This is a genomic window from Microbulbifer variabilis ATCC 700307 (assembly GCF_000380565.1).
GTDB classification, from domain to species: domain Bacteria; phylum Pseudomonadota; class Gammaproteobacteria; order Pseudomonadales; family Cellvibrionaceae; genus Microbulbifer; species Microbulbifer variabilis.
Genome location: NZ_AQYJ01000029.1, coordinates 171,240 through 228,910, shown reverse-complemented (window position 1 = coordinate 228,910; position 57,671 = coordinate 171,240). Strand labels below are relative to the sequence as shown.

Annotated in this window: 56 protein-coding genes (2 of these 56 cut by a window edge); 23 read left to right on the top strand and 33 right to left on the bottom strand. The window is 47.6% G+C overall.

Annotated features, from left to right (window positions below; genetic code table 11):
• The 3 genes from G367_RS0119800 to G367_RS0119790 form a co-directional block, all read right to left on the bottom strand.
• Positions 1-1,263, bottom strand: the 5' portion of a protein-coding gene (locus tag G367_RS0119800) for a class II 3-deoxy-7-phosphoheptulonate synthase (RefSeq protein ID WP_026305277.1). 105 nt of this gene lie to the left of the window's left edge; the window shows 1,263 of its 1,368 coding nt (coding positions 1-1,263); it begins with the start codon at positions 1,261-1,263; the stop codon falls past the left edge of the window.
• 93 nt (positions 1,264-1,356) lie between these two features.
• On the bottom strand, positions 1,357-2,547 hold the full coding sequence (locus tag G367_RS0119795) for an amino acid aminotransferase (protein ID WP_020414897.1): 1,191 nt from the start codon (positions 2,545-2,547) through the stop codon (positions 1,357-1,359).
• A gap of 25 nt (positions 2,548-2,572) precedes the next feature.
• Positions 2,573-3,073, bottom strand: a complete 501-nt coding sequence (locus tag G367_RS0119790; RefSeq protein ID WP_020414896.1) for a MarR family winged helix-turn-helix transcriptional regulator — start codon at positions 3,071-3,073, stop codon at positions 2,573-2,575.
• A gap of 274 nt (positions 3,074-3,347) precedes the next feature.
• Between G367_RS0119790 and G367_RS0119780 the strand changes: the two genes are divergently transcribed.
• The 5 genes from G367_RS0119780 (at position 3,348) to G367_RS0119760 (ending at position 8,719) form a co-directional block, all read left to right on the top strand.
• Entirely contained in the window at positions 3,348-4,478 is a 1,131-nt protein-coding gene (locus tag G367_RS0119780; protein WP_020414895.1) for a homogentisate 1,2-dioxygenase, read from the top strand.
• A gap of 80 nt (positions 4,479-4,558) precedes the next feature.
• Positions 4,559-5,188 (top strand): maleylacetoacetate isomerase, encoded by a 630-nt coding sequence (gene maiA / locus G367_RS0119775; RefSeq protein WP_020414894.1) that lies wholly within the window; start codon positions 4,559-4,561, stop codon positions 5,186-5,188.
• A 465-nt stretch (positions 5,189-5,653) separates the two neighbouring features.
• Positions 5,654-6,118: a 2TM domain-containing protein gene (locus G367_RS0119770; RefSeq protein WP_020414893.1), complete on the top strand. Its 465-nt coding sequence runs from the start codon at positions 5,654-5,656 to the stop codon at positions 6,116-6,118.
• Positions 6,119-6,293: 175 nt separating this feature from the next.
• On the top strand, positions 6,294-7,760 hold the full coding sequence (locus G367_RS0119765) for a ricin-type beta-trefoil lectin domain protein (RefSeq protein WP_020414892.1): 1,467 nt from the start codon (positions 6,294-6,296) through the stop codon (positions 7,758-7,760).
• 515 nt (positions 7,761-8,275) lie between these two features.
• Positions 8,276-8,719, top strand: coding sequence for a CopD family protein (locus G367_RS0119760; RefSeq protein ID WP_020414891.1), 444 nt, complete (start codon positions 8,276-8,278; stop codon positions 8,717-8,719).
• Positions 8,720-8,919: 200 nt separating this feature from the next.
• Here G367_RS0119760 and G367_RS0119755 read toward each other — a convergent pair whose 3' ends face one another.
• Positions 8,920-9,924 carry a hypothetical protein gene (locus G367_RS0119755; RefSeq protein WP_020414890.1) on the bottom strand — a complete coding sequence of 335 codons (1,005 nt, stop codon included), beginning with the start codon at positions 9,922-9,924 and terminating at the stop codon, positions 8,920-8,922.
• A gap of 556 nt (positions 9,925-10,480) precedes the next feature.
• Complete coding sequence (locus G367_RS0119745) at positions 10,481-11,146, bottom strand: phytanoyl-CoA dioxygenase family protein (protein WP_020414888.1); 666 nt, start codon at positions 11,144-11,146, stop codon at positions 10,481-10,483.
• Between the two features lie 1,110 nt (positions 11,147-12,256).
• On the opposite strand from G367_RS0119745, the gene G367_RS25350 reads away from it, so the two are divergent.
• The 8 genes from G367_RS25350 (at position 12,257) to G367_RS0119700 (ending at position 20,780) form a co-directional block, all read left to right on the top strand.
• Entirely contained in the window at positions 12,257-12,871 is a 615-nt protein-coding gene (locus tag G367_RS25350; protein WP_020414886.1) for a bactofilin family protein, read from the top strand.
• A 71-nt stretch (positions 12,872-12,942) separates the two neighbouring features.
• Positions 12,943-14,175, top strand: coding sequence for a hypothetical protein (locus G367_RS0119730; RefSeq protein WP_020414885.1), 1,233 nt, complete (start codon positions 12,943-12,945; stop codon positions 14,173-14,175).
• Entirely contained in the window at positions 14,175-15,485 is a 1,311-nt protein-coding gene (locus G367_RS0119725; RefSeq protein ID WP_020414884.1) for a MotA/TolQ/ExbB proton channel family protein, read from the top strand. Before G367_RS0119730 ends, G367_RS0119725 begins: the two co-directional genes overlap by 1 nt.
• Positions 15,478-16,179 (top strand): OmpA/MotB family protein, encoded by a 702-nt coding sequence (locus tag G367_RS0119720; protein ID WP_020414883.1) that lies wholly within the window; start codon positions 15,478-15,480, stop codon positions 16,177-16,179. Before G367_RS0119725 ends, G367_RS0119720 begins: the two co-directional genes overlap by 8 nt.
• Before the next feature lie 65 nt (positions 16,180-16,244).
• Positions 16,245-17,258 (top strand): hypothetical protein, encoded by a 1,014-nt coding sequence (locus tag G367_RS0119715; RefSeq protein WP_157533681.1) that lies wholly within the window; start codon positions 16,245-16,247, stop codon positions 17,256-17,258.
• A gap of 1,071 nt (positions 17,259-18,329) precedes the next feature.
• Positions 18,330-18,479 (top strand): winged helix-turn-helix domain-containing protein, encoded by a 150-nt coding sequence (locus G367_RS27175; RefSeq protein ID WP_425411213.1) that lies wholly within the window; start codon positions 18,330-18,332, stop codon positions 18,477-18,479.
• Positions 18,480-18,529: 50 nt separating this feature from the next.
• Positions 18,530-18,859, top strand: a complete 330-nt coding sequence (locus G367_RS25345) for a transposase (protein WP_020414880.1) — start codon at positions 18,530-18,532, stop codon at positions 18,857-18,859.
• 667 nt (positions 18,860-19,526) lie between these two features.
• Entirely contained in the window at positions 19,527-20,780 is a 1,254-nt protein-coding gene (locus G367_RS0119700; protein ID WP_020414879.1) for a phosphoinositide-specific phospholipase C-related protein, read from the top strand.
• 783 nt (positions 20,781-21,563) lie between these two features.
• Here the strand turns inward: G367_RS0119700 and G367_RS0119695 are convergent.
• Entirely contained in the window at positions 21,564-22,061 is a 498-nt protein-coding gene (locus tag G367_RS0119695) for a hypothetical protein (protein WP_020414878.1), read from the bottom strand.
• A 335-nt stretch (positions 22,062-22,396) separates the two neighbouring features.
• Between G367_RS0119695 and G367_RS0119690 the strand changes: the two genes are divergently transcribed.
• Positions 22,397-22,681, top strand: coding sequence for a hypothetical protein (locus G367_RS0119690; RefSeq protein WP_020414877.1), 285 nt, complete (start codon positions 22,397-22,399; stop codon positions 22,679-22,681).
• A 269-nt stretch (positions 22,682-22,950) separates the two neighbouring features.
• Here the strand turns inward: G367_RS0119690 and G367_RS0119685 are convergent, their stop codons facing one another.
• The 4 genes from G367_RS0119685 to G367_RS0119670 all read right to left on the bottom strand — a co-directional run bounded on the left by G367_RS0119685 (position 22,951) and on the right by G367_RS0119670 (position 25,049).
• Positions 22,951-23,325, bottom strand: coding sequence for a hypothetical protein (locus G367_RS0119685; protein WP_020414876.1), 375 nt, complete (start codon positions 23,323-23,325; stop codon positions 22,951-22,953).
• Positions 23,318-23,872, bottom strand: coding sequence for a sigma-70 family RNA polymerase sigma factor (locus G367_RS0119680; protein WP_020414875.1), 555 nt, complete (start codon positions 23,870-23,872; stop codon positions 23,318-23,320). The genes G367_RS0119685 and G367_RS0119680 overlap by 8 nt, the downstream gene beginning before the upstream one ends.
• A gap of 10 nt (positions 23,873-23,882) precedes the next feature.
• Positions 23,883-24,680 carry a DUF6249 domain-containing protein gene (locus tag G367_RS0119675; RefSeq protein WP_157533680.1) on the bottom strand — a complete coding sequence of 266 codons (798 nt, stop codon included), beginning with the start codon at positions 24,678-24,680 and terminating at the stop codon, positions 23,883-23,885.
• Between the two features lie 72 nt (positions 24,681-24,752).
• Positions 24,753-25,049 carry a hypothetical protein gene (locus tag G367_RS0119670; RefSeq protein WP_020414873.1) on the bottom strand — a complete coding sequence of 99 codons (297 nt, stop codon included), beginning with the start codon at positions 25,047-25,049 and terminating at the stop codon, positions 24,753-24,755.
• Positions 25,050-25,229: 180 nt separating this feature from the next.
• On the opposite strand from G367_RS0119670, the gene G367_RS0119665 reads away from it, so the two are divergent.
• From G367_RS0119665 to G367_RS0119655, 3 genes are all read left to right on the top strand, one after another.
• A complete protein-coding gene (locus G367_RS0119665; protein WP_020414872.1) occupies positions 25,230-25,835 on the top strand; it encodes a DUF924 family protein in 606 nt (201 codons plus the stop codon).
• Positions 25,835-26,452 carry a LysE family translocator gene (locus tag G367_RS0119660; RefSeq protein ID WP_020414871.1) on the top strand — a complete coding sequence of 206 codons (618 nt, stop codon included), beginning with the start codon at positions 25,835-25,837 and terminating at the stop codon, positions 26,450-26,452. Before G367_RS0119665 ends, G367_RS0119660 begins: the two co-directional genes overlap by 1 nt.
• 357 nt (positions 26,453-26,809) lie before the next feature.
• On the top strand, positions 26,810-27,103 hold the full coding sequence (locus G367_RS0119655; protein ID WP_020414870.1) for a YebG family protein: 294 nt from the start codon (positions 26,810-26,812) through the stop codon (positions 27,101-27,103).
• Positions 27,104-27,243: 140 nt separating this feature from the next.
• Here G367_RS0119655 and G367_RS0119650 read toward each other — a convergent pair whose 3' ends face one another.
• From G367_RS0119650 to G367_RS0119640, 3 genes are all read right to left on the bottom strand, one after another.
• Complete coding sequence (locus G367_RS0119650) at positions 27,244-27,639, bottom strand: MAPEG family protein (protein ID WP_020414869.1); 396 nt, start codon at positions 27,637-27,639, stop codon at positions 27,244-27,246.
• 182 nt (positions 27,640-27,821) lie between these two features.
• Positions 27,822-29,123 (bottom strand): amidohydrolase family protein, encoded by a 1,302-nt coding sequence (locus tag G367_RS24390; protein WP_020414868.1) that lies wholly within the window; start codon positions 29,121-29,123, stop codon positions 27,822-27,824.
• A complete protein-coding gene (locus G367_RS0119640; protein ID WP_020414867.1) occupies positions 29,120-30,532 on the bottom strand; it encodes an amidohydrolase in 1,413 nt (470 codons plus the stop codon). The genes G367_RS24390 and G367_RS0119640 overlap by 4 nt, the downstream gene beginning before the upstream one ends.
• A gap of 322 nt (positions 30,533-30,854) precedes the next feature.
• Here G367_RS0119640 and G367_RS0119635 point away from each other — a divergent pair, with 322 nt between their 5' ends.
• The gene (locus tag G367_RS0119635) at positions 30,855-32,492 is read left to right on the top strand and encodes a hybrid sensor histidine kinase/response regulator (protein ID WP_020414866.1); all 1,638 of its coding nucleotides are present in this window, start codon (positions 30,855-30,857) and stop codon (positions 32,490-32,492) included.
• A 67-nt stretch (positions 32,493-32,559) separates the two neighbouring features.
• On the opposite strand, the gene G367_RS0119630 is transcribed toward G367_RS0119635, so the two are convergent.
• Genes G367_RS0119630 through G367_RS0119600 form a run of 7 tightly spaced genes read right to left on the bottom strand, consistent with a single transcriptional unit; the run spans position 32,560 to position 37,605 of the window.
• Complete coding sequence (locus tag G367_RS0119630; RefSeq protein ID WP_026305275.1) at positions 32,560-33,726, bottom strand: glutathionylspermidine synthase family protein; 1,167 nt, start codon at positions 33,724-33,726, stop codon at positions 32,560-32,562.
• A 4-nt stretch (positions 33,727-33,730) separates the two neighbouring features.
• Positions 33,731-34,348 carry a DUF1190 domain-containing protein gene (locus G367_RS0119625; RefSeq protein WP_020414864.1) on the bottom strand — a complete coding sequence of 206 codons (618 nt, stop codon included), beginning with the start codon at positions 34,346-34,348 and terminating at the stop codon, positions 33,731-33,733.
• Positions 34,349-34,360: 12 nt separating this feature from the next.
• A complete protein-coding gene (locus G367_RS0119620; protein ID WP_020414863.1) occupies positions 34,361-34,777 on the bottom strand; it encodes a DUF350 domain-containing protein in 417 nt (138 codons plus the stop codon).
• Between the two features lie 15 nt (positions 34,778-34,792).
• A complete protein-coding gene (locus G367_RS0119615; protein ID WP_020414862.1) occupies positions 34,793-35,446 on the bottom strand; it encodes a YjfK family protein in 654 nt (217 codons plus the stop codon).
• Positions 35,431-36,504, bottom strand: coding sequence for a potassium channel family protein (locus G367_RS0119610; RefSeq protein WP_020414861.1), 1,074 nt, complete (start codon positions 36,502-36,504; stop codon positions 35,431-35,433). Before G367_RS0119610 ends, G367_RS0119615 begins: the two co-directional genes overlap by 16 nt.
• 4 nt (positions 36,505-36,508) lie before the next feature.
• Positions 36,509-37,204: a PspA/IM30 family protein gene (locus G367_RS0119605; RefSeq protein WP_020414860.1), complete on the bottom strand. Its 696-nt coding sequence runs from the start codon at positions 37,202-37,204 to the stop codon at positions 36,509-36,511.
• Complete coding sequence (locus G367_RS0119600) at positions 37,201-37,605, bottom strand: DUF2170 family protein (protein WP_020414859.1); 405 nt, start codon at positions 37,603-37,605, stop codon at positions 37,201-37,203. Before G367_RS0119600 ends, G367_RS0119605 begins: the two co-directional genes overlap by 4 nt.
• Positions 37,606-37,753: 148 nt before the next feature.
• On the opposite strand from G367_RS0119600, the gene G367_RS0119595 reads away from it, so the two are divergent.
• Complete coding sequence (locus G367_RS0119595) at positions 37,754-38,068, top strand: DUF6471 domain-containing protein (RefSeq protein ID WP_020414858.1); 315 nt, start codon at positions 37,754-37,756, stop codon at positions 38,066-38,068.
• Positions 38,069-38,271: 203 nt separating this feature from the next.
• Here the strand turns inward: G367_RS0119595 and G367_RS0119590 are convergent, their stop codons facing one another.
• The 6 genes from G367_RS0119590 to G367_RS25340 all read right to left on the bottom strand — a co-directional run bounded on the left by G367_RS0119590 (position 38,272) and on the right by G367_RS25340 (position 47,033).
• Entirely contained in the window at positions 38,272-38,574 is a 303-nt protein-coding gene (locus tag G367_RS0119590; RefSeq protein ID WP_157533678.1) for a hypothetical protein, read from the bottom strand.
• An 86-nt stretch (positions 38,575-38,660) separates the two neighbouring features.
• Positions 38,661-41,396 (bottom strand): DEAD/DEAH box helicase, encoded by a 2,736-nt coding sequence (locus G367_RS0119585; RefSeq protein ID WP_020414856.1) that lies wholly within the window; start codon positions 41,394-41,396, stop codon positions 38,661-38,663.
• A 58-nt stretch (positions 41,397-41,454) separates the two neighbouring features.
• A complete protein-coding gene (locus G367_RS26660; RefSeq protein WP_020414855.1) occupies positions 41,455-42,006 on the bottom strand; it encodes an HNH endonuclease family protein in 552 nt (183 codons plus the stop codon).
• Between the two features lie 243 nt (positions 42,007-42,249).
• Positions 42,250-45,357: an efflux RND transporter permease subunit gene (locus tag G367_RS0119575; protein WP_020414854.1), complete on the bottom strand. Its 3,108-nt coding sequence runs from the start codon at positions 45,355-45,357 to the stop codon at positions 42,250-42,252.
• A 42-nt stretch (positions 45,358-45,399) separates the two neighbouring features.
• Positions 45,400-46,464 (bottom strand): efflux RND transporter periplasmic adaptor subunit, encoded by a 1,065-nt coding sequence (locus G367_RS0119570; protein ID WP_020414853.1) that lies wholly within the window; start codon positions 46,462-46,464, stop codon positions 45,400-45,402.
• Positions 46,465-46,505: 41 nt separating this feature from the next.
• The gene (locus G367_RS25340) at positions 46,506-47,033 is read right to left on the bottom strand and encodes a TetR/AcrR family transcriptional regulator (RefSeq protein WP_020414852.1); all 528 of its coding nucleotides are present in this window, start codon (positions 47,031-47,033) and stop codon (positions 46,506-46,508) included.
• A gap of 173 nt (positions 47,034-47,206) precedes the next feature.
• Here G367_RS25340 and G367_RS0119560 point away from each other — a divergent pair, with 173 nt between their 5' ends.
• Positions 47,207-47,599: a YchJ family protein gene (locus G367_RS0119560; RefSeq protein WP_020414851.1), complete on the top strand. Its 393-nt coding sequence runs from the start codon at positions 47,207-47,209 to the stop codon at positions 47,597-47,599.
• A 15-nt stretch (positions 47,600-47,614) separates the two neighbouring features.
• Here the strand turns inward: G367_RS0119560 and G367_RS0119555 are convergent, their stop codons facing one another.
• Positions 47,615-47,833: a hypothetical protein gene (locus G367_RS0119555; protein ID WP_020414850.1), complete on the bottom strand. Its 219-nt coding sequence runs from the start codon at positions 47,831-47,833 to the stop codon at positions 47,615-47,617.
• A gap of 140 nt (positions 47,834-47,973) precedes the next feature.
• On the bottom strand, positions 47,974-49,182 hold the full coding sequence (locus G367_RS0119550; RefSeq protein WP_020414849.1) for an RtcB family protein: 1,209 nt from the start codon (positions 49,180-49,182) through the stop codon (positions 47,974-47,976).
• 397 nt (positions 49,183-49,579) lie between these two features.
• Here G367_RS0119550 and G367_RS0119545 point away from each other — a divergent pair, with 397 nt between their 5' ends.
• Positions 49,580-50,314, top strand: a complete 735-nt coding sequence (locus tag G367_RS0119545; RefSeq protein WP_020414848.1) for a pseudouridine synthase — start codon at positions 49,580-49,582, stop codon at positions 50,312-50,314.
• A 101-nt stretch (positions 50,315-50,415) separates the two neighbouring features.
• Positions 50,416-50,754 carry a hypothetical protein gene (locus G367_RS0119540; protein WP_020414847.1) on the top strand — a complete coding sequence of 113 codons (339 nt, stop codon included), beginning with the start codon at positions 50,416-50,418 and terminating at the stop codon, positions 50,752-50,754.
• A gap of 179 nt (positions 50,755-50,933) precedes the next feature.
• On the opposite strand, the gene G367_RS0119535 is transcribed toward G367_RS0119540, so the two are convergent.
• Positions 50,934-51,524: a hypothetical protein gene (locus G367_RS0119535; RefSeq protein WP_020414846.1), complete on the bottom strand. Its 591-nt coding sequence runs from the start codon at positions 51,522-51,524 to the stop codon at positions 50,934-50,936.
• A 345-nt stretch (positions 51,525-51,869) separates the two neighbouring features.
• A complete protein-coding gene (locus tag G367_RS0119530; RefSeq protein ID WP_157533676.1) occupies positions 51,870-52,340 on the bottom strand; it encodes a hypothetical protein in 471 nt (156 codons plus the stop codon).
• A 252-nt stretch (positions 52,341-52,592) separates the two neighbouring features.
• Between G367_RS0119530 and G367_RS24380 the strand changes: the two genes are divergently transcribed.
• On the top strand, positions 52,593-52,781 hold the full coding sequence (locus G367_RS24380) for a hypothetical protein (protein ID WP_020414844.1): 189 nt from the start codon (positions 52,593-52,595) through the stop codon (positions 52,779-52,781).
• A gap of 785 nt (positions 52,782-53,566) precedes the next feature.
• Here G367_RS24380 and G367_RS0119510 read toward each other — a convergent pair.
• The 3 genes in view from G367_RS0119510 to G367_RS0119500 are tightly spaced (at most 12 nt apart) and all read right to left on the bottom strand, a layout consistent with a single transcriptional unit that may run on beyond the window.
• Positions 53,567-54,058 carry a hypothetical protein gene (locus tag G367_RS0119510; RefSeq protein ID WP_020414841.1) on the bottom strand — a complete coding sequence of 164 codons (492 nt, stop codon included), beginning with the start codon at positions 54,056-54,058 and terminating at the stop codon, positions 53,567-53,569.
• Positions 54,059-54,070: 12 nt separating this feature from the next.
• On the bottom strand, positions 54,071-54,502 hold the full coding sequence (locus G367_RS0119505; protein ID WP_020414840.1) for a hypothetical protein: 432 nt from the start codon (positions 54,500-54,502) through the stop codon (positions 54,071-54,073).
• Positions 54,496-57,671 carry the 3' end of an FG-GAP-like repeat-containing protein gene (locus tag G367_RS0119500; protein ID WP_020414839.1) on the bottom strand. 4,159 nt of this gene lie beyond the right edge of the window, so 3,176 of the gene's 7,335 nt are visible here — the last part of the coding sequence; its start codon lies beyond the right edge, outside the window; its stop codon occupies positions 54,496-54,498. The genes G367_RS0119505 and G367_RS0119500 overlap by 7 nt, the downstream gene beginning before the upstream one ends.

Below are 57,671 nucleotides of genomic sequence, written 5' to 3'. Positions count from 1 at the left end.
AAGGTCTGCTTCGGAAATTTTCCATGCGCCGCCGGTGCATTCAGTTACATGTTCACCGGTCATTTCCAAATGAATACCGCCGGGGTGACTGCCCTCAGCCCAATGTACTGAGAAAAAGTCCCGAATTTCACGCAGGATTTTATCGAAGTCTCGGGTTTTGTAACCATTGCCGGCTTTTACGGTGTTACCGTGCATAGGGTCTGTACTCCAGACCACAGAACGGCCCTCCCTTTGTACTGCACGTACAAGTTCTGGAAGCTTATCTCCCAGGGTGTCTGCGCCCATACGGGTAATTAACGTGAGGCGGCCAGCTTCATTCTCAGGATTGAGCTTGTCGATCAAACGCAGCAGCTCATCTGGCTGCATGCCTGGACCGACTTTTACACCAATGGGGTTGCACACTCCTGACAGGAACTCTACATGGGCTCCATCCAGCTGGCGAGTACGCTCACCAATCCACAGCATATGCGCAGAACAGTCATACCATTTGCCGGTGAGGCTGTCGGTACGGGTCAAAGCCTGCTCGTACTCCAGTAGCAGTGCTTCATGCGAGGTATAAAGCACGGTCTCACGAATTGCGGGGGTATTGTCAGAAGTAACACCACATACCGCCATAAATTCCAGGGCTTCCTGTAAACGCTCCGCCAACTGCGCGTATTTATCGCGCTGGGGATTGTTCTTGAGGAAGCTCAAATTCCAGCCGTGTACCTGGTGCAGATCAGCCAGGCCGCCCTGGGCGAAAGCGCGCAGCAGGTTGAGGGTAGCCGCGGATTGGTTATAGGCGGTAACCATGCGCTGGGGATCAGGCTGGCGAGCTTCCGCAGTAAAGTCGATACCATTGATGATATCGCCACGATAACTGGGCAGCTCAATACCATTCACTGTTTCAGTATCTGCGGAGCGCGGCTTGGCATATTGACCTGCCATCCGTGCCACTTTTACTACCGGTAGATTACCGGCGAAAGTGAGTACCACCGCCATTTGCAGTAAAACTTTAAAAGTATCGCGTATGCGGTTTGCGTTGAAGTCAGCAAAAGATTCAGCACAGTCGCCGCCCTGTAACAAAAACGCCTTTCCTTCCGCTACCTGGGCCAACTGACGGCGTAGCTCGCGCGCTTCGGCTGCAAATACCAGAGGCGGATGGCCAGCAAGCTGTTTGGCTACCTGGGTAACATCATCGGTGGAGGTATATTTGGGCTGTTGGTGTGCGGTGAAGTTTCGCCAGCTCTGAGGGGTCCAGATTTGGGTGGGGGATTCAGACACTGGGGCTCCTAGCTCAACTTCCATCTTTCACTCTTACTTCTTTAGATAAATCTTAAGGGATGAGCAGTACGCTCACCCCCAAATGTGCCGAATTTACAGCACGCTGGCAACCGCCTTACAGAAGTATTCCATATTGTTGGAGCTCAAGCCGGCAATACTGATGCGGCTGGAGTCCACCATATAGATGGAATAGTCCTTTTGCAGCTGTTGCACCTGCTCTGGACTAATGCCCAGGAAGGAGAACATGCCTTTCTGCTGGCGGATAAAACCGAAATCGCCTGCGGCTCCGGCAGCCGCCAGACCTTCTACCAAACCTGCGCGCAGCCCGTTGATGCGCTCACGCATCTCGGTAAGCTCCGCTTCCCAGTTCGCTTTCAGGCCTGCATCTGTAAGGATAGATTCCACAACCGCAGCACCGTGGGAAGGTGGCATGGAATAGTTCCCGCGAATTGCACTCAGCATCTGGCTGTGGCCTTTATCGGCACTCTCACCATTGGCATAGATCACCATGGCCAGGCCAACGCGCTCACGGTAAAGGCCGAAGTTTTTGGAGCAGGAAGCAGCTACCAGCATTTCAGGTACAGATTCCGCCATCAGGCGCAGGCCGTAGGCGTCGTCTTCCAGGCTTTCACCGAAACCCTGGTATGCCATATCAATAAACGGAGTGAAACCCTGTTTCTGGGCCATTTCCGCCAATACTTTCCACTGCTCACGGGACAGGTCCGCGCCACAGGGATTGTGGCAACAGGCATGGAACAGGACCACATCGCCTTCGCCCACGTTCTTCAGTGTCTCCACCATTTTGTCGAACTGCAAGCTGCTGGTGGCGCGATCGTAGTAGGGGTAGCTCTTGATATTCAGGCCAGCATTCCCCAACAACGGCACGTGGTTCGCCCAAGTGGGATCGCTCACCCATACGGTAGCTCCTTCCTTGGCGCGGTTGATCAACTCCGCCAAAGCACGCAGGGCGCCGCAACCACCGGGCGTTTGGGCAGAGCGTACGCGGCCACCTACCAGGGCGGGATGTCCGGCGCCAAGTACCAACTCCTGCATCACCGAATTGAAGCCTGGTGTACCGGCTGGGCCGATATAGGCTTTGGTTTCCTCACTTTGTAACAAGCGAGTCTCCGCTTCCTTTACCGCCTGCAAAACCGCGGTGTGGCCGGCCTCATCCTTGTAGACCCCTACCCCAAGGTCGATTTTGCTGGGGTTTTCATCCGCACGATAACTGGCCAATAGACCCAGGATGGGATCTGGCGGGAGGCTGCTTAAATGCTCAAACATCTGAAAACTCCTTTATTTATCCTATTTATTCATCGATCAAGCCGCGCTCGGACCACTCTTTAGCGCGAACCAACAGTTTTTCGATAATGCCATCCAGTTGCTCCCTCTCCTCACTGGAAAGGGAGGCGATCAAATCATTTTCGTATTGCTGCGCAAGCGGCACTATGCGCGCGTAGACTTCCCGCCCCAACTCAGACAAGTTCAACACCTGACGCCGGCGGTCTGCAGGATCTTCGCTGCGGGTGATGTAATCGTTCTTTAGCAGCGAGGAAACAGCCCGGCTGATTGCCACTTTGTCCATGGCCGTTTGCTCTACCAACTCTGCAGCAGAGAGGTCAGGAAAACGCCCGAGGATGGCCATCACCCGCCACGCGGGGATGGTGAGATGGAAGCGTGCACCATAGGCTTGTGAAATGGCGTTACTCACACGGTTTGAGAGTACTGACAGGCGGTATGGCAAGAATTTTTCCAGGCGCAACTCATCCTGCTTTACCGCCGTTTCCGGCGTATTTTGGTTATCAATCATGGCTGCTCTCACACCTGCCTGTCTGGGAATCCGGGTTGTACCAGATGCTCAATTTAACTAACATTGGTTTCAATTGTAACCACTGTACACGCAAATATTGCGCTGGGATTACTTGGAGCACCGGACAAAATTGGTCGCACAGTATAGGGTTTTTTGCGCCATCTTTGTTAACCCAATGCCGGTTAAACGCAAGAAATATGCGCGACACTGTTGCAGAAATGATCAACTTTCCACCTGCCGATAAGCGCCCTGCCCAGCATAAGCGAGGCCGCCCATGAACAAGTGGATACGCTTTCCCCGCATTGAAGGTGAAACCAGCCGCCAAGCCCATGCAGACTTTCCAGCCAATACTTTTGAAAGGGAGATGGGCAAGGAAGGTTTCTTTGGCCCCTGCACCCATTTCTACCACAGCCATCCCCCGACCGGCTGGAGCAAATTTGAGGGACCACTGCGTCCTCATGCTTTTGATGCCACTCAATTGGTCCACAAAGGCAGTAGCCCCTGGGATCAAAAGCCAATTCTACGCAACAACAACAGCCTCGTAGGCCTGTGGACCTGTAATGACCCAATGGACCACTTGGTGCGTAATGCCGATGGAGACCTGCTGCTCTTCATACATAATGGCAGCGGAGACCTTTACTGCGATTTTGGCCACCTGAGCATTCGTGATGGGGACTACATTGTGCTGCCGCGAGGCACCATGTGGCGTCTGGCTCCCACCCTGGATGAACCTCTGGAATTGTTAATGACCGAGGCAACTGGCGGCCACTTCCAGTTGCCAGATAGGGGCGTTCTTGGCCCGAACGCGATCTTTGATCAGGCGATTCTCGATGTCCCCAAAATTGATGATGGTTTTAAAGCCCAGCAGGGAGACACTGAATGGCGCGTGATCGTAAAAGCCCGCCAGCAGCTCTCTACGATTATTTACCCCTTTAACCCATTGGACGCCAGGGGCTGGACCGGCGATAACCTTGTGGTACGAATTAATTGGCGGGATTTACGCCCACTTATGAGCCACCGCTATCATCTACCACCCTCTGCACACACTACCTTTGTTGGGCCCGGTTTTGTGGTGGCTACCTTTGTACCCCGCCCGCTGGAAAGCGATCCGGGTGCACTCAAGGTACCGTTTTTCCACAATAACGATGATTATGACGAATTGATTTTTTACCATCGCGGCAACTTTTTCAGCCGCGATAATATTCATCCGGGGATGCTTACCTTGCATCCCATGGGATTTACCCATGGACCCCACCCTAAAGCTTTCGCCGTTGGCGCCAAGCATGCAAGGAAAGAAACCGACGAAGTCGCAGTAATGATCGATAGCCGCACACCGTGGGACATACTGCCTGACGCCCATGCGATAGAGCTGGGAGACTATGTTAATTCATGGAAAAACGAGTGACTCGAGACACGACTGAAAAGTGTTCTTAAAACCGGCAATTTATGTTGCCAAAGCAATAACAACGAAAGAAAGGAAAGAGAATGGATCTTTACGGATATTTCCGCTCCTCAGCGAGTTACCGGGTTCGTATAGGCCTGAACCTGAAAGAACTCGAGTATAACTACCACCCAGTGAACCTGTTAAAAGGTGAGCAGCTGAGTGATAGCTACCAAAGCCTCAACCCGCAGGGGTTAGTGCCCACACTTAACGAGAACAACTTTAGCCTTACCCAGTCTATGGCCATACTGGAGTGGCTGGATGAAGCTTATCCGCAACCGCCCCTCTTACCAAAGGGGCGCGAAAACCGCGCCCACATTCGCGCACTGGCTCACACTATTTCCAGTGATATTCAGCCTGTACAGAATCTGCGCATCCTCAAGTATCTGCAGGCTGAATTTAAGATTAGTGACGAGCAAAAAATACAGTGGATTCAGCACTGGATTCACTTGGGTTTCTCAGCACTGGAACAAGAGCTAGACCCCAAGCCCTTCGCAGCTGGCGATAAACCTGGGCTCTTTGAATGCTGCCTATTACCACAAATCTATAGCGCCGAGCGCTTCGGTATGGAAATGGATAACTACCCGAAAATCCAGAAAATCGCCGAAGCCTGTAATGAACTACCGGCGTTTATCGACGCACGTCCGGAAAATCAGCCGGATAGCACTCTCTAGACCCGTTATGTTGTTCATAAGGGCACTTGTTAAAACCAAGCGCCCTTATGCCACTTTACCGATCGCTAAGAACAAGCGCATACCACTTCCAGCGGCTGTCGAGATAGTCATTCTCTGATAAACCCAATTCTCATTACCCATATCTATTGGCAGGCCTAGTTACCGCAAGAGGTCACCATAAATTATTTTCCAGTTAGGATAACTCATTCATATTTTCAGCTGGTTTGGTAGTTAAATAACTTGTCACGCAGATATTTGATAAGGTATCGATCTACAATGGAACGCTCACACCGCACGGGGAAAAAGAGTGTTTTAGTTGGGGTTACCGCTATCAACTGACAGCATAGCCAGGCCCTAACTCATTGATAATAAAGATAATGTCGTAAGGAAGTCACCTAGATGCCAGTTCCCGACAGCTGCGAAATTCACTATAAATATCTCCAAAAGCCAATTTAAAGGAGCTGTATGATCATCAGAAAACTAAGGCTTCAACGCGGGTGGTCCCAAGAACAACTGGCCAGAATAAGCGGGCTCAACATCAGGACTATCCAGAGAATAGAGCGAGGGCAAAACCCTAGCCTTGAATCACGGAAAGCTTTAGCTGCTGTTTTTGAAATCGACTTATCAGAACTACAGGAGAGCGAAGTGAATACAGAGCAGGATATATCCGACAGAGAAAAGCGGGTTATAGAACACGTTCGCGACATTAAGGCATTCTATTCCCACGTAATCACCTATGTACTGGTGATAATTGGTTTGTTCATACTGAACCTGATTACATCGCCAGGTTACTTTTGGGTGCTATGGGCCGCACTTGGCTGGGGCATAGGTTTAATATCTCACGGCATGAGTGTATTTGAGGTATTCAGCTTATTTGGGCCCGAGTGGGAAAAAAAGCAAGTGGAAAAGAGGCTGGGGAAGAAACTCTAGCTTTTATTAAAAATACGCTTAAAAAGCCGGAAATTGTGAGGAACTCAGCAAAAGTTCAGATATATTCTTTACAGTTTCCCGGCGTCATATGTTCTTCATAAGTTGTTCATATAATCCAACTTTAACTACCTCTTTCCATAGCAATAAAAAACATTCAACATAAGCGGACACCCCAATGTCGAAGCCCTTCTTCAGCAAACTTATTTTGTCAGCTATGACACTGTTAAGCTCTACAGCTTTTGCTAGCACAATACTGGCCGTAGCAGACCCAGTACAATCCAGCCATCGCATTGATCAGATTTACTACCTGCAACCCCACAATAGTTATGAGCGCTTAGCCAGTGGGGAAACACTAACTGACTGGCTGGATAAGGGCTTCCGCTCCCTAGAACTGGATGTAGTTGATCACGGCCCATGGCAAGGCAGCAGCCACGGCCCCTATGTCGCCCATGGTCAGAGTGATATCGGCAATCATATGTGTAAAAGTAACGGCGGAGATGATCGTCTGGAAAACTGCCTGGACGACATTAAGGCATGGCTTGCCAACAATGAGCTTGATGCCCCACTGATGCTGTATATTGACATGAAGCCGAATAGCAATTGGTTTGCAGCATGGTATGCGGATGAAATTTATCTGCTGGATCAATATATCAAACAAGAGTTGGGGGGTCTTCAGTTCAGCTACCAGGATATGGTCAATCACCTTAAACAAAGCTCAACTTCAACGAATTATCGCAGCACATTAAAGAGTATCGGCTGGCCTACTATCAGCGAGCTTTTCACTAATGGTAAAAAAGTTCTGGTAATTTTCACTGGGGGGCAATCGGGTAATGTCAATGGTCGTATGGAATCGGCGCTGGATAACTACCCTCTACATGCCTTCCTCTGCCCTGATGTAGATACTGCCGATCCTGAAGAGTTTTCTGGCAATATAGACTCCATGGATTCCAGCAGCTCCCAGAAGATATTTTGCGGTAATGTAAAAGCCGGCGATCATTACCAAATAACAGCCAATGAAGCGGCGAACAGTAAACAATTGATGCATTTGTGGAGCAGCTCTGGCGATTTCAGCAATACAGATTTTGGCTATTCCTATATCGCGGTTGCACACGGCGCTACCGCTATTGGCATGGATCCAAATACTGTCAATGACACGCCGGGCTATACCAGCCAAGCCATACCCTTTGTCGGTGTGCGAAGAAGCCTACCTGGATATTTTCGCATCCAGTCCATTCAAAACCCAAATCTCTGTATGAATGTTTCTCAAGGCTATGGCAATGGCTCCAACCTGACTTTGGCCAACTGCAACTCGAGCAACGAACAACAGTTTGTCTACACCGCTGAGGGGCAATTAAGACCTAAAGGCAACAATAAATACTGTGCCGATTACAACTCAGGCTCTGCCGACAATGGTGACAAAATGCACCTTTGGGATTGCGATGGTGGAAACTCAGAAAAATGGCAGGTACAGGAAAGCGGGATTATTCAAAATCGCGACAAAGACTGGCAATACTGCATTGATACACCAGGGGCAAGTGCCGACAATGGAGAACAGCTACAGGTTTATAAGTGCAACAGCAGTGACACTGGACAGAAATTTACTCTAGAGGCAGTAAATGAATGGAAACAAACAAGCTTTTAAGTGTTACTTTTTATTCGGACTCTCAGGAGTCAAGAATAAAGTAGAGTATTGTTGCAGTAGGCAAAGGCATCGGTCTTAAGATTGACCAAAGACCGACCGCCTTACAGTATAACTGCCTGTTAACCTGGGTATGCAGAAATCTCTTAACATACCCAGTTAAACCAGTAGTCAGTTCAGTTCGCCTGCCTCGCACTGCCTCCAGTCACCGAAGGTGCCGTCATCTGCGGCTATCCAGGTTTCATAGGTAACGGTAGTTATATAATGGAGTAACGAATGGGAAATTATTGAAAGACTAATGCATAAAGTACATGACATCTCGGCATTATTAGTTAGTAGACTCTTACTACATAATCCAACTTATCATCTTGACCTACATCAACTTTCATCTCGTTTTTGCATGAAGTAATTCCGCTAACAATACATCAATAATATTCATCATACCGACCCGAGAAATTGGTGGGCACCAATATCATATATAGATATAGTGCTTAAAAGGATCAAACAATGGGATAGAAATGTACGAGGTAGTATTGTTTTTGCATTTGCTAGGTGCAACTGTTTGGACTGGAGGGCATCTGGTGCTCGCATGCACAATCCTCCCTTCAGCCGTAAGAAGTCAGGATATAGAATTTATCTCAAGGTTCGAAAGCAGCTATGAGAAAATTGGTATTCCTGCGCTTCTTATACAGATTCTTTCCGGTATCTATCTAGCCTTTAGCCTCTTACCCGATATATCCCAGTGGTTTAACTTCTCAAATCCGGTTTCGAGGCTTATTTCATATAAGCTAATCATATTGGGCCTTACATTCCTCCTTGCTATTGACGCAAGGATCAGGATTATTCCGAACCTGTCCACCAGAAACCTGAAGGCTCTCGCTTATCATATAATTCCAGTAACACTTCTCTCCGTTCTATTTGTATATGTAGGAATTTCCTTCAAAACAGGCTGGCTATATTAAAATGAATTCTCCACTATCATTTATTGGCTCAACCAACTGACCAGCTACTCTGCATAAATACAGCTAATCACCTACTTATTAGGCTTCTACAAAATAAAACTCCAGTTAGGTAAAGAGGGCTGCTTAACAGCAACCCTCACACCCAATCAATTAAACATACAAATAATTGATTTTAGATCAATTGAAATCAACGAAACGGATTAAAAAACTTCTTCCAAATGCTTTAAAAATGGTACCACGGTCTGATCTCTAACTTCTGGGTACATATCTCGATCGATAGTAATATGGTCCAAATTGACCCAGCTTTGAGCATACCAACCTAGATTGATATCTTCTGCTGTATAGACAAAAGAGTGCACCCCTGTAAATTCAATAACTTCATCACCGCCTGCCAGTTGACGGATATATAAATTGTCTTTATAGGGGAACTGAGCATTGAGATCAGTATAGTAGCTCAAATAAGTTGAGTTTTCCGGGTTACGGAAAAAAGAAGAAGTTACTCCCATTTCATTCTGATCCCATTTACAGACTCCATCAAAACTATGAACAATGGTTCGAATGTTACGAAAGTCCGGATCATTACGCAGAGCCTTTGCCAAGCGCATTGCTAAACAACCACCTCTGGATGACCCCGCCAAGTAGATGCTTTCAAGATTGGAAGCATAAGCTTTGGATTTTAACCAATTAAGGTAGGCACTTTCTATACGAGATTTCTCACCGCTACTCACCAAATAGTTAAATTGTGCATCAAAAGCTACGGCGAAGAAGGTATCATCTGCAGGAAAATACTCTGAATCCAGAACCTGCCGGGCAAGGGAGCGGCCATCTATGCTTCGGGAGCAGGATTTTTCTGAGATACCACAGTTTCTTTTATAGTTATCCCCCTGCCCTGTTACTGCACTTTCAGAACCGTATCCTGGTGGCTGTTGTCCTGCTGCAATAAATACCAAGTTCCGCACATCTTCTCGCGCTGGCTGCCTCAACCTTGCAATCTGAGTGTATAGCTGATGAGTATTACTGACACCTTCTTGCTCCCAAGCAAGATACTCAGTTTGAGTATCCTGCCGGGTGCACCAAAAATTATGACAATAGCGGACACGCTCCAAGTTCACCGATAAATCTGATTTAGGCTCAAACGCCTTTGCTTGAAAAGCTCCAAAAAGAATCACCCAATGAGCTAAAAACCTTATTATTTGATTATTCATTTTTCACCATTTTCAACATGATCATTCTTATATTTAGAAGGTAAAACCTCCTATCCAATCAAATAAATCAACCCCTTATCTGACCGCGCATGATTTTAACAGCCAAAATGCCACCAAACAGAGAAATCAATAAAAAAATAAATCTTAAATTTTCAAATAAACAAAGACCAACTCCAAAAAGAAAAAAACACAACAAGAAACAGGTAAGTAACAAATTGATAAGCAGCCATCAGCAATTGCCACTACTTAAAGCGCTCTTAAATTAGTCAAAATATTTATAAAAATTATCGATTTTTATAGGAAAACATGGTCACCAGCCAACCCTCAAGAAAATCGACCATCATGTAAATAATTATATTTTTAAGTGTTGACTTATTTTTTTCCCAATCTTCAAGAAGAGAGTAAAAGCAGCGGACTGCGCTCCGATAGGTATCGTCGCGCGGCTTTCTGACCTTAATTACAATGGTAACATGCAACACGAACATCTTAATTGATAGCAAGGTAGTGTAATGGGTGTCAACTCGTACATCATTATTGAAAATTGAATCTAGTTGCACTATGCCCAAGTAATCCCAGCTGGCAGCTCATAGCAACTATATTCCAAGTGTATCACTCTGCGGCGCTTAGGACATAAAGCTCTATCTGAGGCGTGAAGAATATGAGGATACATAATTAATGCAGAACCGGATTTTACCTCACAAGCAATCGGATTATGCAGTTTAACATATTTATATATTTCATCTTGCTGAAAAATCCCATATTGATGACTGCCAGGAATAAGCTTCAAGCAGCCATTACTGGCATCAGTATCATCCAGATGAATACGGATCGTAATCATTTGTTCAAGAACATGTAGAGGAGGCTGCACATGGTGAGCACCATCCTTAACACTCCAAGGGCCCCATCCAGACTTAGTAAATTTTGAAGAGACCGCTACAGACTTATCCTGATGCCAAGTGACAAGCCAGTTACACTTCTTATGCTTATCAAACAGGATACTCCTTACCAATCGAGGACGCTGAATTAAGTATTTCTGCGCTAAATTTACAATCAAGTCCGATGTAGCCAAGGCCGCTATAGAGCTATACTTTTTCTCTACATTGCGTATGCCTCCAGTTCCCCTAGCAAGCTTTAAATCTTCAAACTCATTTTGAAGAACCTCAAGCTGGCTTTTCGGAAGAATGTCATTAATTAAAGAATACCCTTTTTCCAAACCGATCATTATTTAACAACCCAAAAACGAGACTGGATTTTATGTACTTTTCACCCAACGGGCGAGTAAAAAGTTATCGATCAGAAAGTGCTTTCTTGCTGGAATTTCTATTTCCAGAAACTTTCATATAGGTTTCGCCCATTTTCGCATAGACACTACCCATATTTTGTGGTTTAGACTTTTAAGTTCTTCTTTTTTCAACCCCTTATGCATGAGGAATTGTTCCACATTTCATATTACCTACCAAGCAACACACCCCTTAGTAGTATATGGTACTGACACTGCTGCATTCGAAGCACCAATGTCACTTCCTCTAGGTCAAGGCGAGCAAAAAGTGCTCCATGTCACACTTTTAACGTGGAATCCGTGCTAAATTCAGCCCATTCAAGTCGAGGTCAGCTTGATCGATTGCCGATCCGTTAGGGTGGCTTTCGCGCTGTAAGGTAGTAACAATCCAATCTATATTGATATGTGCCAGGTAAGACTCAATACCCATCAGCAGACAATAAGCAGTGTGCCCTCCACAACAAGAAGTAAATATTTACTTACAAATTACACCTTAATGTAAAAGTAAGAATGTGACGTTATGGTGAAAAATCCCAGAAATTTATCGTCACTAGAATTAGGTAGTAGGACTATTTTTATACAGTTAAAGGTTGCGGGTTAAGTTTTGTAAATTTCTCGGTGTGCTCTCTGTTGGCAAATACCCACACCGACCTAAATTAATTTCTGGCTTGGCACAAGCCACCTGTGAAAAAGTTGAAGCTGTTAAGGGATGGTATAAAAAATCTACCAGAGATGAATATACGGATGAAACCATAACTACGTAAATCCTCTTGCTGAATGAAGTTAGCATTCAGCCAAGTGCTCCAATACCAAGAGCATGGAGAGGAGAAAAAGAGAGCTCCAGTAGTAGAAAATATTTGCGTAATGATATCCAGGTTTCTGCGAAAAAATGAACATGTATCTCCTGCCATCGCGAGACCACTGTTCTCACATTGAGCTTTCGTGATTTTTCGACTCAATGTATTAGCTGGCCTACGGATAAGACTTCAGCCGAGGGCCTGGCTACAAGAAATTTAATAGCTGACTTTTTCCACAACGAAGAGATTTATTTAGATGAGCACTGACAAAAGCAATGACTCCACACCTTTTCTAGCAGGCATGAGCGCTGGTGAGCAGCAATCATCTCTCTCGAATTCAGGCGCCAAATCAGTGCTTGGTGAGGGTATCAATTTTCGCGGTGAGTTGATCGGCACCGAAGATCTACATGTAGAAGGCACTGTAGACGGTACTGTAATTATGGTTGGCCACAACCTTTCTGTTGGTACCGGCGGCGCAGTGACTGCAAATATCCACGCAAAAAATATTGTTGTTGAAGGCACACTGGATGGCGACGCACTTGCCGATGAATTAATAGAGATCCGAAATACTGCTCAGGTAAATGGCAACCTGATTGCCCCTCGGATCAAACTCGACGACGGTGGTAAGTTCCGCGGCTCTATGGATATGGTAGATACCGACTCCGAAATGAAAGAACGTCACAAGGAATTCTCAGACCGATTGGTGCACCCAGACCTGCCGGCAACTGAAGATAAGCCTGCAAATCGTTCCCAGAACAATTCCTCCTACACTTCTAGCAGCTCAACCGCGAGTGATTCATCCCGTCTATCCGATACCAGCGACTATCTGTTCGGTACCAAGGAGACTGAAGAGGAAACAGAGGAGAGCTGAGTTAAATTCCTCAGTTGATCCTCCATACGAGCCCCGGCTATTGCCGGGGCTCTAGCTTTTAGTGTGAGAGTATGTTGCAGCATCATTCGTTTGGTATTGCCGCCTTGGTGGACGAGGTGATTCAACCAGGTGGTAAAGTATTGGATTTAGGGTGTCTCTCATTTGGCACTACACAAACCTTTTTGGAACTATCCTGCCAGACATTTATTGAGGATTTACGTAGCCTGCTGCTTGAGATCCACTCATTTGACCAGCAGACACGAACCATAAAGTTAACTAAACACCTGACTAGAAAGCCGCAACGGATAAAACTTGATGTCGTGCTCTGCTGGGACCTTTTCAACTTTATGGAGCCCGAGCTTATTACGCAATTAATTGAGGAAATCCGACCTCACTTAAAAGCTGGCACCATCTTCCATACTATGCTGTACACCGGCACAATGCCTAAAGCGCCCGCTGATTTTAAGCGTTTGTCCGGCTTCACTTTTAACTCAGAGCCCCTAGCACTGCCGGAGCCATTACCCTCATACCGATACTCGTCGCTCAACCTGATGAAAACCATGGGTAACTTTTCTCTGCGCTCCTCTCTCCTGCATAGAAAAGGCATGCGTAAAGATCTTATCGAGCTGATGTTTGAATACGGTAATGTAAAGTCACAAAACGCTGTACGCGCGGGGGGAACCTCAGCTGCAATCTCCGCCTTTAGACAAACAAGCCTTACCGAACTCCCTTTGACAGCTCTTGATCAAGCATTAATGCACACCAAGCGCTCTCCCGTCAGTAAAGCTCTGGACGTAGGGAAGAAAGCCGGAAGGAATATGCAGCACCTCCAGCGTGAGGTGGGTGAACTGTTTATTTCAGATCTCTATTCCGCAATTCTCTGGCAATGTAGCCGCAAGGTACCCTTTAATAGCGCGGTACAGGCGGCATTACGACAGGCCACCCTACCTGAAAACCTGGATTGTATTTTGCTCTGGGATCTCCTGAATTTCTTTTCCACTGAACAAATTCAGTTAATCACACATACGCTATATCAGTATCTCAGCAATAACGGTGTGATGCATTTTCTGTTGTTCAAGCAAGAGCAACTTCCAGTTAATTGTGGTGTTTTCGAGATTCAGCCATCAGGCCTTGTTGGAACCTATATCCAACCAGCTGGAAATAAGCAGACAAAGTTCCGCACTATTACCGATGTAGTGAAAGCTCTACCACAAATGAAAGTTCTAAGTCAGGGCACAGGGAGAATACCCAACGGGCCCTTTTATCACGAAATAACAATGCAGAAAGTTGTAAAGGATCAATAATGACCCAGTTTTTCTACCACTGGTTGACTAAGTTATCTCCTGAGCAGGTAACAGACACCTTTCTTATAGTTATGCTTGCCCTTGGCACTATAGCCTTGATCCTTTACCCATTTGGCAAGTTTCCACGCTTCGTAAAAGAAACTCCATCTCTACTGACCGCTCTTGGTATTCTGGGCACCTTTATCGGTATTATTCTTGGTATCTATGGTTTTGACCTTGCTGATATCGACACCTCGATTTCAGAACTTATGCAAGGTCTGGAAACCGCCTTTATGACAAGTATCTTAGGCCTTTTCCTCTCGCTGGTCTTGCGCACTATTTTCCAAATATTTAGCAAAGATCAGCCAGCCAGAGCCACTGCAGATGATATTTTGCAAGCGATCAATGACCAGCGACAGGATTTGACAAAGTTTCAACACAGTATTAGCGAAGAGGTTTTACAGTCACTAACTTCAGTTGTGGAGAAGTTTAATCAGGGACTGAACGCACAAATGGGTGATAATCTGCAGCAGTTTACTCAACAGCTGGAGGCTGTATCCCCTGCCCTGCAAGCATTAATCGATCAGCATGAGCAACACGCCGAGCTTGCTGCGATCTACCGTGAGCAAACCACATCCCTACTGATTGAGATTAACGGTGCACAAGAGAACCTTTTGCAGCTGCACCAACGTATTACTGAATTACCGGAGATCTTTAACGTTATTCCTTCGCTGGTTGAACAGCAGCGTACTCACTCCGAGCAAATCTCTGTCATGCTTAATGAACAGCAGGCATCCATTGAAGTACTGCAGCAATCTATTCCAGATATCGCACCTAAGTTTGAGTCTATTACCCAAGGAATAGAAAAAGCGAATCAGCAGTTAGGCACTCAAGTTCAACACCTAATCTCCCTGAGTGAAACCCAGGCTAAGGTTTTTGAGCAGAGGACGAATAAGGTCGTTGCTCTCGCCGATGTCCTTACTAGTATCGACCCAAAACATTTTTCCAACATTATACAAGAGACTGCAAACAGCCATCGTGAATCAATGGTTGAACTCGCACAACTTATCGCCAAGACTCACCAACAGATGATTACTGAGTTATCCCAGGTGATCACTCGTGATTTGACCAATGCAGACGTAAGCATCAAACGTCAGTATGAGCTACTGGATCAACGCTTACATAGCGAAGTCGAGAGTGTAATGGCTGCGATGGGTGATGCGCTAGGCACCCTGAGTGGTGAGTTCTCAAGGGATTTCCGCCAGTTAATCCAGCAAATGAAACGTATCGACAGTCAAGTGAAGCAGGTCGTCGGAGAGGAGCATGTTTGAGAGTGCCCACTCCAACAGCGAATCCAGCGAGAGCCAGTGGATCAGCCTATCCGATATGATGGCAGGCCTGATGATGGTATTTCTCTGTATTGCTGTCTTCGTAATGCGCTCCTTAATAGATGAACGCGCTAAGATTCGAGAGCTTGCAGAGTCTTATCGCGATACTCAACTTGCAATCTACCAAACCCTGCAACAGGAGTTTGCTAACGACCTGGATCACTGGGGAGCCTCCCTGGATAAGCAAACCCTCGCCATTTCATTTAATAATAGTGATGCCCTGTTTAAAGCGGGGGATTTCACTCTGAGTGACAATGCCCGAGAGATTATGTCCTCATTTGTACCCAGGTATATTGCTGCCCTGACTCCATATATGGACTCTATTGCCGCAATCCAAATAGAGGGACACACAAGCTCTGAGTGGGGTGAACAATCTGAACCAGAAGAAGGTTACTTTCATAATTTGCGTCTGTCACAGCAGCGATCAAGAGCGGTGATGCAGTATGCCCACTCGCTGCTACCACCGACTCAAGCGGTACTAGTCCGCGCAAAAGTTGCGGCCGTAGGCTATTCCTCTGCTCGGCCTGTACTCAATGCTAATGGTATAGAAGATCCGGATCGCTCTCGCAGAGTGGCATTCCGGGTAGTACGTGACTCTGAAAGCCATATCCTGCAAATTCTTGAGGAAGCTTTGTGAAGCCAACCAACCTCCAGCCTATTCATAAACACCAAACACAAGAGCCGCGGCACGGCTTCACGCCTATGAAAGCTACATCATGTCAACCGGAGAGTAACGATCACGGAATTCCCGCCGACAGTCCCCTATTGAAAGTACCGACGAATACTCCAAGTCGGAACAGTTTGGCAGAAGCTATCAGCTCTGGTATTCAGCTGGACTATTCAGACCTGGATAGCCTCACCTGTGGCTGGCGCTACCGTAACATTCCGGTATTTGTATTTGGCCTTGAAGAAAGCCCTTCTACGCAGGGGCATTCTTTTGGGCAAATCCATATAACCCCTAAATGCCCATCGCTAAGCAATTACCAAGGTTCACTTTGGGCGAGTAGCGACTACACTGCTGCACAAAAAGTTTTTCCACAAGATGAACTAAAGCCCTGCACCCACTGCCTGCGCCACCTCTATAGCCTGGATATTCCTGAACTTGTGCGTAAGGACCGTTTTGGAACTGTTACCGATATCGACTGGTTAATCTTTGCAAGATACTTTGCCAGCTCCATTTTCGATCAATATCCCCTCTACTGGCGAAACGGCGAACGTCCACAGAAAGTAAATTCACTCTTTAATGCTGACAACCCAAAGTATGCTTGTTCAATATGTCAGTGCCATATAAAAGCCAGCGGCTGGGCACTAAATCCAGAGTTGGCTGAACGCAGTGGTCTACCCAAAGAGATCTGTCTGCTATGTGCAGAGCGACGCGCACGTGCAGTAATAATAGCATCTCCACAAGCGGCTCTCCGAGCAGCGACACTACGCTACGAATCCCTTACGAAACAGCTAGGCAGTGAACCCCAGGCTTCATGGGCGATTGCCGAGCAGGTAGTCCCTGCTTCCTGGCTGCCTCTTGTACAGAAACTAAAAACCCTGATGGGGCCACCCAAAGTCTTTCAAGTAATTGCCCCACGAGTACTGGCCGTTTTATGCTGGCCCAGCATGGGACGTGCGATCATCGCTGATAACACCAAGGAAGCCAAGCTCCCCCAAAAATATTCGGTATGGCGGAAAGCTCAAATTGAACGTGAATTGGGGCTTGGCTAAGCGTTGTTGATATTAAGAAATTGTTCGGAGTTACACTAGTATTACCTAAAAATAATTGACTAGAGGGCAATTGGAATACATCCCTTATCGGCCCAATCAATAGAATTTCTGTCCGAAAGTGACATCCACTTTCGGACGCTAATCAAAACATATAAATTTGACGTTAAAAGTAGCCATTAAAAAAATCAATTAACAAGAATTAGTCCGCACACTATAGTCTACTAATTCAGAGGCGAACTTCCCACCGCTATTCCCCTGTTCAACTTTCCCACATTAAAGCCATTGCCACTTGGGCCCATCAGGATAAAGCCTTAGTTTTTGCCCCTGAATGTGAGTGCGGCCATTATATGTATGTGAGCTACCATCAACAGTATCCCTGATTACTGTACCAAGAAAACTTTGATACCATTTCCCTGTATAAAATGGATCTTGATTGTTTTTTGCGCGTAGTGCGTAAATTTTTGAAGAGATACCAAATTGGATTTTTGTCACCCTTAGGTCAACATTGTTTTTTCCAGCTCTTCCTTAAATTACTCCATGTAGTTACTGGTAGGTGGGTAATGACCACTAAAATTGTTAATTAGTTCTACTCTCCCATTTGCCACAGATATATGTCCTGCCGCAGCAACTGGTTGCCCAGACAAAAATGCCGAATGATTCTGAATGTCACCGACTTTATTACCGCAAAAGATACGTCCATTTTTATCCATAACAAACACCCAGGAGCCGCCAGGATTAGTATTCAGCAGTGTTGCCACGTCAATATAGCAATCCATTTTAAATATCGGCTCGATAATTTACGCGTTCCTCTTCCTTTATATAAGGCACAAAGACACCGCTATTAAAGTTTTTGGTTGCTAATCTGGTATCTCTATAGTTCGGTACAATATCCAAATGGATATTATTAATGCGATAAAATTACACTGGCACTGGATGTTTCCAGTCGAGTAGTACAAAATTGGATCAATGCTTATAAAGCAGAGGACTTTAAAGCATTGGCCTCTAGAAAGCGCGGCTACCCGGAAGGTACGAACCGCAGGCTAACGGTAGAGAAAAAAAGCTTCAAAACAAATCTCAGATGAGCAGCCAGATCAGCTCAAGCTTGACTATATCCTGTGGGCACGCAAGGCAGTCATGGAGTTAATCGAACCTGAATGCGATTTGAAGATGCCAATTCGCACCGTCGGTGATTATCTGAAACGCCGAGGCTTTACGCCATAGAAGCCTGCCAAACGGGCCTATGAACAAAACCCGAAAGCCGTTAAAAATGGATGGAGGAAGATTACCCAGGCATTAAACAGCAAGACGCAGAGATTTACTGGGGTGATGAAACAGGCATTCGCAGCGATTGCCAGCATGAGCATGGCGATGCACCAAAAGGAAAAAATTCCATTGTGAAGCTGAATGCCACGCTTACTTCACTCAATATGATATCCGCGATTTCAAACCAAGGAACAGTGCGTTTTCAAATTTACAAAGGAAGTATGAATGCCGATAGGCTGATTGACTTTCTCAAGCGATTAACCAAAAAATCGGAACTTAAAGTTTATCTCATCCTGGACAATCTTAGGGTCCACCATGCACAAGTCATTAATGCTTGACTGGCAGAGCACGGGGATGAGAAAGAAATCTATTATTTACTATCATATTCACCTGAACTGAATCCAGATGAGTATTTGAATTGTAACCTTAAAGGGGGGCATTCACAGTAGTATGCCAGCCCGACTCATGGAGAAACTGAAAAGCAAAGTACTTTCTCATATGAGAATGTTACAAAAAAGCCCGCGTGTGTAGCAGCCTATTTCCGACATAAATCAATTAAGTACGCGGCATAATTAAACGATTTATCCGCCGGATTAACAATAAGAAAAGTAATCGAGGCCCTCAAACGAAGTCAGCAAAGGCTTTAAGGGCCCGCTCAATTACGTTAACTAAAGACATGTTAGATTCTTAAAGTTAATTGTCGCCTACTATATTGCCATAACGCCAACAAGTCCACAAAAATGACTAATTCTTTCAACAAAGGATACAACAAACCTTAAAGCCAACAACATAAAATCAATAAACATTTTATAATACCAAAGATGTTTAATTTAATTAGACATCGAAAGCTTACATTAAAAGTTGTAGATATTTTCCAAGGAAATGGATAAATCAGCCAGGCTATTTTCAGTTTAAAATATAGAAATCCCGCTGAACTTCTCAATTTCTTGCCACACTTTTCAACTCACACACCCACCAATTTTCGGAATAAACTTGGATTAATCGATGAATAACATAGTCAAAACAACCACCCTCTCTACCTTATTATTGACTAACTTTATTGTTTCCCTATCTGTTTCCGCGGGAGAGTTCACACTTGATTCTAACGATTGGCGTATCCGTGCGCTTAAGATTCAAAACGATATAGATCTCGATGTACCGCTAAGAGAAGGTTTCAGACTGGGAACACACAACTCCTTTAACGCTGAGGAGTATGCCAATGCATTCCGCTATGTAGATCCAAATCAAAAGCTGTCCTTGAACGATCAACTAGAAGCAGGCGTTCGCAGAATCAACTTCGATGTGCATGAATTTTTTAGCTTCAGCACCTGGAAAACTGAACTCCTGCTTTGCCATGGCACATCCAATCATTGGGGATGCAGTTCATTTGATCGCAGGTTAATTCAAGGGCTCAATGAAGTGAAAAGTTGGCTTGACAAAAATCCAGATCAAGTCATAGAGATAAAAATTCAAGATGAAATGGATGGAGAGCACAATGAATTTATAGCACGAGTGGAAGAGTCTATGGGAGAGCTGGTCTATCGCCCAAACGGGGGCTGTAGTAAGGTGCCAGCAGACCTTACCGATAGAGATATTTTAAATGCAGGCAAGCAAGTTTATTTTACTGGGAATTCCGCCTGTAATGATGATAATTATCAAAGCCTGGTGTTCAAGAATCACGAAGGTGGACTTTCTTACGATCGCAATGAGGTTCTCAATGGTGTCTGCCCGGAAAACCCAGAGAGTGGCATAATGTCAGTTTCAGAGGATCGGACAAATTTATCCGGGGGCAGCGATGATAAGACCACTAATGCCAGCGAATTATTGATACTTATGGAATGTGGCCTAAATTCTACCGGACTGGATATGTTGGGCTATACAAATTCGGACAGAATCGCAGCAGCTGTATGGAGCTGGGATGTCAATGAGCCGAACAATGCTGGCAGTACAAGCAATGAAGACTGCGCACTATCCAGAGCCAACGGCCGCTTCAACGATTTGAATTGCACTCAGATAAAATCCTTTGCTTGTGAAAATGCCCAAGGTGACTGGTATATCACTAGCTCACAGGGAATCTGGAGTGAAGGTATGACCATCTGTCACGCAGAGACCAATGGCGTATATCAATTCTCTGTACCCACCAGTCCTTATAAAAATACAAAGTTAGTACAAGCAAAAGAATCTGTATCAGTAGATCAAGTCTGGTTGCATTACTCTGATATTGCTGAGGAAGGAAAATGGGAGGCAAGTCATCCATAACCTAAAGAGCCTATCATTAGATATTGATAGCTGATCTGAGAGCCCGGCTGGATAGTTTTGACCATCCGGCCGTCAAAAAAACCACTGAAATTATTACTCGAATTACGACCAAAAGAATGGCTAAATAGATCCATTATTAAAGCCACTAAAACAATTTGAAAATTCTACAACATATAATTTTATAATGAAATGAAAAGGCTATAAGCTCCCTTCATTCAAGATAGAATTGTTTAATTCCTCAAACATGTACCCATGCAAAGCAAATTTTATTTTTTATACCCTGTCGATAATATTTGTTGATGATCAATCACTTTTACATATACCCTACTAGGTGTTCTAAAGGTACAAATCAATTCTGGACAGTCATCAAAAGAAAATGGCAATAACCTCAGTAAATATTGGTACTCTTGGCTTCGAATTAAAATAGATAAAAGTTTTGACTAGTCTGATGCTAATTCAATTGGGTGGGCATGGATTAAGCATAGGATGGCCGACATCAACGATGAGCTTCACTGGGGAATAGGCTTATAGATAGCTGGTGAGAGGGAAAGAGGGAATACACTGCGTTCAGGATCGTATGAGGCATGGATACCGATTTCAAGCTTAAAAGAGTGTATTCACAGCGCTTCTCGAGTGCAGTGTACTCTTACTCTCTGACCCAGTAGTACGCCGCCAGCTTCTGTGAAGTATCTCAAGGAAAAATCAGATAAAGAACAATATAGGAGGCTATTTAATGTACTTTTCGCTCAGAGAATATAAATAACCAACCTCTACCAATAAAAGCTACTGATTTAGCCACTTACATTCTAACTTTTCATTCTCAGTAAAAGTCTCACTTGAATAGAAACTTAAACCGCGATTGAACTGGTATCCAGCCTTTACACCAGTGGCACGGTCAGATGGTTCATTTAGATGGTTAAACGTCACTATACACTCCAGCACAACCATTTGATTTTTTATGGAGCGTGAAAACTCCATTGATGCAATCAACACAGGCTGATTGAGCTGGTCACCAAAGTTAGCGGATCTGTTAACCCTGGTTAATACCTGCCTGGAATCTCCACTGGCCAGTAACTTCAAATCAAAAGCAGCCTTAGCTCCATAACAATCAAGTTTTTTATTAATAAATCTATCAGGCATTCTCAACAGCGTTGCAGCTTCCGGACATTCATCATCAAGCCCACTCGAAAACCTCATAGATCCTTTAACGTTTCTCTCCCATGCCTCTTCCGCGGCTCTATCAAGTGGCCTGCGGACACACCCAAACTGCCCAGCTGCCATTGATTAACTCTTACCTCTTTCGAAACCCTTTCCGTAGGCGAGCTAATATGGGAAGCTCTGTTTTTTGTCCATACATTTAAAAAAGTAGTAGAGTAAAGAGGTTCGATCGGGAAGCACTACAGACAATCATGAATGTGATCTAGAGGGAGGGTGATGAAGCTTACCCTGTTAAGGCGCTCTAAGAGACACTCGGCATTACCCGCTCAAACTTCTACAATTCCCTTGGAGCACGTGAGGAGTTATTCCTTGAAATATTGAATATGTATTTTGTGTAGCCCCCAGACTTTGTACTGTATAAAAGTGAACCGGAAGAGGAGATACTGAAAGAAATATTCATGATCCACCGCAATGTTTGTTTAGCTAGGGCAAGTACCCCATATCATTGCGGTAGCCTTGCTGCTAATAACATTGCCGGGCTTGTTGGGAGGGACGAAAAAGTCAGCCCGACACTCTCCAGAGCTCCAGAGACAACTCTTAAGCACTTCGAACAATTGCTAACTCTTTCAGAAGAAAAAAGGGAATTCGATTGTGAGGATATACACTTTACTGCGCTTGCCTTAAAGAGTGTGTTACTCGGAATAAATCTGCTTTCCAAAGTAATTTATGATGAGGGGGACTAAATATCTACAGGCCCACATTTACATTTGAGGAAAATATCCACCGGCACCGTGGTGGCAGGTTAGACGTTAACCCAGTATCAGAGCACCGTGTCGAGCATAGCACTGTCCATGGCTATACAAAAAAGAGAGAAGAAATTAAAAGCATACCCTCTACAGTACGAAGTCACTATTTAAAAGTGTTCCAATTAGCGGAGGAGCAAAATTTTATCTGCCCCCACTTGGTAGTGGGGGCAGGCCGATAATCCCTATTTATTACTATTAGGAATTAATCAGCGACGTGCAGCAAAAATACCGCCAGCCATCACCACTAGCGAGGAGAGCATTCCAACGCCAACCAGACTGTAAAGGCTGATGGACTGGCGCGCTGCTTCACTCAATACTTCACCAAATGGAAATTGCCAGGCCACGATTCCTGAGGCTGCCAACACAGCGATGTATTGTGATCGGCTGGCACGGCGCTCACTATCCTTTGAAGGCGCAGGCAGTTTTGCCATCACGCTTTCACAGAAGCCATCGTCGTCCAGGTAGGGCTCATCGAACTGCAGCTGTTCGCTTAGCCAGGCATCGAACTGTGGATCTTTGCCCTCTATAGCAACATCGTTCAAGGTGCCACCCTTAGTGTTCCGCTGTTCAAAATTAACCATTTACCACCTCCTCGCGCCATGGCTGGAGCAAGCTGCGCAGCTTGGCCCTCGCGCGATTCACATGGGATTTTACCGTACCCAGCGGCAACTTCATAATGCTTGCCGCCTCCTCATGGGAAAAGCCCCTCTGCATACACAGATGTATCGCCTGACGCTGGGCATCGCTCAGGCTACTCATAGCAGAGTTTAGATCCCTTGCCATACCCAGTTGCTGGGACTCTTCCACAGTCTCTTCTGCTTGAGCTCTGTCGACCGCCTCCTGATCCACATCTGGCGCATTCTTGCGTTTGTGGCTCATGACGAGATTGTAGGCGATACGGTACAACCAGGTGCTGAACCGGGCATCCCCCCGAAATGCCGGCAACGCCTTGTAGGCCTTGATAAAGGCCTCCTGCGCCATATCGTCCGCCAGGCCCTGGTCGCCATCACACAGCTGACGGAGCGAGAATCGCAGCTGTGACTGATAGCGGCGAACCAGCTGAGCATATGCCCGCTGGTCCCCGTCTTCGACGGTGCGCCTGATCAAATCCTCATCATTGAGGTCCATATTCGGGTCCTTACACCTGCTTGTTATCGAGCTTCCAGTTGATAAAGCGGGCCAGGCCGATAAACAGTGGGATCAAACCCAGACTACCTACACCAAAGCCTGCCAGGGCCGTCAGCCAGATAAACACCGCTGCACCCACAGCAATCAGGGTGATGCCTCTATCTGCAGGACTCCTGGGGCTGTTGCCTTCGAGCATATCCAGCATCTCAGGCGGTACATCGCGACCTTCAGCAACCATGCGGTTGATATTTTCCACAACCAACTGTTTCTTGCGGTAGCTGTTATGAGTCACCAGCCAGACAATCAGCACCGGCATCCCAAAAATGCAGATCAGAGCGATTATTGGTACCAGCCAGGACTCCAAGGGCTCAGTGTTATGCGCCCTATCCCAAAACCTGGCCTTGTGGTCGTAATGCCTGGTCAAACCGATTTCGACATTCTCCGGAACCTGATCCAGGGCCTCCTCAACCACTTGGCCCCGATCGTCGAGAATGCCTTTGCTCTCAAGCTTCTCAATAATCCGCTGACTCAGTGGCCCACCAAAATCGGTACCCAGATCTACTTTGACTTCACTGCGCTCGCCATCTTCACCCTGGGTTTTAATAGTGAGCACGCCGTTGTCATCACGCATAATCCGCACCCGTGAGTTCGGCTCGGACGCTTCGGCATCAATCGATGGTGGAGCAGGAGGCTTCGGCATCTCCGTGCTGTCATCCTGTGCCCAGCTACCCAGGGCGGCAAATGCAGCCACCAGAGTTACCAGCCAGCGAGCGCCAGCCCGCATGGATTGTGAATTTCTCGCTCTCATTTTTTACTCTCTGATCATTCTCGTTATATGTGCTGTTGCACCGTCGGGGATACCCAAAACCACTTTTTGGCCTTACATGACTGTGAGGCGACCTTTTGAATAAGGGCTCGGTGTGGCGCCCTGTTTAGGCTTATCCTCAGCTACATGCACCGGATAGGGGAATCCGATGCTCTGTGAATCAGCTTTTGCCTTACACTCATTGAGCTTCGCCATAAAATGCCGGTCAGTCTTCTCAGTGAGCTGCCGGTGGATGTCTTCCACAGAAAAGCCCAGCTCTACCGCCCTGGCTTCTGCCGCTTGCATGCCGCTGAGCGCCAGTAACAGTACGGCGCAAAATTGTACCTTCTTAAATGATCCCGCAGTAAACATTGTGACCTCCAGATCGTTTCTCCTTGTACACCTCTATGACGGGACTAGCCTCAGGTTTGGATGCAGATGCATAAAAATTTTTTCGCGCCACCCTTCCGGTAGCACCATCTCCCTCTGCGGCTGGACCAACAGGTATAAAAGTCGCAATAATCCAGACCACTAAAAAACGAGTTCAGGTTGATGTCTTCAATAGTGGATGTGCTGACATTCTGGTTCGGCGGCCCAACGCTGGGCCACTTGCCATCCAAATCGCAGCAGCAACGCTGGTTTGCAGCGACGCCAGCGTTAGATCGCGAGATACGGTGCGACTTTGGCAGGGTTACCGAGCGGGCTCTGGAGGGAAGACTGCCCCATTGGCGCCAAACCCTGCGAGGCGAGCTTGCCCTGGTGCTCCTATGCGATCAGTTCGCTCGCAATATCTATCGCGGTAACGAGAAAGCCTTTGCGGGAGACCTCCTCGCGCTGGAAGTTACCGAAGATATCCTACGGCGCGGAGACACCGGCAGACTCGGACTATTTCAGCAAATATTCGTGGGTATGCCGCTGGAGCACAGTGAAAAACTCCCGATGCAACGACGCTCCGTGGCATACTTCAGCCAGTTGCAGCGACAGTACCAGGGTGACCCAAGTGTTGCCCCATACCTTGCGACCCACTATCGATACGCCCTGGCTCATCAGGCAGTGATTGAGCAGTTTGGGCGCTATCCGCACCGCAACGCGGCACTCGGCCGCGAATCTACAGATGAAGAGAAACAATGGCTGGCACAAGGGGGCGGCTTTAAATAATGGATTTACTCGGTTGGTTATCACTCGCAGGTATCTGTGCACTCGGGGCCATGTCTCCTGGGCCCAGTCTATTGATCGTAATGCGCTCTTCCGCATCAGGGCTCCAGCAGGGGCTCGCCAGTGCAATCGCCCATGGGGCTGGTGTCGCCATCTATGCCGCCCTCACCGCTTTTGGTCTAGCCGTACTAATTACCAGCTCACCACTGCTGTTCAGTATTTTGCAATGGGCCGGTGCCGCCATGTTGGTGTATTTAGGCTGGAAGGCCCTGCGCGCACCAGCACCGGGCTCCAGCACCACCAAATTGGAGGCACCAAAACAAAGTACTCAGCGCGCAATCGCGCAGGGTTTTGGTGTAGCCTTTTTTAACCCCAAAATTGCAGTGTTCTTTACTGCCTTATTCAGTCAGTTTGTATCGGAGCAACAGACTCTTACCACTAAGTTGGGAATGGCCGCCGTAGCTTCCGGGATAGATACCCTCTGGTATTGCATCATCGCCTTGGCAGTACATGCCAGCCGCAAGCGTCAGTTAGTCAGCAAGCACCTGGGCCACCGCATCCAGCAATTGTTTGGCCTATTGCTGATCGGACTAGCTGCAAAGCTCGTATTGACGATCTGATTTCCTTCGATTGACGGCCACAGCCCAGAGTCAGAAAGGGCAAAAGACAGTGCCGAGAGGCCTGCTCGATAACCAAGCGGCAATTGACGCTTACATTTAAAAAAAACAGGCCCGGTTTACGGGCCTGTGATAGCGGAGTTTGCAACTCGGTACCTGGGGGTTACACCGAGCTGCGAAGCGGCATTATGACAGCCTTAAAAATTCCCTGTATTCAGGCTATCGCAACCCTCTCTCTCCTGACCGCAATTAATTTCCCGCCTATTTGTCGACCCCTGCGTTGACACTGAATATTTATACAGTTACTGTATGGTCATACAAAAAAATTGGAATGTCTGAAAGGCAATTGGGAGGCACATCATGGCCGTAGTAGCTGTTTGGAAATGTGATCGAGACGGAGCAATGTTCGACAACAAAAAAGATGCTGAAGAACACGATAAGATGCTGGAACTGGCTGCCAACATCACCTCACTAATAGAGCGCCATATCGAAGGTATTGATGAACAGACTGGCGAAGAAATAGGGCTGTTGTTGGCCAAGCGCCGCGATTCACTAGCCAAAGCCTGCAAAGGCAAACCGGAGGCTCTGCTGGAAGGGGACAGTGCAGAGGAAACCTCTGATGAAACTGTTACTCCCTTTGCCGCCAACCAGTAAGTGCTTGTAGTTTCATCCCTGTACTCTGCCCGGTTAAGCCGGGCTTTTTTATTATCCCCCCCTCAACTATTTGATGATTAACCAGTGTCGCTGGCCATGCTCACCTCTCTCTAACCAGCGATACCCTTCTTGCCCGCTGTTTACAGAGCTTTCACAGCCTGAACAATATTAACTACGGCCAAAGCCAATATCACCACCCAGCTGATCAGCGTACCCCAAAAACGCCCCATGTGTGTCCCACCTTTACCGGCAGTTAGACCATATGCGTGGAAAATACGGGAAAGTAAAAATGAAATCCCAAATATATGCAGCCAAATTTGTGATAAACCACCCAGTTCAGCAAGTAAAAGTAGTAACAGTGCTATAGGTGTATATTCAATTGCATTCGCATGCACTCTCACTCGGATCTCATTAGAGCGATCATCACCGGTGCCAATTCCCACACGCTTAGTGCGGCGAAACTGCACCACCCTTAGTGCCAGGTAGATAATCAGGATTGCACAGAGACTGGTATAAAGTGCCGTAACATAGGCCATTAGGTCGATCCTTTTTCTTATTCATCAGACTGTTGGAATATAGCTGTAAAGACTATATTGCTGCCACACAGATCCTATACAACAAGCAAGGCTTTTTTGCTCATTGTCTTAATTTCCTGTAGGCAGATAACAAAAGAGCGGGCAATACCCGCTCTTTACTTCACAGCTATGGCCAGGCCAAATTAATATTGGTAGCCAAAATTGTGACCCTTGGTGGGCTTCAAATGGCGATCTCGCAAACGGGTAGAACGAGTAACGAGAGATTGAGGTTCACCCTCAATCAATACCTGTTCCGGGTAGCTGGTAACTTCCAGGGGATCTCCGCTCCAAACGACGATATCAGCCACTGCACCCTGCTCCAGTGTCCCGCCCTGCAGATTGAAAATATCAGCCACATTGCTGCTGATAGACTTCAGGGCTTCCTCATAAGGTAGGCCATGAGCAACAGCATTACCGGCCGACTGGCGAGATAGATACACATTGTGGGTAGAAGCGTAGTCGGGCCCACTAATAGCCACTTTTACACCTGCCTTGGTAAGTAACGCCGCATTATCGAGGCGCGCACCCAGGCTGGAAAAGGAAATAGGCAAGTTATTGATAGCATCAATAACCACTGGCACCTGGGCCTCAGCCAGCTGATTCGCTACCATCCAGCCCTCAGCTGCTCCCAGCACCACCAGTTTCACACTGAAGGCCTTGGCAAGCTCAATTGCACCGAGAATATCGCTCGCGCGATTGGCGGTAATGACCAAAGGCTCCCTACCACTCACCACCGGCTGTAAGGCCTCCAGATCTGCCAAACTGTAATCCAGTTCACGCCACTCACCACGACGAATCGCAGCGCGATTTTCCCGGTACTCCTTCGCTTCACTCAAGGCCTTCTCAACCTTGGCATAGGCATTGGCACGACTGCCGCCAGCTAACTGTGCACCGGCCTCTCCTAAATAGGCCTTCTGGGCTACATCTTTGGCTTCTACACTATCGAACTCACCATTCAGCTTAATAGCAAAGCTGCGCCCGGCGAATACGCGCTGGGCTTCAACAGCACCGTCATCCCAGGTGCTGATACCGGGAAAAACTACAGCACTGGTCACGCCCCCTGCGCGATTGAAAGGAATCAAAGTAGATTTAGGGTTGTAGGCGGGCAGCGGATTAAATGCACTGCCAATACTCTCACCAGTTACCGACTGATCATTTGTTGAGCTGGCAGCACTGATTTCCACCAGACCAAGCTCGGAAACCGGCGCTATCACTCCCGGAGTGACTACTTTGCCTTGTGCATCAATTACCCGGTCAGCAGTAACGCTCAGGGAGGGGCCTACCTGCTCCACTTTGCCACCGACAACAAGTACATCGGCAGACTCCAAACTGCCTTTGTCCCCCAAGGTATGCACCTTGCCACCCTTGATAAGGATGCTCTCTGCCTGGGCACTAGCGGCCAGAACTCCGAGGGCAAACGCACAAAAAACAACTACTCTTTTCACTGCCGCTCTCCCTCTGCATTGAGAATACCCAGCTCAAAATCGCTGCGTGGTTGGCGCTTTTCATCAGCGCGGTCATACATCAGTTCACCATCGATAAATACTTGATCGACGTGGGTGTAAACACTGAAGGGATTACCAGACCAAACCACAACATCAGCCATTTTGCCCTTCTCCAGGCTGCCAGTTTGTTCTTCGATACCCAACGCCTTAGCAGGGTTTGATGTCATCCAGGCAACGGCATCCTTGGGTTGGATATCAAAACCCGCGCGTCGGCCCGCAGTCATCGCTTTGGCTACCTCTTCATTCAGGTGCTGCACGCCCACACCGGAATCGGAGTGGATCATAGCGCAGGCTTTGGCCTGGTCGACAATCGCAATATTCGCCTCGGTCATATCAAAGGCTTCATGCTTAAAGCCCCACCAATCGGCCCACATCGCTGCGCAAACATCGTTTTCTGCCAGCAGGTCGGCTACTTTGTAGGCCTCAACTGCGTGGTGGAAAGTAGAAACCTTAAAGTCGAACTCTTTAGCAACATCCATCATTACGGCCATTTCCTCACCGCGATAGCAGTGATTGTGCACCAGGATATCGCCGTTCAGCACACCCGCCAGGGTTTCCATCCCCAGGTCGCGCTCGGGCTCATCGCCGCCATTCTTTACATAGTCTTCCCATTTCTTCTTGTAGCTGCTGGCTTCAATCCAAGCTTTACGATAGCCAGCCACATTCCCCATACGCGTTGAGGGAGAAGTACCCTTGCCACCGTAAACACGCTTGGGGTTCTCACCACAGGCCATCTTCAAACCATAGGGCGCACCGGGGAATTTCATATCCTGCACACTGCGGCCGGGCACATTCTTCAGGGTTACACTGCGGCCGCCGAACAGGTTGGCGGAACCTGGTAGAATTTGCAAAGTGGTAACGCCACCTGCCAGTGCCAACGGGAACTGGGGGTCCTGGGTCCATACGGAGTGCTCTGCCCACACTTGCGCAGTATTGGGCGAAGTCATCTCATTGCCGTCTTGAGAGGATTCGATAGAGGGTGCCGGATAATCACCCAGATGGGAATGCACATCAATAATACCGGGGGTAACCCATTTATCCCTGCCATCCACCACCAGGGCTCCTTCCGGAGCCTTCAGGTCTTTACCGACCTGGGCAATCTTGCCACCTTCCAATAACAGATCTGTATTTTCCAGTTGCTCGCCAGTACCGGTGAGTAAAGTGGCCCCCTGAATCAGGACCGGACGGGACTGACTGACTGAATAAGTGGAGGGAAAGGCATCCAGGCGGGCGAAGTCCAGGGATCTCTGCTCGCTCTCAACCTTCTTCTCTCCGCAAGCGGACAGCAGCAACGTGGCACAAAACAGAGCCACGACACCGCGCCCGAAAACTCGAGAATGCAGCTGCATAGTAAATCATCCAATGGTTTTGAATATAGCGGTAAATGCTATCAGGTTGTTACGCTGTAGCCACTACTTGACCGTGCAAAAGTTTTAGCCCTCCCAGCGGGTACACCATATTTCATTTGGCCCCTATAGCTCCGCAAAACACTGTTGAACCGAATCACATTGACGCAAACACGTGATTACAAACTCGCTTACAAATAACGGCGTGTCAGCAAAGACTGCGTGCTAGATCAAAAAACGAATTAGCTACCTATATACTTTTCTTTTTCTACGTGGTGCAATTTCTGGTGAAAAAATACTCAAGGGTGACTCAGGAGGAGAACAAATGATCAAGGAGAGCAATTTACCAATTTTCTCACCCTCCCCAGCCCTTGCCTCAACCCGGGAGCTGGATTCAAATCAGGTTTACGAGGCCCTGCGTAAAAGTGAGGAGCGCTACCGGGAGCTGGTTGAGCATGCCAACTCTATTATTATGCGCTGTGACAGAAATGGGAGAATTACTTCTTTCAATGAATACGCACAACAACTCTTTGGCTACACCGAGGCTGAGATAATTGGTAGGCACTTGGTCGGCACAATCGTACCCGCCAGTGAAACCAGTGGGCGTGACTTGCGTAAACTGATTGACGATATCTGCGACCACCCACAGGAACACCGCTACAACATCAACGAAAATATTACCAAATGCGGTAAAAGGGTTTGGATTGCCTGGACCAATAAAATTATATCCGACGAGAGCGGCCGCCCCAGCGGCATACTCAGTATTGGTACAGATATTACCAAGCAGCGGCTATTAGAGGAGGAGCTGCGCCAAGCCCAGAAAATGCAGGCTATCGGTGAGCTGGCCGGTGGCATAGCACATGATTTCAACAATATGATTCACGGGATCAGTGGCTACGCAGAGATAATACAGCAGATCTCCGAAGACCCCCGTATCAGTGAATACACTAATCATATCCTGACTACAGCGCGCCACGCAGCAGAGCTGACCAAGCAGCTACTCACCTTTGCCCGCAAAGGAAATTATCAGCTGAAGGATTGTAATACTCACGAAATTACACGTGACGTTTGCGCTATGCTCGGCCGAACCATCGACCGGCGTATCCGTATCGAGCAACTACTCGAGGCTAATCGCCCCCATGTAATTGGCGACCCCGCCCAACTAAAAAGCGCCCTTTTAAATATTGGCATCAATGCAAAAGATGCAATGCCGAATGGAGGCACCCTACGCTTCACCAGCAGCAACATCACTATCGAAAAAGAGATAACTATCGCTGATTTTGAAGTTCAGCCCGGCCATTACTTGTTAATCACGATTAGTGACAGCGGTACCGGAATGTCACCTGAGGTGCGACGCCGGATCTTTGAGCCTTTTTTCACAACGAAGGAAAGTGGCCGCGGCGCTGGCCTTGGGCTCGCAGCGGTACACGGCACCATCCATCTCCATAAGGGCGCAATTAAGTGCCATAGCCGTGAAGGAGAAGGCAGCACCTTCAAGCTATACCTGCCAATTTCCAAAGCTCGTCCGGAAAAACCCGGCGCTCCAGCAAACCTGCCTTCGGCTGGGTGCAAACTGAACATCATGGTTGTAGACGATGAAGCTATTGTTCGGAGTTATTCAAAAACTCTTTTTGAAATGAATGGCCACAGTGTTGTGGCTTTTGCTACGGCTGAACAGGCAATTACCTACTACCGCCAACATTGCGATCAGGTGGACCTGGTGATTCTCGATATGATTATGCCTGGCATGGATGGCCAGGAATTATTTGCTTTCCTCCGCCGTATTAACCCTGAAGTAAAAGCCCTACTTTCCACAGGTTACAGTGTCGATAGCAAAGTTCAGGAGGTAATCGCTGATGGAGTACTAGATTGTATCCAAAAGCCATTCACTTATGAGCGCCTCAGTAAGAAAATTGAAGGGATGATTGCCAGTGGCTTGCTGAGCAACACCAAGAAACAGTGAAGATAAGTGATACCCTAAATTGTATCGCCGGCAAATGACATGTAGTGGGTGCTGCAGTACTACCGGTCTAGAGAATAATATGCGGCAAGTAACGACTCATATCCTGAGTCACAATATTTCCATCTTCACGAATAGACATTCCAGCCGCCATATCATCCACCAACCAACTACCTATCAGCGTATAGTTTTTTCCAAACTTTGGCAGTGGATGCATAGCCTGAAATACAAATCCCTCTTCACCGTAAGGGCCACCGGAAAGGGATTGCACATCACCTCCACGCACAATGGAAATATTAGCTCCTTCCCGGGAGAAAATCGGTTTCTTTACCAGCTCAGTAATCTCAGCAGCCTTGTGCAGCTCATCCTCAAAAAAAGATGGTAGCAGGTTTGGGTGCCCCGGAAATAACTTCCACAACATCGGCAGCAGTGCTTTATTGGATAAAATCGCTTTCCATGGCGGTTCCAGCCAGCGCACATTATTAGTCCCCAGCAAAGAGCCAAACTCCTCTCGGAACATAAACTCCCAGGGGTACAGTTTGAACATCCAGGTAATCACCTGGTCTTGCATATCTGTAAAAAAACCATCCGTATCACAACCGATATCTTCCATAAAGACAAAATGGCTGGTAATGCCGGCCTCACTGGCACAGTCCTGCAGGTATTGGACAGTACCGCGATCCTCTTCAGTATCTTTGCAACAGGCAAAGTGTAGTTCGCGACCAGGAGTGAGAAACTGTAAATCCAGGAAACGATTAACCAGCTTTTCCTGTAAGCTATTGAACTGATCCGACTGCAGCGGCAGGGCCCGCCGGTCCACATTATCCTGCAACCATAACCATTGCCAAAAACCAGTCTCGTAAAGACTGGTAGGCGTATCCGCATTATTTTCGTAGAGCTTTGCGGGCCCCTGCCCGCAATAGGCAAAATCAAGACGGGAATAAAGACTGGGGTCGCCGTTCTTCCAGGAGTTGCGTACAAAATCCCAATGTTGCTCAGGGATACAAAAACGTCGTAGCAGCTCCTCATCCTCCAGCACCTTCGCCACCACATCCAGGCACATCTGATGGATTTCTTCGGTAGGCTCTTCTATATGTTTTTCTACCTGCTCCAGGGAGAACTGATAGTAGGCGCTCTCATCCCAGTAGGGTTCGCCATACATTGTGTGGAAGTGAAACCCAAACTCCTGAGCCCGCTCCTGCCAGCGCGGGCGTTCGCCAATCGGCAACCTCAGCACAAAATCAGCCTCCCCAGCCCCGTGAACCACTACTGGAGCGACCACCACCCCAGCTGGACTTAGCTGAAGCCACAGACCCAAAGCCGCCGCGAGAGACCGTCTTTGTTACCTTGGGTTTCGGGTCCATCGCACTCTTGTCAACCGTATAGGACGACTTGCCGTATCGACCGATCACCTGCCCATCCGCTGTCATCAAACGATCGTAATAACGGGAACCAGAGGCAGAATAACGATAGACGGGGTTATAGTAACCGGAGGAGTAATGGCGCCTATCATTATCCAATAGTGAAGCAACCATAAACCCGGTCATCAGGGGCATCCAGAAACCACTGCTAGTCTCGCGGCAACTTCCAAACTCCGTTTCGCACTGGGAAAGATTGGCATACTTGGGGCCAGTGCGCTCAGCCTCTTCCAGCGCGCGCTGGTAGGCAGCCTCACACTGGGCCTCATCCAATTGGGTATTATTTACGCAGTCCTCAACTGAGGAAACTACTTTAACCTCTTCATCAGAGGAGCAGCCGACAAGGGCTGCTGCCACACCGATTGCCAAAGGGCGCAGAACAAAGCTTGCTCCCCGACCTTTGCGCATCCGCGCGAGATTGATAGTTTTGGTACGTTTCATCCTCACTCCCGCTTAGTAGCTCATACAGGCAGCATTAAGGACACCGACAGAAATTGTTGTGGCTGCCAGCATAATCCCAGCAGACAACTCCCCGTCTTCAATACGCTCAACAATACGAGGCATAAACCCGAAACGGATAATGGCAAACGCAATCAACTGAGCAATTAACGCAACCACCGCCCAAGTAGCGAAGTCGGTAATGGACACCGAATTGCTGGCAGCACCACCCACAGCAATGGCGAAGCCGAGCACCGCACCACCAAAACCAATAGCAGCCGCTGCATTCTTATCCTCTCGAATCAACTTCCACTCATCGTGGGGGGTCACCAGTGCGTAGAGGAATTTAAACGCAATTAAAAATACCAGTGACAGGCCAAAATAAGCCGCAAAATGAACGATACCAGTCAGTAAATCATAAGGCTGGTCCATTGATACTTCTCCTTATTATCCGTGAATAGTCAGCTGTGAGGGGGTCAGTGTAATACCGGTACTGATAACTAGGCTACGACTTAAATAGCCAGCATTCTCTTCTTTTTCTTCAGCGGAGAGAAACAGAGATTCAGTGCGCTGATCAGACAGTTCGCGTTCGAACAGCATGGTAAATTGATCCGTTTGCGAGAAGTCTCCGCCCTCTTCATAGGTCTTTTCAGCCATGTGCACCGGATTGTGGTAATCACCAGTGGAGGTCCATACCCTGCTATAGGAACGATCATCCAGCTGGTAGTTGGCAGCGCCTATCTTTTCTTTTAACAGAGTATCCCAAACCTGCTGGCTAGAAACATCCTGGGTATCGTAAAAGTGAAACAGCTTTACATCCACGACATGCTCATCACTCTGGCCACCTTCAGCTACTACCTGCAACCAAGCATCATCGTCGGTATAGAAGCGATAAACCCATGTACCGTCCAACTCCACCACACCAGCTGCTTTGATAATTTGTGTGGGGGAACAGGACTCAATGGTGAGTTCATCCAAGATCAGACGAATTGCCAGTGGGTCCAACTCAAAACTGGCTCCCAGGCGCAAACCCATAATCTCCGGCGTTTTTACTACCGGAGCTTCCTTCCCCTTAAATTTTTTAATCAGTTTGGTAAACATGTACCAACACCTTCCCCTTCATTCATTTTTATATCGAAGCAGCGCTTTTCATCTAACCGCTTGGCCGAGATGTAGTACAGCATATCCCCGTTACTAACCTGGTCTGTCAGCGCGGGATTCACATCGATTTTTATTACATCCTTGCGGCGGACAGCGATCAGTGTTGCGGACAAATCCTGTTTGAAATGATCAAACAGGGGACCAAACGGCAGTGGCCGCTCCCCTCGATACTCTACACTGTACTGTGTCATTCCATAAGTACTATCCAGAAGCTGGCGGTGCAAACGTGCCGAACCGGGGTCCAGCGAAGACTTGGCTAAAAGCTCTACCGCTACAGAGGGAATACATTCGATATTCGGGCAGTGCGCACGCAGCAACTCACCCACATTTTCGTCTTGGAAATAGGCAGTTTTATGGCTATTAGGGCTGTGCTTATCACAGAACAAAGCCGTAGTGAGTGTTACATCATCTAACGGGTTGTCGATAATAATTCTCGCGGCTTCTGCCAGTCCGGCGCGCTGCATACTCTCGATATGGGAGAAAGATTCAACCCGCACAAAATCAATTTTGCCAGGCATCGGGTTTTCAATATCAGCCTCTACACAGAGCACTATTTCAGACGTTGTGCCATTGGTCTTGGAGAGCAGAAGTTCAATCAGGCGCAGAGTTCGGGTTCCGTTCCAGCCGATAATGACCGTGTGATTGACATTACTTGTCATACGCAAGCCTCTCTTTCCTCTATGCACAAACTCAGAAACCGCAAAACCTACCCGGGTAACTACCATCGCAAACAGGCTCAGTCCAAGCGGTATCACCCAGCCCGCCACCACGATTTTTCCTGCAGGTGAAGCTGGTGAGAAATCGCCATAGCCGACCGTCGATGCGGTAACCACCAGCCAGTAAATAAAGTTTTCGGGAGCGATTATCTCGCTTTCTCCCGCAGCACTCAGCAGCAGATAGCTGCCGACCACATAGCCCAGAACGGCAACGAGAATGGTTGTTATATTTGCCTTAACAAAAAGCGACGCCAGAAGGCGTCGCACTTTAAATAGCAGCACTGGATCAGGCCTTTTCGCGGCTCGCCAGCAATTGTGCCAGTTTATCACTACCACTGACCTGGCCCCCGGGCTTGATGCCTGCCGCCTTCAGCTTGGCATCAAGGCTAGATCCGCTCTCCTCCGTGGCCAGCTCTTCCGCCGCTTCCAATTCAGCTGCACGCTCCTGCTGCTTGCTCTTAATCCGGTCCAGGCTGTCCAGGGCTGTCTTGATCTTGCTGTTAGCACCCATGTGACGGGAGGAAACAGCAACCTGGGCTTTTTGCACGGACTCAGTCGCTTTGATCTGATCTATCTGCTGTTCCATACGGCGCACATTGGTCTTGGCTTTGGAAATATTGCCTTTCAGTGAGCGCTCGGAGTTCAGGAAGCCTTCCAGCAGGCTCTGCTCAGTTTCCAACTGGGCCTCAAGCTCAGTAACGCGCTCAGCACACTCCAGGGCCAGGCTGTCATCGCCCTTCTCACTGGCACTGATAGCATGAGTACTGTAAGTCTCAATATCGGCCTGTAAGGATTCCACTTTGCTCTCGGCCAGCTTGCGCTTGGCCATGATCTTAGTCAGGTTCTCATCACAAGCTTTCAATTCAGCCTTAGCCTCGCGTAATTCCTGGTCGAGAATGCGGATAGACTGGCTGTCCGCAACTGCTTCAGTACCCTCGTTTACCGCACCTTTCAAGGCAGTCCAGATTTTTCTCAGGCTCATGCTACACCCTCCATTTCAAAATGATCTGCATACAAATCCAGGAAATCCCCCACATTGGAAAACAGGGTTTCAACTTCCTCGATAACTACTTCGTCCTTGCTGGACACAGACAGCGCACCAAATGCAACGTAATAGCTCTGGCCGCCAATATTTTTGATGGCTATCGCCGTCAAAGGAACCAACTGATGTGTCTGGAGAATCATCTCATTCAGTGCAGCCACATCATCAACCTGGCTCACTGGAAACAGGATGCTCTCTACAACAATCTGCTTTTCCCCGACGTAGACAAACGCATCGACACCTTCATCGTTAGAAATGCTGAGGCAGTCACCCTCAGACTCGACTACCCACCCAGTGTGGTTTTCCGCCAACTGGCGCAGGTTTTCATGATTCCAGGTCATCTCAACTCCCTCGCTGTGGAATATTGGTCACAAATATAGCATCAAAAAAACGACGGTCAATAACTTATTTCAAACTTATGTTGCAAATAATACACATAAGGATAGTATTTACCACAATAGTGATATCAACTGTAACGGAGTAGAGCCCATGGACCACAAGCAAAGCCTCGGCAATCAGCAAGCATTGGCTCCTTACAAACAGGCCATTGCCCGCTATGTGCGCGCCTCTATGGCTTTGAAGGGTATGCGTTACGGGGATCTGGCCCAGGCCCTGGCCGATAGAGGGATTTCAATGACCACTGAGAATTTGCGTAGCAAAGTGAGCAAATGCATGTTTTCAGCTGATCTGCTGGCGGCCATCATTGATTCTTTATCTGTTGAAGACAGCGCCATGCCTGAAATCCTCAAACAGGCGCGGGAAATGCAAGATCGAGGACTCTATACCGAGCAGGACAAAAGCTAACACTTCCCTCATTCCGGTGCCAGCACACTGGGTCACACTTGCCTCAGCCTGAGTGGCAGACAGGTTAAGCAGGGAAACGAGGGGACAGATCACCGAGTGAAAACTCAAGAGATTCTTGGGTGAAACTGGTTGATTTCAATAGACTTGCTCGGGTACAGCACCGCCCTTTTAGAGCCCATTACCACTCTGTTGATAATACTCTGCTAGTAGTGGTGAAGCTTGTATACCGGCTCACCATTACCGCATTTGCCAACAACCACTGGCTCAGCCAGCTTCGCTCCAGCCGGAATTATCTTATTGGTCGGCCACCAGACAAAGCAGGCATAGCGAAAGTTGACTGCCCAGTTACAGTAAAGCCTGCCCTTGTCCTCTTCATAGAATCGCGCTTGGCAAAAACTTAGGGTTGGGCTTCGCACACCCTGCTGCTGTTGCGCATCCACAACAATAATATCAACAGCCGCCACACTAGAAACCCAGAGGCAGGGAATCAACAACCACAATTTCATAGGCGCACTCATTGAGGCTTTAAACTGGACTTTCTTAAAGCCTAGCAGCCCCGGCGCAACTTTCATTTCATAATCAGGTTAATTGCCTAAGCCAGCTGCTGGCCTCTCTCCACCAACGCTCCGCGAAGCTCTACAATTAGACGCTCGATACAAGCCCGCTTGTTCTCAACCCAATTAAAGTAAGGCAGAGGCAAAACCCGAATTCCCGCCCGGTGCAGTATCTTGTAAACCTGGGTGGTGAAATGCTGCTGGTGTTCTCCCGGATAGCCAATAAGATCCACCCCCAGGATCACTCCCTGGTACTCACACACCACATCGACTCGCTGACCCGCAATAGGAAAGTTAATCCAGTGAGCGATACCCTCCGCATCAAGCTCCGCGCTTACCTCCCTGGCAAAATCACAGGAAAACTCCCCACTTGGCATCACCGTCAGATTAGCTGGTACAAAGGATAAATAGCGACGCAGTAGATGCCCGGGAGGCAACAGCTCAGGGTTAATGGAGTATGCTACCCGCTGTTCCTCCTTGGCCCTTGTAACGGCCACATTAAACATATCGGCACGATTGAGATAAGCAGCCGCCCGCAGGGATTGGTCATCAAGACTAAGGGAAAGAAGCATTACATCGCGCTCCTCCCCCTGAAAACCATAGGGCGTAGCAACCCGTACCGAAAAACTTCGCAGTTTTGCTGCGGAAAAAGCCTTGGAAATTTCCTTGTCCAAATAATCGACCTGCTCCCTGTATGGGGACAACACACCAATAGAAGGCTTCAAAGCATTGTCATCATAGCGATCAAAATAATTACGCAATTGAGCAATAACCCAGTCTTTTTCCACCCTATTTCTACCAGTCTTGGCTCGCCTTCCCTCTAATGGGTGGAAGGAGAGGGCCAGCTCCTGGGTACTCCCAGGGCGGGCCTGCATTATTTTGAGTCGATCATCGTAAAAAGCGTGATTACTGAAAGCTATCAGCTCTGGCTGGCTACGATAATGCTCATCAAGCAGGGTTACCGCATCCTGGCTAGCCAGATTGTCCGATACCAGATCAAGAAGAGATTGATCCCGATAACTGTAAGATGCAGGTAGTTCTCCGCACTGAACGACTTCCCCCCATAGACGCTGCTGTTGCTTTACCGGGAGGAAGGAAATATGTCGCAGCTGCTTGCCATCACCAACCACGACCGCACGTTTGGCTCGGTACAGTGCAGGTAACGCACTTGAAATATCACACTGGGTGGACTCATCGAAAATTACCAGATCGAACATGCCGCGCATTAATGGCAAAATCTCGTTGAGTTCATCCAGGCTTGCCAGCCAAATAGGATAGGCTTGCAAGACCAAATTCATGTTAGTCTTGGCAAATCGTTCCGCCTGGGTTTTAGAGGTCCTTGCCCTCAGAGCCTGATGGAATTTAACCAGGCTACTTCTCTCTTTGTTTAATAGCCGGACAAGTTTCTCCCTGCGACAGGCATTAATATAGCTGGCAGCCTGCTGCTCAAAACGCTGGCGCAGTTGACCGATAGCTTCTTGTAATCCCCACAGTCCGTCCATATTGAGCCGCCGCCGGAGTAGCGACTCACCCAGGCGAGCCAGCCAAGCCCCCATACCTGCAGGCCCCAAAAATTTTGCTATCCGTAGCGATCGCGAAAAACGGCGCTCAGCTTTCCCAAGTGATCTTCGAATCTCCTTCAAACTGCGCCTCAACTTGGCCGCACTCTCTTTTGGTGGCTCAACACCCTCCTTGAGCAGAGTATCCAGGTGCGCTTTCAAACTGCGGGTAAATCCCTGCTCCCCCGCATGTACGTAGCCTTCAGTGAGCCCATAGCTCTCACGTAATTTGTTTCTTACCACATCAATGGCTTCTGGTGTTTTGGACACAACCAAAACAGCGTCGCCATGCAACATCTGGTCTATAGCCATAGCTGCAATGGTAAAGCTCTTTCCCGTACCCGGTGGGCCAGAGACAAGGCTAAGAGGGAAATGAGCCGCATTGCGTAATGCTCGCTCCTGAGCCTGGCTCAATAGCCCAGGTAACATCTCGGGTTCGCTGCAGCTTGCAATAAAGCTGTCAGATTCCCCCCCAAAAACTAAATGCAGCGGCACCTGGAGATTTTGCTCACAAGCCAGCTGCCCTAACTCGTGCAAAACGCCACGTGAACCTCTGGATCGATCAGCCAGGATTATTGCAGCGGCACTGATTAGCTCTGGCTGTGAGGCATTAGTCTTTTCCCTAATCTGGGCTCCTGACTGGAGACTCGGCCAGCGACCCAATTCCTCCAGACCACCGAGCAAGCTGTGTTCATGCATCCAGCGCCCTACATCAGCCAATTGAGAGGAATCCAAAGGAAACTGAAGCTGTGGAAAAGAACCCATCACCTCAGGGTCAATATCAGGCTTAAGAGTTAGCCGAAGCACAGGAAAATTAATTCGCAGATCGGTGGTATTGATCTCAACGAAACTATTATCTTCACGATAAATCCGGGCGGGAAAATATAAAAGAGGTGCAAAAAGCTTACGTTGGTTTGTTACACCGCTTTGACTGAAAAGCTGGCCACAAATAAAAAAACTAGTGTAGATTAGCTGGCGTTCTTTTCTGTAAGCATCTGTCAGCTCTATCAGCTTTGTGGCAGAGGCATCCAGTAACGGAACCCTGTGTAACTCACCGCTACTCAGGTAATCCTGTTCAGCAATGAACGAACAGCGGTTTTCGGCCAGTCGAGCAATATTTGAAAGCGACAGATCGTGGCTATCGGCCTGATAACAGCGACGAAAATACTCAATTAGTAATCGTTGTCTTCCCTGCATATTCGCCGTATTACCCATAAAGCGAAAATGCTATACGAAATCCCGCCGCTATGACAGGCAAAATATCTCTTTTGCCCTAGCTATCACCTGCCAGTGCACGGAGCTGTTTGGATTCAGCAATACTCAAGCGCAATCCATACTTTTCTACAATGGAAATAAAGCGCTGAACATAAATTTTGCCAACAGGCTCGTAAGGGGGCATCCACTCATCAGGCCCTTTGTGCCCCTTACTCTGGTTGCGCCCATCATCCACTAACCACAGATTCTCAATATCTTCGGCAAATCTTCTTTTCTTCTCACGGCTCCAAGCTGCCCCGCCGTGATCATGTGCCCACTTCAATGGTACTATATGCTCCACATCCAGGTCTGATGCCTTGCTGTAAAAATTGCCGGTATAGGGATCCAACCATAAACCGGTATCCACCTTACAACCGTTACTGCGGGTATAGGTAACCGGGGATAGGGAAAAGCGGATTAACAGCTCATGGCGGGTATCCTGGCAGTCACTATCGAAGTCTGACCAACGTGGCAGCCATTCGGCCCGCTCGTAGGGTGCAGCAAGTGCGGTAACACTGAAAAACAAGAAACAGATCACTGTAAACTGTTTTGAAATTGATCGAACACTCATACAACTACTACCAATCAAATCCAGCTACTAGCCTACTTGAAAACCCTGCTTTTGAATATTACCTCTGTCAAATTTTGGTTCGCAGATCCCCCATCAAATTAGATTTCACGACAAAAGCACAGGGAAGTTGCCAGTGAAATCAGAAAGGTGTTTTTCGAAAACAAAAAAGGCGCAAAAAGTTATCCTTTCTGCGCCCCAATTTTGTCTATTCAATTGAGCCAGCTTTACCCAGCTTTTACCTGATTAGGCAGATACTGGCTCCGAACTGGGCTGCGACTCCAGTTTCTTTTTCGAGCCTTCTTCTGAACCCAGCACCTCAGTGGGCTTCACCTTATGGAAGACCGCATAAAACACCGGCACAGCAATCAGGGTTAGTACCGTTGCAAAGCCCAGTCCGCCCATAATGGTCACTGCCATATCGGCAAAGAATGCATCAAATAATAACGGGGACATACCCAAAATAGTTGTCACTGCAGCCAGAAATACCGGGCGCAAACGACTAACACTGGCGCGTTGAATTGCCGTCAACCGTGGCAGGCCAGCTTCAGTCTGCACCTCAATTTCATCCACCAATACCACCGCATTTTTAATCAACATACCAGATAGGCTCAATACGCCGAGAAGTGACATAAAACCAAACGGCAAGCCTGTCAGCAGCAGGCCTACCACCACACCCACCAGAGACATGGGCACCACCAACCAGATAATCAGCGGCTCGCGTACGGTGCCAAACAGCAGGATCGATACCAGGATCATAATCAGGAATCCCAGCGGCAACCCTTTACCCAATGACTTCTGTGCATCCGTAGAGCTCTCATATTCACCGCCGAACTCTGTATGGTAACCGGGGGGCAAAGGCATACCCTCAACCCCTGCGCGAATACGATTAAAGGCGGCCATAGCGGTGACTCCCTCCGGGGCCTCGGCACTGATCGTTATTGTCGGGACCCGGTCGCGACGCTGGATCAGACCTTCCTCAGCGGTAGTCGCAAAGTCTTTGACCAATTGCCCCGCTGGAATATAGCCCTGCTCATTCGGACTCCACACCAAGCGATCCTGCAGGGAGCCAACCTGATTGCGATCACCTTCAGGCATGCGCGCGACAATCGGGATAATACGGTCGCCACTTTCAAAATCCCCTACACGATAACCGGCAGTCGCAAACTGGATAGTTCGGCTGATATCCGTATTCGTGACACCAGCGACACGAGCCCGTTCATTATCGAGATGGGCACGAATCGTGGGCTCTCGGCCACGCCAGTTATGGCGGATATCCTTCAGACCATTTTCCCGGAAAAGCTGCTCAGTATTTTCGGCGAGCGCACGCAGGGTGTTGAAATCGTGGCCGGAAATACGCACTTCCACATCGGCACCACCACCCGGACCAAATACCAGGCGTTTAAAGGTGATAAGCGCTTCCGGCTGGGAATCCCGCAACTCTGCTTTAGCCCGGTCTATCAGGCCAGCAATTTGCTCGCGATTCTCTGTGCGCACAATCAGCTGGCCATAGGCAGAATTAGGTGGCTCTGGGGCATAGGTCAGCATAAAGCGGTCCGCACCGCTACCGGCAACCGCAGTCACCGAAACTACTTCTTCCTGCACCAATAAATAGTCTGTAGCTTTTTGCAGCGCATTTTCTGTGCGATTAATATCACTGCCCTGGGGCAGGAGATAATTCACGTAGAAAAGCGGAGCATTGGAGTTAGGGAAGAAACCCTGCTTGACAAAACCAAAGCCAAAATAACTGACCATGGTCACGACAACCAGCAAAGCGATAGTGCCCCCCCGGCGATTCAGGGCACCGGATAGGACTCCCGCATACATACGGTAAAAACGGCCACTGTAAGGGTCTTCACTATCAGCATTCTTACCCGGCTTGAACAAGTGGTAGCCAAGGTAAGGAGTAATAGTGATTGCCAAAATCCAACTCAACAATAGTGAGATACCAATCACAGCGAACAGCGAGAAAAGGAATTCACCGGTGGCATCATCGGAAAGGCCAATACCGGAGAAAGCCATGATCCCAATAATGGTGGCGCCTAAAAGTGGCCAGAAAGTTTGGCGAACTACACGGCGAGCAGCATTCTGTGGTGCTTCTTTTTTCTGCACCCCCATCAGCATGCCTTCAGCAACTACAATAGCATTATCTACCAACATACCCATGGCGATAATCAGGGCACCCAGGGAAATTCGCTGAAGGTTCAAACCAAACAGGTTCATAATCAGTACAGTACCGAGCACGGTCAGCCCCAGTACCACACCAACTACTACACCTGAGCGCCAACCCATAAATAGGCATAGGACCAGAGTAACAATCACTACCGAGGAGATCAGGTTAAAAAGAAAACCGTCGACACTTTCCTCAACCACTTTGTGCTGCTCATAAACCGGCTGGATTTCTACCCCGAGAGGCAAACCCAGCTTAAGCTCATTGAGCTTGGCTTCCACTGCCGTTCCCACGTTTACGATATTTGTATTTTCAGCTCCGGCCACACCAATCAAAATGGCCGGCTTACCATTAAATCGTGCAATAAAGTTCGGGTTCTCGTCATAACCGAGGGATACATCCGCAATATCCCGTACTGCCAACATCGCAGTAGAGCCCGGTACACCCACGAGAATATTCTGAACGGATTCAAGATCACTGGCTGGATTGTCGACCACGATACGAGTTCGGAGGTCCTGACCTTCTATTTCACCTACACGCTGGGTGGAACTTTCCACCTGCAGTACCTGGGCCAGGTCATCAAGCGAGAAGCCGAACTGAGCAAGGCGCGATTCGTCTATATCCAAATAGGCCACTTCATCGATAATGCCGGAGCGGGAAACCTTCGCTACCCCCTCAACACTCAGTAGCTCGCGACGAATTGCTTTAGTAATTTCGCGCATTTCTGTCAGCGAAAAACCATCACCGGTTACCGCATAGTAAATACCATAAACCTCGCCGAAGTCATCATTAACCACGGACTGCATGGCGCCACTGGGCAACTCACGCTGGGCATCGTTAACCTTGCGACGCAGTTCATCCCAGACTTGCGCCAGCTCTTCCGAAGCGTATTGATCCTTTATCTGGACGCGAATTTCCGACATGCCCGGACTGGAAGTTGAGGTCACTTTGTCCAGCTGTCCCATCTGTTGGATCGCAACCTCTAATTTTTCCGTTACCTCCTCTTCTACCCGCTGCGCGCTTGCGCCCGGATAGAGAGTAAATACCCGCGCTTCTTTAATGGTAAATGCTGGGTCTTCTAGTCGGCCAATATCCGACAATGCCCAGATCCCACCTACAAGACAGATCAGCATCAATAACCAGCTGTACACTGGACGCTGAATAAATACATCAGAAATCTTCACGATACTTCCCCACTCTTGCCAGGGCCTGAGGTCATTTGAAAATTAACGTTGTGCATAGTTGCGTACTTTTGCACCGTCATAAAGATGTTGACCTCCCGCAGCCACCAGCTTCATCGCAGGGGTGAGACCATCCGTAATCTGAACCGCTTCTCCATTGGTCTGGCCAAGCGCCACCTGTACCCTGGATACTGATTGATCTTCGTTAATCTGCCACACATATGGATTACCTTCAGCACCAGTCTGTACTGCTGCCAATGGAATCCAGAAATCCCCGGTAGCTTCTTTCAGCTTTACGTTCACACGAGCTGTCATGCCTGGAAGAATTTGTACATTTTCGGGGCGGGGCATACCCAGCTCAACCACATAAGTCTGGGTTACACTATCGGCTTCAGCCTGGTGCTCACGGTATTTGAGTTCAAACTTTTGACCGGGTAGGAACTCGAACTCCGCTGTGATAGAGCTGATTTGATCTTCATTTCCTGTAGCCAACAATTTTTCCGGCACAGAAATCTGAATACGCACCTCAGAGATGTTTTGCAACCGAACAATTGCCTGGCCCGGCTGCACATTGGTGTAATTCTCTACCAACTGTCGAGTTGCCAATGCATCAAAAGGCACTCGCAACTGGGTATAGGCCAAATCCTGTTCTGCCTTTTCCAATGTTACTTTTGCCAGATCAAAGTTACTTTCTGTTTCATCCAGTTGCTGCTGAGAAATGACCTTCGATCCCGCCAGGGAGCGCTGCCGCTTCAAGGTTTTTTCCAGCAACTCCACGTTTACTTTGGCTTCCTTCACTCGACGGCGATAATCCCGATCATCCAACTCGGCAATCAGGGTTCCCTTAGGAATAATTTCCCCTTCCCTGATACTCAACTTGTCTAACTTGCCACCAACCTGGAAAGAGAGATCCACACTCTGGACCGCCTTTACACGACCGGCAAACTGGCGATCCGCCACTTCCGCCACATTGGTGACCGTAGCCACTTTTACCGGCCACAAGCGCTCAACCTGCTGTTCATCCGCTTCAGAACCAGAGCACCCCGCAAGAATCGCCGCTGCCGCTACCACCAAGGCAAGGGAGATACGAGAATTTACCGACAATTTCATATTTCACTATCCAATAAATTATTTAACTGAAGATCAGGTATTCAGGTAAGCTCTGCCGACAACATCAGCAGCCGTTCGCGCAGGCGGGAAAACATTGGGTCCTCGGACTCCATAACTCCCAGCACCCGCCCCAGGAACATACCTTGGGCAGCAAGAATCAATAACTGGGCAAGTTCAGGGTCACCGTATGAGCTGTCAATTTCACCACGCATTTCGATAACGTTACACTTGACCGGCTCAAGCAGGGCGGGATCTTCTGCGACTGCCGCAATCAACGCTCGCGGCAGCCCCTCATCATCTTCCATCAGCTCGAAAATCGCTTTAAGCCGTGACGCCAACACATCGTCACCAGCGGCGGCGAAAGTCTCTGCACTGGCATCCTCCCTGGCAATCGCGGCCTCCAGCATCGCCTTCAGCAGTGACTGTTTCGTACGAAAGTGATGGATAAGCCCACCCTTACTCAAACCACACTGGGCAGCAACTGCGTCCAGGGTGAGCTTTCGCGCCCCTTTTTCTCGAACTACCTCTTCCGCCGCACGGACTATGGCAGCTTTGTCGACTCTCGACACATGACCTCCCAGGCATCTTCAACCAAACCAACCGGCTGGTCGGTATCTTACCGCCCCCCAGGAAAACGTCAAGCCATGCTACCCTCTGCCAGCGTCAAGCAAGGTTAAAAAGTGTTTACAAAGCCCATGATGACCAGCTGGACATCTTATGCGGTTTGAAACTGGAGTAATTTATGACGGAACAGCCCTGCCCTTGTGGCTCGGGAAAAAAGTTCAAAGCCTGCTGTAACCTCTACCTGTCTGGGCAGGCCTACCCGAAAATGGCGGAATCCCTGATGCGCAGTCGCTACAGTGCCTATGCGATGGGAAACCTGGCATACCTACGAAAAACATGGCACCCAGAAACTTACCCGGGTTTCAATGCGGACGATCTGGAGACTCAATGGACACGCCTCGAAGTTATTAAAAGCAAAGCAGGGCTGAAGAAGTCTGTAGTGGAATTTAAAGCCTGGTATACGGAGAATGATCAAGAGCATGTGATCCATGAGATATCACTATTTAAGCTCTATAAAAAACGCTGGGTCTACCTAGAACCGCTACCTAGTTGGCCACAAGCCGATCAGTAAAAAGAGAAACCAGGGTTAGAGGGGAACAAATTGCAGGGAGGCGTCAAGGAAGTGAAATAGCCTCAAATAGTCGCGGGAGCTACTCCGCTCCCGCGCCTCCTTTAACATTTTTTGCTTACTTTTAAAGCGAGCGCCCGACTTAGCCTTAGTGTGGGCACCACCTTTTTTTAGCAGTGGATTACAAGCCACGTAATTACGAGGCTTGGCGACTTTCTTAGGGGTGTATTTTTTCATAGTATTTGGCCTTGCCTAATCAACGATAAAAGCCGAGGAAACTCGACAGGTAAATTCATTGTCAAATTGAATTCAATAGCACTCATAAAATTAAAATCCATTATTTTTCAAAGTTCTCATAAAGGGTGAACCAGTCAAGCCTACCCTTTTATGCAAATCACTTGGCGCAGCGTATGTACCACATCAACCAAATCCAGCTGATTATTCATCACCTCATCAATATCCTTATAGGCAGCGGGTATCTCATCAATCACACCTTTATCCTTTCTGCATTCTACGCCATGCGTCTGAGACTCAAGATCGCCTCGAGTAAATCGCTGACGAGCCGAGGTGCGACTCATTTTACGGCCAGCACCATGGGCACAGGAGCAAAAGGATTCGGGATTCCCACGCCCACGAACAATAAATGATTTCGCCCCCATCGAACCGGGAATAATCCCCATCTGATCCTTTTGGGCACTGATCGCCCCCTTACGTGTCACATAGACATCCCGTTCGAAGTGGTGCTCGCGCACTACGTAATTATGGTGGCAGTTAATAGCCTCTGACGTTAAGGTAAACTTCGGCACGTAAGCCCCCAGGCTATTCAACACAAGCTTCATCATTTCCTGCCGGTTTAACCTGGCGTACTCCTGTGCCCAATTTACAGCTTCAATGTAATCATTGAAGTGGCTACTTCCCTCAGAAAAATATGCCAGGTCCCTATCTGGCATATTTTGCATATTTCCAGCCATATCCCGGCGTGCCAATTGAATAAAATGCTCTCCAATTGCACTACCAATACCTCGGCTGCCGGAATGTAGCATCACCCACACCGCATTACTCTCATCCAGACAAATTTCAATAAAGTGATTGCCTCCACCCAATGTCCCCATTTGGGTAACCCAGGTTTTCTGGGGCTGACGCAACTTCTTCATAAGCCCAGGATGCTTTTCAAACAACCTATCTACACCGGGAGCTAAAATTTTGCAGGCAGATTCCCTGGCAGTAATCATCTTATGACGACCCCGTCCAACGGGTACTTTCACCTCAATGGCCTCCCGCAATGCTTTTAGGCTGTCTGGCAACTGATGGGCATGCAACGAAGTTCGCACCGCATTCATGCCGCAGCCAATATCCACACCTACTGCGGATGGTATGACTGCACTAAACGTAGGAATCACCGAACCAACTGTCGCCCCTCGCCCCAAGTGAACATCCGGCATTGCCGCCACATGGGAGTGAATAATGGGCAATTGAGCAATATTCCTTAGCTGTTCTAAAGCAGCCGGCTCAACCTTATCGGTAAATATTTTTACCGGCACACTACCTGAAGATGCGTTTTTATTAAGTACAATTTTTACAGGCATATAGAGTCCTTGGATTGATCCAATAAATCATTAAAAGCTCTCCAAAGCCCTAAACAAAAAAGCCCCGGCAAATGCCAGGGCTCTAGAGAATTCCGGCTTGAAAAGCTCAATCACTTTTCAAGCAAGTGCACATGAAAAGCGATCAAAAAAACAGGTTGTTAATATCCACATTTCGCATTTCATGGCTCCTTCGTGGTTGCTGTCCACGTTTAACTAGGTGGTTACTAAACTACCCCTGCAGTTTATTCACTAATTCAGGCATGTCAACCTTAAAATTTATTATTTATTAGAAAATTATTCCCCACAATTTTAAAAGAAGGCAGCTAAACATTTCCAGATGCAATGATTGCCATACCGCCATACAATGCCCCCGCGATATGGTAAATATTATTTGCGGATGAACAACGAACCTGAAATCATTTTTGAGGATGACCACCTTCTGGCAGCATTTAAACCAGACGGCTGGCTCGTGCACCGCTCAGAAATAGACCGCAACGAAAATCGTATTTTACTTCAATACCTGCGGGACTTGAGCGGTCACCACCTGTACCCTGTACATCGCCTGGACAAGCCTACCTCTGGGATTATTATCTTTGGCAAGAGTAGTGAGATGGCCACCCTTTTACAGCAACAGCTGGAAAGCGAAAACTCCGTCAAAGAATACCTCGCGGTATGCCGGGGCTATTGCCCTGAACAGGGAGTTATCGACTACCCTTTACCACCTGTCGCAGATTTCAAACATCAACGCAAGCGCCCCAAAGCTGATCTACCACGCAAGTCAGCAATCACCCTATACCGCCGACTGGATACCGTTGAGCTGCCCTATGAAGTAGATCGATACCCCACCAGCCGTTACTCCCTGGTTGAAATCCAACTAAAAACCGGCCGCCGCCACCAGATCCGCAGGCACTTCAAGCATATCCACCACCCACTTATCGGTTGTCCCAAATATGGGAAGTCTTCACACAACCGGTTTTTTGCCAGACAATATGATTGCGCACGATTGTTACTGCATGCATCCAAACTTAAAATAATGCACCCGATAAGTGAAACGGTATTTGATATTAATATGACACCTAGAGGGACATTTTCAGAACTACTGGGTAAGTTAAACTGGAATCTCACCAATTAAAGACTGAGGCAACCGAGAACCCTCTATTAGCTCGTAATGCCAATTTTCCAGCAAAATTCCAATAACCAATTACAGAAAAACCAACTACTAACGAGTAAAAAATGAAATTCAAAATCACAATCAAAAAATTAGCCGACCTGTGTGTATTATCAGCCATCTCCACCGGCGCCTTTGCACTGGATGACGAAGATAAGGCTGTTCGCCTGGTAGAGGCTCTTAGTGGCAATATGGTTTATATCCACTTGATGGAATCTATAAATAAGCAACCGTCCTGCGCCAAGTATAATGCCATCATAGCCTGTTCAACGGAAAATTCTTACTGTTCCCACGCGCTATCTATCGCCCTAGCAGCCCAGGCGGCAAACCGTACCATCGACTTTCAGACAAGTGATTCCTGCATAGGTAGTGCAGCTGAATTTGTCAGACTACGTATGCGGTAATTGTATTTAGCTTACACAAATAGAAAGTAAGCAAGAAGATCAGAGGCTAAGGGTTTCACAAGAAGAATATAACCCTGAAGCCTCCGTCAAGAAAGTCTCAAAGGATAGTCTAACTCAGACTTAAACTATTTTTTGAACGCTCTGTCAAACTGAGTCTGAACTTGTACAACTTACGAACATCAAAGCTTGAGCTTTGCTTTCATCTCCTGCTCCCACCCCTCAACTAGAATCCTTGCCTTATCTGGATTGCACTCAAGAACCCCATTTAATACACGGCATTCTTCAGAAATTTGCATCATCCCTTTAGGTAGTTCTTGATCTGAAAGGTACTGGATGATAACCCTTGCTTTACAGTACTCCCCTAGCAATATCAGAGCTAGAGCATTAACCATCTGTACCCACTTATTCTTCAAGGCAACAGGATGGCTTTGTATTTCAGAAACAAATCTTCCTAAACTAAGTTTCTCTTTTACTCTTTGAGAATTAGCGTCTAGCCAGTTAACAACCTCATCTACCCTCTTATTTCCCTCCCACCTCTCATAATCAACAAACCCTTCTGGGTAAGGGAGGCGCTCACTAAAAAGTAGACTTAATTGGTCAGATCGCTTAAATAACGGATATACAAACTCAGATATGTATATTCCATTACGAGTCATCTCCAGGCAAAACCCGCTCACCAAATGATCTTTAGGCCCAAAATAAATATATGGACCAGTCAATATAGCATCAGGAAAAGCCTCTTTAAGGGCGACTTTCAACTCGGCATTCATTTTCATCTCCCTATCTAACCCAAATCATATATAAATGAGTATCCTCAGGAAGGTTATCCATATATTTATCAATCTGCTCATCTGAAATGAATGGAAACCAACCGGTTTTTAGTTCAACTGCAAATTCAGGTGCGTGATGATACCCGTATATAACATCAGCTCTACTGGAGCCTAATCGCCCATATCCAATTCTCTCTCCTTTTAAATAGCTGACTTATGCATCATATAGTCCATCCTGAATCATCCTAATTTTTTCTTCAAAACGTTTATGAATCTTGCCTCCTCTTTGAAAAGGAGTCAGCCCACACACAAGACCACACTCAGCATCAACTTCCGTTGCAGCTTCTAGAGCAAGCGCCTCCAAGAAACAACCTGCTCTTCATGCTCAGGAGGAACTCCAAGCCGAGGCTGCAACTTTCCTCCCTCTTCATGATAGGGATTACCCCCACCTTTGTGTAATCCGTGATTAAGTGTATAGCTAAATGCACCTGTCATAGCGCCGTTCGCAAATTTACCTCCGGTTATTACAGATGCCGTGCCGCCAATAATTGCCGAACTAAATACACCTTCCGGGGTTTTTGTGCCAGGCTCCCCTAAAACCCCCGAAGCCGAAGCTGCAGCACTAAATCCTGCTGCAAAGAACCCATGACCAAACTTCCCTCCCTGAAGCTCAGCTGTAATCCCTCCAACAGCAGCATGGGCCGCAACTCGCATCGCCCCTGCAGAAAATCCAGAACCAAAAGATCCGGCATCATATGCACTGCCAATCCCATAAAAAGCCGCTGCACTTGCTCCACTAATTGCCCCAGTCTTCATAGCTTGACAAAAGCCACCTGCTCTGGCATATGCAACATTCGTCGAAAATTGGGCGGCAAATGCTATTGAACAAGGCCCGCAAAAATATGCGCTAATAGCGGTTCCAACAATTTGAATCGCAGCTGTGAACTCCGGAATATCCGCAAATAAGCTAAAAACAGGCTTGCTTAAACGCGCACTTACATAAGACATCACCAGAAATTCTAAAAAATACCCACTAGGGTCAATAGCATTCTAGCGGATATTTTCGAGGTGTCGCTGGACTATCTGGTGATGGGCCAGCCGATGGAGGAAAGCCCCATCCGCAACGAGGTGCTATTTAAATGCTTCAAGCTGCTGGAGACTTTTGATGAGCAAGACAAGGACACGGTGATTCGGGTGATTGATGCGATTATCGCTCAACGTCAGTTGGAACATGCTATGCGGCCATTGGAGCGCTAACCATTAACAGCTAGCGCTCCACTTTTCTTATTGGGTGGGTGTCCAGAATTGTTTTCATGCAACAGGAACAGGTCAACGGCAACCACACCCCGATCAATCATCACTGGCAACAATTTGTTCATCACCTTCGACGGAGCAAGCCTAAGCTCGGTGCTTATCTAGATAACTTGCCCCAATCGTGGCAAGTCCAGGAGTCGCCAGAGGCTTACTTAGCAAACACACCTTCAGTGAAGACCAAACGAGCTACGGTGATGACTTCCGGCTATCCGCCCTTAAAATCTAACCCTGGCTGTGGCGCTTGGCGGCAAATTCCTTGGATTAATCTCAGGGGGTACGTACTGGCTGGGGAGGGTAGGCTTTGAGGTCGGGACACCGTACAACATTACTGTCTGGAATAAACAATTGATTCTTACGGCTGAGTAGATAAAACAAGGCCCCGGAGTTTCTACCGGGGTCTTGTATGAAAAGATCGTCACAAATTACTTTTGTGCGATCTTCAACGGACTTATGTATATCAAGCAAAAATAGATTATTAAAATCAGCAACGAGGTTAAGACCAAAGAAAATACAAAACCATTTATTCCAAAAAAAACAATAAAAAGTGTAGGCATTAAAAATGCCATCAGCAATGAAACAAAAAGCTTGAGTAAAGAAGGTATCTCACATGCCGAGCCACAGCTCTCGCACTTTTGGACACCTTTTCTCATTAACTTACTTTTCTGAAAAATTGAAAATGTCTTTTCTCCGCAATGCGGACAAGCAAACACAACCGACTTAAACATCTCCTATTTTCCAACAACAGAACCAGATATAAGTGAAACAGGATCGCGAATTCCTTGGTCAAAAAAATTCAACCCCCGACCAAACCCCGCCGTGGTCGTAAAACCAGTAGTAAATACAGCTCCTCCGGCTAACCCTGTCCCTGAGTATCGACTCATCAAACCAACCATCGAACCTTGCGCCATTTGCCTTCCAGCAAAATAAGCTCTGTTATTTGAGATTGCTTCGTAAACTGCACTATTAACTTCAGAACGAAAGCTGACCATTTCGCCATTAACGTCTATCTGTGCATCTGAATAATACAAAGCACCAGCGGCAGTTAGAGTCTTGTCCGCAAGTAATGTATGCGCTTGTTCTTCTGGACCAAAGTCACCATTCAAAGCACGGTAATGCCAACGCACTCGAAACAAATCCTCAAAAAGTCCCTCAGCCCCCTCTCTCATGTTTTGAAAAGTAGACTTCTCCTTTTGTGCAGCATGAAAATTGCCCCGGATCAATACTGATTCCGACTATTCATGATAGCAAGGTAGGCGTTTAACCCCTTGCTCCTCATTAGAGATATCAAAGGAGCTAACAGATCGAATATTTTTTAATGATAATTTGCCAGCGGCAGGTGAAACTGAAAAATACCCCACGATGGTCGCATAAGACCATGGACATTTTTCGAATACGGCTTCAGATGCAGAAGATCTATCAAAATTTATTTTGTTCACCGTGTTAGTAATTAATGCGTCAATTTTCCTAACGAATAAGCCTCTACTAGGACCATTCCTTCCACCAATATAACCAGACACCATCACAAGCTGGCCATCATATTTTTCAGGCTCGACTATGAGCTTATAAATTGATACATGCTTCGCTAATTCACCTCCCTGCACATTACAAGCAAGTAAACTGACTAGCCCTACATAGATAATTTTAGCAATCGTTTTTGTCAACATGGCCCATCTTTCCATCCAGTTCTCATACATTGATCCTGTTGAAATCTCCAGCTAGTTTTATACCAAGGATAACTATTATTATTAATAGTCACAGAAACAGGCCCATCAATTTGATTAGACCAGTTTAGATAAACCCCTTTACTCCATTGCTCTGGAGATCGCCATGTCCCAGATACATCATTAATAGCTACAGCAGCTATATTTACTTCGTCAAGATCAACAGAAAATGAGGTGCCCGCAAACCCTTGATTATCTGGGTTAATCAAATAACCACCCTCCACGTCTGCTGGAAAGGGTTGTGATAGAATATACTTCCCATCGACCTCATATACATACATTCCTAAGTGTTGACCTTCCCAAATTGAGTTTGCATCTTCAAGGCCACGTCTAAGAGCATCAAGTCGCCAATGAGCGTTACCAATAGCCTCATCCAGCGGAGATCTGCTCTTTTGTGCAAGATGTTGCTCATGATTTAGCGCACGGCTGAATGCTCCAGTTATCGCGCCATTTGCGAACTTCCCTCCAGTGATCTTGCTTGCCGTACCGCCAAGAACAGAAGCAGCCGCTATCCGAGCAAGAGTTGGCCCTGTTGCTGTAGAACCTCCACCTATTCGACCAATTTGACCTCCAGCCACCTGTGTCAATCCAGCAGATGCAAAGCCATGACCGAACTTTCCTCCACTAATTACAGACATTACGCCTCCAGCTAATCCATGCGCAGCTATCTTACCCAGCGATTGGGCAGTTGTAAGGCCAACCTTACCGGCCTGAATATAGGCTGACGTAGAATCAAGGAACTGGAGATTATATTGCAAGGCTGTTGCCTGATTGGCTCCTTCAAGCGCCGAGAAATATTCTCCAATCCCATAAAAGGCTGCGGCAGTAACCCCTGAAATAAGTCCTGCTTTAAGTGCTTGCCCGAAGCTTGCACCCTGAACAAGAGCATCTGCGAAACCAGCAAATGCAAACGTAGCCACTACTGCTGTATAACTAGAAATAGCACCAGTAGCAGATAATGCAATCGCCCCCAAGGTAAAAATAAAGTAGCCACTTGGATCGGTAGCGTTAAGAGGGTTGTTACGCACATAGGAATAGCGGTTATACATCTGGGTATCCGCTGCCGCCTGGACAAACGGATCCGCTTGCATAAAGCGCCCCAGCCTCGGATCATAAATCCGCCCATTCATATGAATGAGGCCTACTGCATCCAGCATCTCATGGCCAGTGTATCCCCGTGTCGTATTAACTGTATCAAAGCCAGCTAGGCTAGACTGGCTCAGCGCACTCCAATCCGAAGAATTGCGACGCTGCCCCCACACATCGAAGGACATTTGCTGAATTACATTTGCGCCCTCATCGGTGAGCAGGTCTACTGAGCCCAGGTGATCCAGGTACTGGAATACTTTTTCTGTCGACTGTACTGCATAGTTAGAGTTTGTAGTCAGGGTATAGATCGCTGTCCCCGCAAGGTAACGCTTCCACTGGATTTCACCAGGGTTGGAGGACTTTTCAATACGCTCTATGTTGCCGATATACCAGGTTTCAGTGACTTCGCCAGTTGTGCTATTGGTATCCTTACGGTAATAGCGAGATCGCTCCACACCATAGAGAAACTCGGTTATATGATTTCCCTTCTCGATTCGCTCTGATTTATCAAAGGTGGTGTACTCAATTTTACGACCACCATCAAAATCATCGGAAATCATATTGCCATTGTTATCATAGCGATAGGCGACACCTCCAGCAGAGGTAACAGCGTGTGGGCCCGCATTATTTCCGTATGTGTAATCGCCAACGCCAGCTTTATAGACAATATTACCGATAGCGTTGTAACGCAGATCCTGCTGAGAAGAGGCCAATCCTGAGCAGTTATAGTCACCCGAGCCGATATGGCTCTTCACCAGCCGATTTAAGGCGTCGTAGCAGAAGCTTTCCCTCAGATCTTTACTGCCGCTCTGGTTATGGCGACTTTTCAAATTCCCAAGTGTATCCCAGCTGTAACGAATATTCTGAACACCGAATACCCCCAATACATCTGAGGTCTGAGTCAGCAAACGCCCAGTCTCGCTATCATATCCGTAGGCATTCGTTGCACCATTACCCAATAGCTGGCGTTTTAACTGGCCACGGGCAGTATGTTCCAGCACCTGCTGGATCAAATCCCCCGAACCCAGATCGGTGATCTTCTCAAGGTGCCCATAGTTATTGTAATGGTTTTCAGTACCAGACTGACCACTGGATAACAAGTCATCCAGAGCATCATACGTTTTGGATACACGCCCATAACTATCAAACTCTGTGGTAGTCACATAAGCCACTTGCGGGCCAGTACCATCGAAATCCACCAGTTGTGTATTGTTACGGCCAATACCATCGTACTGATAGAGCACTTGGTAGCCGCTAATGGAGTCCTCCACCAACTCGAGCTGCCCCACCCCATTGCTGGCGGTATCGTAATGCCAAGTTACATTACCGGTAATAGTGCTGCCATTGCGGCGATCGATACGAGTTTTTTTGCGCCCCAAAGTATCATAAGTGAACTCGACCTTATGACCATTGGCATCGGTCTGGGTTTCGATTTCGCCATACTTGGTATAGGTATAGGGCCACTCACCCTTATCTGGATCATACATCCTGGTCTTGCGGCCCAAATCATCGTAGTAAATTACAACAGAAATTGGATAGGTGAGGCCATCATTCTCTTCAACATGTGTTCCTGCCGAATTTGTTAGTCCCCAAGAGTGGGCTTTATGAAGATTGCCCTGATTATCGTATTCATAGCTGATACGACCATCAAGCGCATCAATAACTTCTACCAACTCCCCGAGAACATTTTTCTTCTCTGTTTTCTTTTGAACCTTATCATTTACTGTAACAGTCGTGAGACCATCATAAATGACTGAGGACTGCGAACTATCAGGTGCAGTAACTTTTACTGCTCGCCCTAACAGGTCATATTCAGTCTTACTCCAAACCCGGCCATTACCAGAAAAGTAAGGCTCGCTGACATATTTCACCCTGCCAAGACTGTCATATTCCTGGTCAATATAAATAGTTTTATCAAAACCCTGAGTTTCTGTACGAATTGCTCTTCCAAGCGCATCCATATACTCGACAGAGGTAGATCCAGTGCTGTTACTTTTTACAACCTTATATTTTGCACCGGTAA

What these genes read in the sequence shown, in the direction of transcription:
- G367_RS0119795 (WP_020414897.1), bottom strand. Translation starts at nt 2,547, where the DNA reads ATGTTTGAGCATTTAAGCAGCCTCCCGCCAGATCCCATCCTGGGTCTA.
- G367_RS0119790 (WP_020414896.1), bottom strand. Translation starts at nt 3,073, where the DNA reads ATGATTGATAACCAAAATACGCCGGAAACGGCGGTAAAGCAGGATGAG.
- G367_RS0119780 (WP_020414895.1), top strand. Translation starts at nt 3,348, where the DNA reads ATGAACAAGTGGATACGCTTTCCCCGCATTGAAGGTGAAACCAGCCGC.
- maiA (WP_020414894.1), top strand. Translation starts at nt 4,559, where the DNA reads ATGGATCTTTACGGATATTTCCGCTCCTCAGCGAGTTACCGGGTTCGT.
- G367_RS0119770 (WP_020414893.1), top strand. Translation starts at nt 5,654, where the DNA reads ATGATCATCAGAAAACTAAGGCTTCAACGCGGGTGGTCCCAAGAACAA.
- G367_RS0119765 (WP_020414892.1), top strand. Translation starts at nt 6,294, where the DNA reads ATGTCGAAGCCCTTCTTCAGCAAACTTATTTTGTCAGCTATGACACTG.
- G367_RS0119760 (WP_020414891.1), top strand. Translation starts at nt 8,276, where the DNA reads ATGTACGAGGTAGTATTGTTTTTGCATTTGCTAGGTGCAACTGTTTGG.
- G367_RS0119755 (WP_020414890.1), bottom strand. Translation starts at nt 9,924, where the DNA reads ATGAATAATCAAATAATAAGGTTTTTAGCTCATTGGGTGATTCTTTTT.
- G367_RS0119745 (WP_020414888.1), bottom strand. Translation starts at nt 11,146, where the DNA reads ATGATCGGTTTGGAAAAAGGGTATTCTTTAATTAATGACATTCTTCCG.
- G367_RS25350 (WP_020414886.1), top strand. Translation starts at nt 12,257, where the DNA reads ATGAGCACTGACAAAAGCAATGACTCCACACCTTTTCTAGCAGGCATG.
- G367_RS0119730 (WP_020414885.1), top strand. Translation starts at nt 12,943, where the DNA reads ATGTTGCAGCATCATTCGTTTGGTATTGCCGCCTTGGTGGACGAGGTG.
- G367_RS0119725 (WP_020414884.1), top strand. Translation starts at nt 14,175, where the DNA reads ATGACCCAGTTTTTCTACCACTGGTTGACTAAGTTATCTCCTGAGCAG.
- G367_RS0119720 (WP_020414883.1), top strand. Translation starts at nt 15,478, where the DNA reads ATGTTTGAGAGTGCCCACTCCAACAGCGAATCCAGCGAGAGCCAGTGG.
- G367_RS0119715 (WP_157533681.1), top strand. Translation starts at nt 16,245, where the DNA reads ATGAAAGCTACATCATGTCAACCGGAGAGTAACGATCACGGAATTCCC.
- G367_RS25345 (WP_020414880.1), top strand. Translation starts at nt 18,530, where the DNA reads ATGGAGGAAGATTACCCAGGCATTAAACAGCAAGACGCAGAGATTTAC.
- G367_RS0119700 (WP_020414879.1), top strand. Translation starts at nt 19,527, where the DNA reads ATGAATAACATAGTCAAAACAACCACCCTCTCTACCTTATTATTGACT.
- G367_RS0119695 (WP_020414878.1), bottom strand. Translation starts at nt 22,061, where the DNA reads ATGGCAGCTGGGCAGTTTGGGTGTGTCCGCAGGCCACTTGATAGAGCC.
- G367_RS0119690 (WP_020414877.1), top strand. Translation starts at nt 22,397, where the DNA reads ATGATCCACCGCAATGTTTGTTTAGCTAGGGCAAGTACCCCATATCAT.
- G367_RS0119685 (WP_020414876.1), bottom strand. Translation starts at nt 23,325, where the DNA reads ATGGTTAATTTTGAACAGCGGAACACTAAGGGTGGCACCTTGAACGAT.
- G367_RS0119680 (WP_020414875.1), bottom strand. Translation starts at nt 23,872, where the DNA reads ATGGACCTCAATGATGAGGATTTGATCAGGCGCACCGTCGAAGACGGG.
- G367_RS0119675 (WP_157533680.1), bottom strand. Translation starts at nt 24,680, where the DNA reads ATGAGAGCGAGAAATTCACAATCCATGCGGGCTGGCGCTCGCTGGCTG.
- G367_RS0119670 (WP_020414873.1), bottom strand. Translation starts at nt 25,049, where the DNA reads ATGTTTACTGCGGGATCATTTAAGAAGGTACAATTTTGCGCCGTACTG.
- G367_RS0119665 (WP_020414872.1), top strand. Translation starts at nt 25,230, where the DNA reads ATGTCTTCAATAGTGGATGTGCTGACATTCTGGTTCGGCGGCCCAACG.
- G367_RS0119660 (WP_020414871.1), top strand. Translation starts at nt 25,835, where the DNA reads ATGGATTTACTCGGTTGGTTATCACTCGCAGGTATCTGTGCACTCGGG.
- G367_RS0119655 (WP_020414870.1), top strand. Translation starts at nt 26,810, where the DNA reads ATGGCCGTAGTAGCTGTTTGGAAATGTGATCGAGACGGAGCAATGTTC.
- G367_RS0119650 (WP_020414869.1), bottom strand. Translation starts at nt 27,639, where the DNA reads ATGGCCTATGTTACGGCACTTTATACCAGTCTCTGTGCAATCCTGATT.
- G367_RS0119640 (WP_020414867.1), bottom strand. Translation starts at nt 30,532, where the DNA reads ATGCAGCTGCATTCTCGAGTTTTCGGGCGCGGTGTCGTGGCTCTGTTT.
- G367_RS0119635 (WP_020414866.1), top strand. Translation starts at nt 30,855, where the DNA reads ATGATCAAGGAGAGCAATTTACCAATTTTCTCACCCTCCCCAGCCCTT.
- G367_RS0119625 (WP_020414864.1), bottom strand. Translation starts at nt 34,348, where the DNA reads ATGAAACGTACCAAAACTATCAATCTCGCGCGGATGCGCAAAGGTCGG.
- G367_RS0119620 (WP_020414863.1), bottom strand. Translation starts at nt 34,777, where the DNA reads ATGGACCAGCCTTATGATTTACTGACTGGTATCGTTCATTTTGCGGCT.
- G367_RS0119615 (WP_020414862.1), bottom strand. Translation starts at nt 35,446, where the DNA reads ATGTTTACCAAACTGATTAAAAAATTTAAGGGGAAGGAAGCTCCGGTA.
- G367_RS0119605 (WP_020414860.1), bottom strand. Translation starts at nt 37,204, where the DNA reads ATGAGCCTGAGAAAAATCTGGACTGCCTTGAAAGGTGCGGTAAACGAG.
- G367_RS0119600 (WP_020414859.1), bottom strand. Translation starts at nt 37,605, where the DNA reads ATGACCTGGAATCATGAAAACCTGCGCCAGTTGGCGGAAAACCACACT.
- G367_RS0119595 (WP_020414858.1), top strand. Translation starts at nt 37,754, where the DNA reads ATGGACCACAAGCAAAGCCTCGGCAATCAGCAAGCATTGGCTCCTTAC.
- G367_RS0119590 (WP_157533678.1), bottom strand. Translation starts at nt 38,574, where the DNA reads ATGAAATTGTGGTTGTTGATTCCCTGCCTCTGGGTTTCTAGTGTGGCG.
- G367_RS0119585 (WP_020414856.1), bottom strand. Translation starts at nt 41,396, where the DNA reads ATGGGTAATACGGCGAATATGCAGGGAAGACAACGATTACTAATTGAG.
- G367_RS26660 (WP_020414855.1), bottom strand. Translation starts at nt 42,006, where the DNA reads ATGAGTGTTCGATCAATTTCAAAACAGTTTACAGTGATCTGTTTCTTG.
- G367_RS0119570 (WP_020414853.1), bottom strand. Translation starts at nt 46,464, where the DNA reads ATGAAATTGTCGGTAAATTCTCGTATCTCCCTTGCCTTGGTGGTAGCG.
- G367_RS0119560 (WP_020414851.1), top strand. Translation starts at nt 47,207, where the DNA reads ATGACGGAACAGCCCTGCCCTTGTGGCTCGGGAAAAAAGTTCAAAGCC.
- G367_RS0119555 (WP_020414850.1), bottom strand. Translation starts at nt 47,833, where the DNA reads ATGAAAAAATACACCCCTAAGAAAGTCGCCAAGCCTCGTAATTACGTG.
- G367_RS0119550 (WP_020414849.1), bottom strand. Translation starts at nt 49,182, where the DNA reads ATGCCTGTAAAAATTGTACTTAATAAAAACGCATCTTCAGGTAGTGTG.
- G367_RS0119545 (WP_020414848.1), top strand. Translation starts at nt 49,580, where the DNA reads ATGAACAACGAACCTGAAATCATTTTTGAGGATGACCACCTTCTGGCA.
- G367_RS0119540 (WP_020414847.1), top strand. Translation starts at nt 50,416, where the DNA reads ATGAAATTCAAAATCACAATCAAAAAATTAGCCGACCTGTGTGTATTA.
- G367_RS0119535 (WP_020414846.1), bottom strand. Translation starts at nt 51,524, where the DNA reads ATGAATGCCGAGTTGAAAGTCGCCCTTAAAGAGGCTTTTCCTGATGCT.
- G367_RS0119530 (WP_157533676.1), bottom strand. Translation starts at nt 52,340, where the DNA reads ATGAAGACTGGGGCAATTAGTGGAGCAAGTGCAGCGGCTTTTTATGGG.
- G367_RS0119505 (WP_020414840.1), bottom strand. Translation starts at nt 54,502, where the DNA reads ATGTTGACAAAAACGATTGCTAAAATTATCTATGTAGGGCTAGTCAGT.